This window comes from Streptomyces sp. PTL18 (assembly GCF_059510295.1).
The window spans coordinates 173,015-229,463 of sequence record NZ_JCAJZO010000004.1; the positions used below are offsets into that span (position 1 = coordinate 173,015).

Genomic DNA, 56,449 nt, shown 5'->3' on the forward strand with positions numbered 1-56,449 from the left:
ACGTCGGCCTCGGGCGCGTTGGAGATCCAGCACTTCTCGCCGGTGAGCCGCCACCCGGAGGGGCCGTCGGGCTCGGCCGCCAGGGACAGCGCCGCCGCGTCCGACCCCGCGTCCGGCTCGGTCAGCGCGAAGGCGGCGACCGTGGTGCCGGCCCGGACGCCGGGCAGCCAGCGGGCGCGCTGGGCCGGTGTCCCGTACGCGTGCACGGGGTGGGCGCCCAGCCCCTGCAGGGCGAGGGCCGTCTCCGCCTCGGTGCAGGCGTGCGCCAGGGACTCCCGCATCAGGCAGAGCTCCAGCGCACCGGCGGTGAACAGCCGGTCGAGCAACCCGAGTCGGCCGAGTTCGGCGACCAGCGCGCGGTTGACGCGGCCGGGCCCGCCCTTCTCGGCGAGCGGGCGCAGCCGTTGCTCGGCCAGGGTGCGCAGTTCGGCACGCCGGGCCAGGTGCGCGGGGTCTAGCGAGAATGCGGTCATGGCCGGTCCCCTCTCCCTGACGGCCCCTCGGGACCGGGTGGGCTGCTCACCCGAACGTATCGCGGACCGTTGACTGTCGTCATCAACACGATACGCTCGATGCGCGAGCCCACCACGACAAGGGGGCGAGAGGCCATGGACCCGAGAGACGCCACAAGCGCCACGGACGCCGCGACCGCCACGGCCCCCGCGAGCCGCGCGCCGGCCGGAACCCCGGCACCGGTCCCCACCGCCCACCGCGACACCTTCGCCCGTGACCGTCTTCCGCCGCCCGAGCAGTGGCCCGAGCTCCGCTTCGATCTGCCCGAGCTCCGCTATCCCGAACGGCTGAACGCCGCGGTCGAACTGCTCGGCCACACCGCCCCCGACCGTCCCGCGTTCCGTACGCCGGACGGCGACGTGTGGACGTACGGACAGCTCCGCACGCGTGTCGACCGCGTCGCGCACGCGCTCACCTCCCGTCTCGGTGTCGTCCCCGGCAATCGCGTCCTGCTGCGCGGCCCCACCACCCCGTGGCTCGCCGCCTGCTGGCTCGCGGTTCTCGAGGCGGGCGCGATCGCCGTCACCGTGCTCGCCCAGCAGCGCCCGCACGAGCTGCGCACGATGTGCGACATCGCGCGGGTCCACCACGCCCTGTGCGACGTCCGCGTGCTCGACGACCTGGTGAAGGCCGACGTTCCCGGGCTGAGCATCACCCCCTACGGCGGCGACGCCCCCGACGACCTGCTGCGTCTGCCGGTGCCGGAGGAGCCGTACGCGCCGGTGGACACGGCGGCCGACGACGTGGCGCTGATCGCCTTCACCTCCGGCACGACGGGCCGTCCGAAGGGGTGCGTGCACTTCCACCGCGACGTGCTCGCCATCGCGGACACCTTCTCCCGGCACATCCTCGGGCCCCGCCCCGACGACGTCTTCGCGGGCAGCCCCCCGCTCGGCTTCACCTTCGGGCTCGGCGGCCTCGTCGTCTTCCCGCTGCGGGCGGGCGCCAGCGCCTTACTGCTCGAACAGGCGGGCCCCAGGCAGCTGTTGCCCGCGATCGCCGAGCACCGCGTCTCGGTGCTGTTCACCGCGCCGACGGCCTACCGTGCGATGCTCGACGAGCTGGACGCGTACGACACGACCTCGCTGCGGCGCTGCGTGTCGGCCGGCGAGAACCTCCCTGCGGCCACCTGGCGGGCCTGGCACGAGCGCACCGGTCTGCGCATCGTCAACGGCATCGGCGCCACCGAGCTGCTGCACATCTTCGTCTCCGCGGCGGACGACCTGATCCGGCCGGGGACCACGGGACTTCCTGTCCCCGGATGGCACGCGCGCGTGCAGGACGCCCACGGCGTGCCCGTACCGGACGGCGAGCCCGGGCTGCTCGCGGTCCGCGGACCGGTCGGCTGCCGCTATCTCGCCGATCCACGGCAGCGGGAGTACGTCCGGGACGGCTGGAACATCACCGGCGACACCTACGTCCGTGAGCCGGACGGCTACTTCCGTTATGTGGCCCGCGCCGACGACATGATCATCTCCGCCGGGTACAACATCGCCGGGCCGGAGGTCGAGGACGCCCTGCTGCGCCACCCCGACGTGGTGGAGACGGCGGTCGTCGGGCGGCCCGACGAGGCGCGCGGGCAGGTCGTGGTGGCGTACACGGTTCTCAGGGAGGGCGCGCGACGTGACCCGGAGGCGCTGCGCGCCTTCCTGACGACGGAGCTGGCGCCGTACAAGTGCCCGCGTGAGTTCGTCTTCCTGGACGCGCTGCCGCGCACGGCGACGGGCAAGCTCCAGCGGTTCCGGCTGCGCGCGGACATCAGGCCGGTGCCCCCGCGAGGTGATCATGAGTGACGCCGACGTTCTAAAGTGATCAACGTGTCCGATCAGCACGCTCAGCACGCCCCGCGGTCCCTCATCGTCACGTTCTACGGCGCCTACGGCCGCTTCACCCACGGCCCGGTCCCGGTGGCCGAGCTGATCCGGCTGCTGTCCGCGGTCGGCGTGGACGCGCCCTCCGTACGGTCGTCGGTGTCGCGGCTGAAGCGGCGCGGACTGCTCGTGCCGCAGCGCACGGCGACGGGCGCGGCCGGCTATGCGCTGTCGCCGGACGCGCGGCAGCTGCTTCAGGACGGCGACCGGCGGGTGTACGCGACGACGCCCGCCAAGGACGAGGGCTGGGTGCTGGCCGTGTTCTCCGTGCCGGAGTCGGAACGGCAGAAGCGGCACCTGCTGCGTTCACGGCTCGCCGGGCTCGGCTTCGGCACCGCGGCCCCCGGCGTGTGGATCGCCCCCGCACGGCTGTACGAGGAGACGCGGCACACCCTTGAGCGGCTGCGTCTGGACGCGTACGTGGACTTCTTCCGCGGGGAACACCTCGGCTTCGCACCGACCGCTGAGGCGGTGGGGCGCTGGTGGGATCTGGCCGCGATCGCCAAGCAGCACGAGGCGTTCCTCGACCGCCACGCGCGTGTGCTGCACGACTGGGAGTCCCGCGAGGACACCCCGCCCGAGGAGGCCTACCGCGACTACCTGCTCGCCCTGGACTCCTGGCGCCACCTGCCCTACGCCGATCCCGGGCTGCCGCCCGGCCTGCTGCCCGCGAACTGGCCGGGCACCCGCTCGGCGGCGGTCTTCCGCGCGCTGCACGAGCGGCTGCGGGAGGCGGGAGCGGTGTTCGCGGGCGTGGCGGATCTGCCGTAGGGCCGGCGCCCGGGACAGCGCAACCAGTGCCGCGGCAGGCAGCGTTTGCCCGTCGAGGAGCGGCGTGCGGTGCGTGCCCCGGGGGCACCCCCTGCTCGAAGAGCTTGGGGGAGTGCCGGCCGGAAGCCCTCGTACTGGACGCACTTGCGCTTTCGGCCGGTGCGGCGAGTGGGGGTCCCCCCTGCTCGAAGAGCTTGGGGGAGCGTGCCGGACGCCGCGACGGGGCGAACGTCGCCTGATGCGGCACTAGTCCCCGGGCGTCAGGCGGGGCTTCCGGGCGTCGGTGCGGCCGGTGTTGGGGCGCCTGCTGCCCGCCCGGTAGGGCGCGGGCCACACCGCGCCCTGCCCGCCGTAGCCCTGCTCGGCGGCCGCGTGCAGGGTCCAGTGCGGGTCGTAGAGGTGCGGCCTGGCCAGGGCGCACAGATCGGTGCGGCCCGCGAGGATCAGCGAGTTGACGTCGTCCCAGGAGGAGATGGCACCCACCGCGATCACCGGGAGGCCGGTCTCGTGGCGGATCCGGTCGGCGTACGGGGTCTGGTAGGAGCGCCCGAACGCCGGCTTCTCCTCGGCCACCACCTGCCCGGTCGAGACGTCGATCGCGTCGGCGCCGTGCGCGGCGAACGCCCGGGCGATCTCGACGGCCTCCTCGGCCGTGGTGCCGCCCTCGGCCCAGTCGGTCGCGGAGATCCGTACGGTCATGGGGCGCTCCTCGGGCCACACCCCGCGTACGGCGTCGAAGACCTCGAGCGGGAAGCGGAGCCGCCCGCCGAGGGAGCCGCCGTAGGGGTCCGTGCGGTGGTTGGTGAGCGGTGAGAGGAAACCGGAGAGCAGGTAGCCGTGGGCGCAGTGCAGTTCCAGGAGGTCGAATCCCGAGCGCGCGGCGCGCTGGGCGGCGGACACGAACTGCTCGCGGATGTCGGTGAGCTGCGCGCGGGAGAGCTCACGGGGCGTCTGACTGCCCGGCTTGTACGGGATCGGGGAGGCGGCCACGAGCGGCCAGTTGCCCTCCTCCAGGGGCTCGTCCATGCCTTCCCACATCAGCCTGGTGGAGCCCTTGCGGCCGCTGTGCCCGAGCTGGACGCCGATCGCGGTGCCCGGCGCCCGGCTGTGCACGAAGTCGGTGATGCGCCGCCACGCCTCGGCCTGCCGTCCGGTGTAGAGCCCGGCGCAGCCGGGGGTGATGCGGCCCTCCGGGCTCACGCACACCATCTCGGTCATCACGAGCCCGGCCCCGCCCAGCGCCCGTGCGCCCAGGTGGACGAGGTGGAAGTCGCCCGGGACGCCGTCCACCGCCGAGTACATGTCCATCGGCGAGACCACGACCCGGTTGCGCAGGGTGAGGCAGCGCAGCCGGAACGGGGTGAACATCGGGGGTGTGCCGGGCGGGCAGCCGAACTCGCGCTCCACCGCCCCGGTGAAGCGGGGGTCGCGCAGCCGCAGGTTGTCGTGGGTGACGCGGCGGCTGCGGGTGAGCAGGTTGAAGGCGAACTGGCGGGGCGGCTGGCCGACGTACAGCCGAAGGTTCTCGAACCACTCCAGGCTGGCCCGGGCCGCGCGCTGGGTGGAGGCGACCACCGGGCGCCGCTCCTCCTCGTACGCGGCCAGGGCCTCGGGCAGCGTGGTGTGCTCCTCCAGGCAGGCGGCCAGGGAGAGTGCGTCCTCCACCGCGAGCTTCGTGCCGGAGCCGATGGAGAAGTGCGCGGTGTGCGCGGCGTCGCCGAGGAGGACCACGTTGCCGTGGGACCAGCGCTCGGTGACGACCGTGCGGAAGGTGGTCCACGTGGAGTTGTTGGAGCGCAGGGGACGGCCGCCGAGCGCGTCCGCGAAGATCTTGGCGCAGCGCTCGACGGTCTCGGCGGTGTCCAGCTCCGCGAACCCTGCCGCGTGCCACACCTCCTCGCGCATCTCCACGATGACGGTCGACGCGTCTGCGCTGTAGGGATAGCCGTGCAGTTGCATCACGCCGTGCTCCGTCTCGGCGATCTCAAAACGGAAGGCGTCGAAGGGGAAGTCGGCGGCGAGCCAGATGTACCGGCAGCGGTGCTCCTCCACCGAGGGCCGGAACACCTCGGCGTACGCCTCGCGGGTGCCGCTGTGCACCCCGTCGGCGGCGATGACGAGGTCGTGCGCCTCCGAGAGCCGGGCCTGCTGCGGGGCCTCGGTGCGGAAGCGCAGGCCGACGCCGAGGGAGCGGCAGCGCTCGTGCAGGATGTTCAGGAGCCGCCGCCTGCCGAGCGCGGCGAAACCATGGCCGCCGGAGGTGTGGCGCACGCCCCGGTGCACGATGTCGATGTCGTCCCACCGCACGAACTCGTCCTTCAGCGCGGCGTACACCACGGGGTCGGCGTGCTCGATGCCGCCCAGGGTCTCGTCGGACAGGACGACACCGAACCCGAAGGTGTCGTCGGGGGCGTTGCGCTCCCAGACGGTGACCTCGCGGTCGGGATCGAGCCGTTTGAGCAGGGCGGCGGCGTAGAGCCCACCGGGGCCGCCGCCGATGACGGCGACGCGCAGCGGCCGCGCTCCGGTGCCGGCCATGGTCACCTCCCCCGCCACTTCGGTGCCCGCTTCTCCGAGAAGGCCGCGTGGAACTCCGCGTAGTCCTCGCTGTTCATCAGCAGGGCCTGGGTCGCCGCGTCCAGTTCGACCGATGCCGCGAGCGGCATGTCCAGTTCGGCCGTGAGGAGGGCCTTGGTCTGGGCGTACGCCAGCGCCGGGCCGTCGGCCAGGCGGCGCGCCAGGGCCTCGGCGGCCTCGCCGGCGCCCCCCTCCCGCGTCAGCTCGCTGATGAGGCCGATCCGCTCGGCCTCGGCCGCCCGCACCGGCTCGCCCAGCATGAGCAGCCGGGTGGCGTGGCCGAGCCCGACCACCCGGGGCAGCAGGTACGCGGCCCCCATGTCGCCGCCGGACAGCCCGACCCGGGTGAAGAGGAACTGGAAGCGCGCGGTGGGGTCGGCGACGCGGAAGTCCGCCGCCAGGGCGAGGACGGCGCCCGCGCCCGCGGCCACCCCGTGCACCGCCGCGACCACCGGGAACGGGCACTCCCGCAGGGCCCGTACGACCTGCCCGGTCATCCGGTTGAAGTCCAGCAACCGGGCGGTGTCCATGGACAGCGTGGCGCCGATGATCTCGTCCACGTCACCGCCCGAGCAGAAGCCGCGCCCCTCGCCGCCCAGGACCAGGGCGCGCACGGACTTCTCCCGGGACAGCTCGGTGAGCAGGTCGCGCAGGTCGGCGTAAGCGCCGAAGGTGAGCGCGTTGAGTCTCCCGGGGCGGGCCAGGGTGACCGTGGCGACCCCGTTGTCGTGGACGCAGCGCACATGGCGCCAGTCGGCGGTGCGGGCGGCGGAGCCGGTGAAGGGACTCATGACGTGCGGCCTCCTCGGACGGGGGCGGCGGTCCTCGCTGCTGCTCTGCCATGAAGTTATCACCCATCCGTGACTGTCGTCATGAGGGCGATACAAGCGCGGTGCGGCCGAGAGGCCCGACCGGGGCTGTCACACCTTCTCGACAGGCGGGTAACGGCGCGCGCCGCCCTGCACGACGGGGCGTCGGCAGGGGTAGGCACCCGGTACCGGGGCCGACGACGCTCCCGGCGAAACCCGGCGACCGCCCCGTAGGGGGCGGACCGTACGATGCCCTTTGTTGAAAGCAGGACCGCCTGCGCCATGAACGGACCCGCCTTGTACGAAGCCCCCGCACTCGCCTCCTGGCGCATCGCCCTGCCGCACACCACCGCAGCCGTGCCCGTGGCCCGCGCGCTGGTGAGGACGGCACTGGCGGAACTGGAGCACGCGGCCGACAGCGACACCGCGGAGCTGCTGACGGCGGAGCTGGTCGCGAACGCCGTGGAGCACACCGCGGGGCACGGGCCGATCGAGCTGGTCGTGGAGCTGCTGCCGACCGGCTGCACGGTGGAGGTGCACGACCCGGACCCGACGCCGCCCGGCAACCTCACCCACTCGCTGTCGCCGGCCCCCGACCCCTGGCAGGAGCACGGCCGGGGCCTGCTGCTGATCCGCACCCTCAGCTCGTCCTGCGGGCACCGCCCCACCGCGTCCGGCAAGGCGGTGTGGTTCAGACTGCCTGCGGTTCCCGCTCAGCGGCGTCCGCTGTGACGGCCCCGGCCGCGAGCCGCGAGTGCCTTCGTCCGTAGAGCGCGTACACCAGGGACCCGACCGCGAGGAACACCGCGAACTGCGCCCAGGTCGCCCAGCCCGTCTCGTACATCAGGTACAGGCAGAAGCCGACGCCGAGCAGCGGCATCACGGGGTGGAGCGGCACGCGGAAGCTGCGGGTGAGGCCCGGTTCGCGGCGGCGCAGGGCGATCACGGTCACGTTGACCACCGCCATGACGGCGAGCGTGCCGATGGTGCACAGGTTGACCGCCGAGTCCAGCGAGGCGAAGGCCGCCGGGATCGCGAAGACGATCGCGACGATCAGGGTGCCGCCGACCGGCGTCGAGGTCCTCGGCGAGACGCGTTCGAAGATGCGCGGGACGAGTCCGTCGCGCGCCATGGACATCAGGATGCGGGTCTGGCCGTACATCACGGCGAGCACGACCGAGGCGATGGCGACGACCGCGCCGAAGGCGACGACACCGCCGCCGACCGTGGTTCCGGTGACCTGGTCGACGACGAACGACAGGGCGGCGGGCCGGCCGCCGACCGCGGGCCCGCCGACGGCGCCGATCGCGGCGAGCGCGACCGCGCAGTACAGCAGGGTGACAAGTGCCATGCAGAGCAGGATCGCGACCGGGATGTCACGCCGCGGGTTGCGGGCCTCCTCGCCCGCGGTGGTGATCGCGTCGAAGCCGATGTACGAGAAGAAGGCGGCGGTGGTGCCCGCACCGATGCCGCCGAGGCCGGCCGGCGAGAACGGGACCAGGTTGCCGTGCTTGAAGGCGGCGAACCCGATGGCGCAGAAGGCGACCAGGATCGCGAGCTTCAGGACGGCCATGGCGGCGGTGGCCCGAGCGCTCTCGCGCACACCGCGTACGAGGAGCACGCAGGCCAGGGCGATGACGATCACGGCGGGCAGATTGGCGATCCCGCCGTCGCCGGGCCCGGCGGAGAGCGCGGCGGGCAACTGCCATCCGGTGAGGCTGCGCAGCAGTTCGTTGACGTACTGGCTCCAGCCGACGGCGACGGCCGACACGGACACGCCGTACTCCAGGAGCAGGCACCAGCCGACGAGGAAGGCCGTGCCCTCGCCGAGCCCGGCGTAGGCGAAGGAGTACGACGACCCGGAGACCGGGATCGCTCCGCCCAGCTCGGCGAACGCGAACGCGGTGAAAACGCAGGTCAGCGCGGCGAGCACAAAGGAGACGACCACGGCGGGCCCGGCCTGGGCGACCGAGTCGGACAGCCCGACGAAGATGCCGGTGCCGACGATCGCGCCGACGCCGAAGCAGACGAGCTGGAACAGGCCCATATGGCGCTTGAGACCGTGCCCGGAGAGATCGGTACCGGCCTCGGCGACGAGCAGTTCGGGGGACTTGATGCGGAAGGGGCTGGCAGGGCGGCCGGGCATACGGGTGGTGCTCATTTCCGTGGTGGGCTGCGACCGGGTGGGCCGCTCGACGAGCGCGGAATAGGTGGTTCCGGGCCCGCCGGGGATCGTACGGGAAGGTGTGGGGCGCGTGCTGCCGCCGTCGTCGCAGCCGCTGCGGCCGTCGTCGCAGCAGGTCGGGCCGAGGCCCGGTGAGGCTGAGGTCGGCCCCGGTCAGGCGAGGGTCGCGACCAGGACCGCCTTGATGGTGTGCATCCGGTTCTCCGCCTCGTCGAAGACGACGGAGTGCTCGGACTCGAAGACCTCGTCGGTGACCTCCAGCTCGCTCAGCCCGTGCCGCTCGTGGATCTCTCGGCCGACGGCGGTGCCGAGGTCGTGGAAGGCCGGCAGGCAGTGCAGGAACCTCACCGCGTCGTTGCCGGTGGCGCGCAGCACGTCCATGGTCACCGCGTACGGGCCGAGCAGCGCGATGCGCTCGTCCCAGACCTCCTTGGGCTCGCCCATGGAGACCCACACGTCGGTGGCGACGAAGTCGGCGCCGCGCACGCCCTCCTTCACGTCCTCGGTGAGCGTGATCCGCGCGCCGGAGTCCTCGGCGAGCCGCCGGGCCACCTCGACGACGACCTGGTCGGGCCACAGCACCCGGGGCCCGACGATCCGGACGTCCATACCGAGCAGCGCGCCGGTGACCAGGTAGGAGTTGCCCATGTTGTTGCGGGCGTCGCCCAGGTAGGCGTAGGCGATCTCCGTCAGCGGCTTGTCACAGTGCTCGGTCATGGTGAGCACGTCGGCGAGCATCTGCGTCGGGTGCCACTCGTCGGTGAGTCCGTTGTAGACGGGGACGCCGGCGTGCGCGGCCAGTTCCTCGACGATGCCCTGCCCATGCCCCCGGTACTCGATGGCATCGAACATCCGGCCGAGCACGCGCGCGGTGTCCTTGACGGACTCCTTGTGCCCGATCTGGGATCCCGCGGGGTCCAGGTAGGTGGTGCGGGCACCCTGGTCGGCGGCGGCCACCTCGAACGCGCAGCGGGTGCGCGTCGAGGTCTTCTCGAAGACGAGGGCGATGTTCCTGCCCGTGAGGTACCGCGCCTCGGTCCCGGCCTTCTTGGCGGCCTTCAGCTCGGCTGCCAGCTCGATCAGACCACGGAATTCCTCGGCGCTGAAGTCCAGCTCCTTGAGGAAGTGGCGTCCGGCGAGGGCGGTCGGGACTGTCGCCATGGGGGCGCTCCAGAGGTACGAGGGGACGGGGACGAACACGGGAACGAATGGAAGTCTATACGACGCCCCACATTTCTATACGGCGGGATACGGAGCCGGTCAGGCGCCCACGCCATCCCTCTCCACCGGACAGCTCATGCACCGGGGCCCGCCCCGTCCCCTCCCCAGCTCACTTCCCGGGATCTCGATCACCTCGATCCCCTGCTTGCGCAGATGGGTGTTCGTCGTGGAGTTCCGCTCATAGGCGATGACGACCCCCGGCTCCACCGCGAGGACGTTGCACCCGTCGTCCCACTGCTCCCGCTCGGCCGCGTGCACGTCCTGTGTGGCGGTCAGCACCCGGATCTCGCTGAGCCCGAGCGCCGCGGCGATCGCCCGGTGCATGTGCTCCGGCGGGTGGTCGGTGACCTTCAGCTCCTTGTCGCCCGCCCCGGGCTCGATGGTGTACGAGCGGAGCATGCCGAGCCCCGCGTACTGGGTGAACGTGTCGCCGTCGACCATGGTCATCACCGTGTCGAGGTGCATGAACGCGCGGCTCTTCGGAAGGTCGAGCGCGACGATGGTCCGGGCCGACCCGGCGCCGAACAGCTTGGTCGCGAGCATCTCGACGGCCTGGGGCGTGGTCCGTTCGCTCATGCCGATGAGCACGGCGCCGTTGCCGATGACCAGCACGTCACCGCCCTCGATGGTGGACGGGTAGTCGGACTGCCCCTCGGACCACAGATGGAAGTCCTCGTCGCGGAAGAGCGGGTGGTGCCGGTAGATCGCCTCGAAGTGGACGGTCTCACGCTGCCGCGCGGGCCAGCGCATGGCGTTGATGGAGACGCCGTCGTAGATCCAGGCGGAGGTGTCGCGGGTGAACAGGTGGCTGGGAAGCGGCCACAGGAGGAAGTCGTCGAGATCCATCACATGGAACCGCACGGAGGTCGGCTCCGGATGGGCGTCGAGGAACTCCCGTTTGGTCATGCCGCCGACGAGGGCCTCGGCGAGTTCGGAGGAGGGCAGGGCCTCGAAGGTGGCGCGGAGGTGGTCGGTGGCGAGCGGACCGTACTCCTTCTCGTCGAAGGCCCGGTCCAGGACGAGGGACCGGGCCGCCGGGATGTCGAGGACCTCGGTGAGCAGGTCACCGAAGAGATGGACGATCACCCCGCGGTCGCGGAGCACATCGGCGAACCCGTCGTGCTCCGCGCGCGCCCGACGCACCCACAGCACGTCGTCGAACAGGAGCGCGTCCTTGTTGCTGGGGGTGAGCCTTTTGAGCTCGAGGTCGGGGCGGTGCAGGATGACGCGCCGCAGACGCCCGGCCTCGGAATCGACGTGGAATCCCATGCCTCCATCCTGACCATTCGGGCACGTGTTCACCCCTTGTTCGCACCGAATCGGACGGATACCGGTTCCGGCCGACCGGTTCGAGGTCCGGGTGCCGGCCTCACCACGGCAGCCGATCAGCCTGGAGGCCGCCGGCCACGGCCGACTGCCCGGGCACGGCGCCGCGGGGCGGGACCGGGGCGGTGCCCCGGCCCACACGGCGGCACGGCCGGGTCACAGCCGGGGATCCACCGGCTCCGACTCCAGGGCCAGCACCGCGAACACCGCCTCGTGCACCCGCCACAGCGGCTCCCCCTCCGCCAGGCGGTCCAGGGCCTCCAGGCCCAGGGCGTACTCGCGGATCGCCAGGGAGCGCTTGTGGTTCAGGAACCTCTGGCGGAGCCGGGCGAGGTTATCCGGACGCGTGTACTCCGGGCCGTAGATGATCCGGAGGTACTCGCGGCCACGGCACTTGACGCCCGGCTGCACCAGGCGGCCGGCCGTGCCGCGGACCAGCGCCCGAACCGGCTTGACGACCATGCCCTCACCGCCCCGGCCCGTCATCTCCAGCCACCAGTCGGTCCCCGCCCGCACCGACTCCGGGTCGCCGGTGTCGACGTACAGACGGCGGGTCGTGCGCAGCAGGCCTGTCCCGTCGTGCTCGACCACCCGGTCGATCAGTGCCAACTGCTCGTCGTGCGGCACGTCCGCCAGGCTGCGGCCCTGCACCGCCAGCAGCTGGAACGGGGCCAGACGGACGCCCTCCAGACCGTCCGTCGTCCAGCAGTAACGGCGGTAGGCCGCCGTGAACGCCGCCGCGTCCGCAGCACGTCCGCGCTGGCGGGCCAGCAGGCCGGCCACGTCCACGCCCCGGGCCGCCGCGCCCTCCAGCGCCGCCAGCACGCCCGGGAACGCGGCACCGGAGGCGGCGCCCACCGCCGCGTACTGACCGCGCAGCAGCCCCGACGCCTTCAGCGACCACGGCATCAGCTCGGCGTCCAGCAGCAGCCAGTCCGTCTCGAGTTCCTCCCACAGGCCCGCGCCGCCGATCGACGTGCGCAGACGGTCGAGGATCTGCTCCGTCACCGACTCGTCGTCGAAGAACGGGCGGCCGGTGCGCGTGTAGAGCGAGCCCGTCGGCCCGTCGGTGCCGAAGCGGCTCCGGGCCGCCTCCGCGTCCCGGCACACCAGGGCCACCGCCCGCGACCCCATGTGCTTCTCCTCGCACACGACCCGTTCGACGCCGTCCTCCCGGTACTGCGCGAACGCCTCCACGGGGTGCTCGAGGTAGCCCTCCTCGTGCGACGTGGCCGTGGGGGCCATCGTCGGCGGCAGGTACGGCAGCAGGCGCGGGTCCACCGCGAAGCGGCTCATGACCTCCAGGGCCGCCGCCGCGTTCTCCTCGCGGACCGAGACCCGGCCGCCGTGCCGGGTCTCCACCACCCTGCGGCCGTGCACGTCCGCCAGGTCCAGCGGGCGGCCGTCGTGCCCGCCGGGCGCCTCGGTGGCCAGCGGCCGGGCCGGCTCGTACCACACCCGCTCCGCCGGTACGTCGACCAGTTCCCGCTCCGGCCAGCGCAGCGCGGTCAGCTTCCCGCCGAAGACGGCACCGGTGTCCACGCAGATCGTGTTGTTGAGCCAGGTCGCCTGCGGAACCGGGGTGTGACCGTAGACGACCGCCGCCCGGCCCCGGTACTCCTCCGCCCACGGGTACCGCACCGGCAGCCCGAACTCGTCCGTCTCCCCCGTGGTGTCGCCGTACAGCGCGTGCGAGCGGACCCGGCCGGAGGTGCGGCCGTGGTACTTCTCGGGCAGGCCGGCGTGGCAGACGACCAGCCCGCCGCCGTCGAGGACGTAGTGGCTGACCAGACCGTCGATGAACTCCCTTACCCGCTGCCGGAACTCCTCGCTCTCATCCTCCATCTGCGCGACGGTCTCGGCGAGTCCGTGGGTGTGCCGGACGTTGCGCCCCTTGAGGTACCGCCCGTACTTGTTCTCGTGGTTGCCCGGCACGCACAGCGCGTCGCCCGACGTCACCATCGACATCACGCGGCGCAGCACGCCCGGGCTGTCCGGGCCGCGGTCCACCAGGTCGCCGACGAACACCGCCGTACGGCCCTCGGGGTGCACGCCGTCGACATAGCCCAGCTTGCCGAGCAGCGCCTCGAGTTCCGCGGAGCAGCCGTGCACGTCACCGATGATGTCGAAGGGGCCGGTGAGGTGGGTCAGGTCGTTGAAACGCCTCTCGGTGACGACCGTCGCGTTCTCGACCTCCTCCACGCCCCGCAGGACGTGCACCTTGCGGAAGCCCTCGCGCTCCAGGTGCCTGAGCGAACGGCGCAGTTCACGGATGTGGCGCTGGATGACCCGGCGGGGCATGTCCGCGCGGTCGGTGCGGGCCGCGTTGCGCTCGGCGCACACCTCCTCCGGTACGTCCAGCACGATCGCGACGGGCAGGACGTCGTACTGCCTGGCCAGGTCGATCAGCTGACGGCGGGCGTCCTGCTGCACGCTGGTCGCGTCCACGACGGTGCGACGGCCGGCCGCGAGGCGCTTGCCGGCGATGTAGTGCAGCACGTCGAAGGCGTCCCGGGTGGCGCTCTGGTCGTTCTCGTCGTCGGACACCAGGCCGCGGCAGAAGTCGGAGGAGATGACCTCCGTCGGCCCGAAGTGCCTGCGGGCGAAGGTCGACTTGCCCGAACCCGAGGCACCGATCAGCACCACGAGGGACAGGTCGGTGACGGGCAGGGTGCGCCCCTCGGTCTTGTTCACGGTCATGCTGCCTCGCCCTCCTTCGCGGTGGTCGCGGTGGTCGCGGTGGTCGTGGTGGCCAGGGTGAACACGGCCATCTGCGTGGGCGGCCCCACCTCGGTGTCGTCGGGGCCCACCGGCCGGAACCGGACGGTGTAGCCGTGCCGTTCGGCTACCCGGCCCGCCCAGGCCCGGAACTCCTGCCGTGTCCACTCGAAGCGGTGGTCGCCGTGGCGGACGTGCCCGGCCGGCAGGCTCTCCCAGCGCACGTTGTACTCGACGTTCGGTGTCGTCACGAGGACCGTGCGCGGACGGGCCGCGCCGAACACCGCGTACTCCAGGGCCGGCAGTCGGGGCAGGTCGACGTGCTCGATCACCTCGCTCAGCACGGCGGCGTCGTACCCCTTGAGCCGGCGGTCGGTGTACGCGAGCGAGCTCTGGAAGAGCCTGACGCGGGACGCCTGCCGCTCCCCCATACGGTCCAGTTTCAGCCGCCGGGAGGCGATGGTGAGCGCCCGCATCGACACGTCCACGCCGACGATCTCGGTGAACCGCGTGTCCTTCAGCAGTGCCTGCACCAACTGGCCCTGCCCGCAGCCCAGATCCAGGACCCGGGCGGCGGCGGCCTCCTTCAGCGCCGCGACGACGGCCTCCCTGCGCTGCACGGCGAGCGGGACGGCCTTCTCCTCCGTGCTGCCGGCCGCACCCGGCCCGGCCACGCCTCTCCCGGCCTCCTCGACCGCCTCGTCGCTCTCCTCGATCGCGTTGTCGGCGCCCTCCACGACGTCGCCGGCCTCCGGGACCGCGTTGTCGATCTCCTCCACCGTGCTGCCGTCCGCCTCCGCGAGCCGCACCAGTTCCAGTCGCTCCATCGCCTGCCGGGTCAGCGACCAGCGGCGCGCGAGGTAACGGCTGGTGATCAGCTTCTGCTCCGGGTGGTCGGGCAGCCAGCCCTCACCGGCGCGGAGCAGCTTGTCGACCTCCTCGGCGGAGACCCAGTAGTGCTTGGCGTCGTCGAGGACGGGCAGCAGGACATAGAGGTGACGCAGGGCCTGGGCCAGGGTCAGGGCGTCGGACTCCAGGACGAGACGCAGGTAGCGCGAATCGCCCCACTCCGGGAACTCGGTGTCCAGCGCGACCGGTTCGGCGGTGACCGTCCAGCCGAGCGGCTCGAAGAGACGCCGTACGAGGTCGGGTCCCCCGCGGGCCGGGAGGGCGGGTATCTCGATCCGCAACGGCAGCGGCTGCGCGGCGCGCTTCGGCAGGGCCTTGCACACGCCCCGCATCGCGGTGGAGAACACGCTGCTCAGCGCCACCGCGAGCAGGGAGGACGCCGCGTAGGGGCGGTCGTTGACGTACTGGGCGAGAGCCGCGTCGGGCGCGCCGCCGCGGCCCTTGCCCCTGCCCCTGCGCACCAGCGCCACCGCATCGACCTCCAGCAGCAGCGCGGCCGTGCAGCGCTCGGCATCCGCCTCGGGGTAGAGGACGTGCGCGGTGCCGTAGGAGGTCGAGAACGCCTGCGCGGTGGCGGGGTGCTTGTGCAGCAGGAAGCCGAGGTCGGTCGCGGGGCGTTCGGGTGTGCCGGTGGTGCCGATGGTCAGGAACATGTCCTGAGTCTCCCGGCCGCGGGGCACCGGGGACCACCGGATTTCGGACCCGCGCCGATCGTGCCGCCCCGCCCCAGGGCGGGGCCAACACGCCCCGGAGGCCGTCCCGGCTACGGCAGCTGGGACTGGACCCGGGAGGAGATCAGCTCCAGGTGGTCCAGGTCGTCCAGGTCGAGGACCTGGAGGTAGACACGCTGGGCGCCGATCTGCGCGTACCGGCCGATCTTGTCGACGACCTCGGCCGGGGTGCCCGCCAGGCCGTTGGCCTTCAGTTCGTCGACCTCGCGCCCGATCGCGGCGGCGCGGCGCGCCACCTCCTGGTCGTCCTTGCCGACGCAGACCACGAGCGCGGTGGAGTACGTCAGGGCGTTCGGGTCCCGTCCGGCCTCCTCGGCGGCGGCCCGGACCCGGCCGAACTGGCGCTCGCTGTCCTCGAGCGACCCGAACGGGATGTTGAACTCGTCGGCGTGGCGTGCGGCGAGCCGCGGGGTGCGGGTGGCGCCGTGGCCGCCGATGAGCACCGGGATCCTGTCCTGGGCGGGCTTGGGCAGGGCGGGCGAGTCGGTCAGGTCGTAGTACTTCCCGTGGAAGTCGAAGGTCTCGCCGGTCCTGGTCGCCCACAGTCCGGTGACGATCTCCAGTTGCTCCTCGAGGCGGGCGAACTTCTCCGCCGGGAACGGGATGCCGTACGCCTTGTGCTCCTCCTCGAACCAGCCCGCGCCCAGGCCCAGTTCCACGCGGCCGCCGGACATCTGGTCGACCTGGGCGACCTGGATGGCGAGGACGCCGGGGAGCCGGAAGGTGGCGGCGGTCATCAGCGTGCCGAGGCGGATGCGGCTGGTCTCACGGGCAAGGCCCGCCAGGGTGATCCAGGCGTCGGTGGGGCCGGGGAGGCCGTCCACGTTGCCCATCTTCAGATAGTGGTCGGAGCGGAAGAAGGCATCGAAGCCGAGGTCCTCGGTGGCCTTGGCGACAGCGAGGAGGGTGTCGTAAGTGGCGCCCTGCTGGGGCTCGGTGAAGATGCGAAGATCCATGCGTCCATCCTGCACGTCGCACACCGGTCGGCCGAATCTTCCCGCTTCCTCCCCGCGGCTCCGGACGGGTGAACATCGGTCCATCCGACGGGCCGATGTGCGGATGATCGGTGGCTGAGCCGCCGCGGCACTGCCGGGCCGGACCGAACGGCGCCCCGCTCAGCCCACCGCGAGGGCCGGACCGAACGGCGCCGCGCTCAGCCCGGCGCCCGGTCCCGCTCCCGTATCTCGCCGTCTCTCGCCGCCAGCCGGCGCAGCATCTCCCTGACCCGGTCCCTCGACTCGTCCGCCGCGTCTATCGCCTCCATGCACTGCCAGTACGTGCTCTCGTCGTCCGCCGCGCTCGCCACCGCGACGAGGGCCATGCCCAGTTCCATGAGGAGGGAGCCGAGGTCGAGGAGCGCCTTGCGGGCGTCGCCCAGCTCGGTGAGCTGGGCCGCTCGCAGATGCGCCACGTCGACGGGCGGGGTGTCCAGCACACCGCAGCCCCTGCCCGCCAGCTCGGTCAACCCCAGTGCCTCCCCGCGCAGTTCGGGCGGGCCGGAGACCGCCAAGCGGCTGCCGATCGCCTGCGCCAGGGCGTATGCCTGCCAGGCCTCCGCAATGATCGTCGGCCCGTCCTCGCTCTCCGCCAGGGCGCGCCTGCTCGCCACGATGAGCCGCACCGCATCCATGACCTGCCCCCGCTCTGTCCGACGCGCACTCCCGCACGTCTGCCCGAACTCCGGTGTCCGCTACCCAGAGTGAGGGAACCCGGGCCGAAAAGCCAGAGCTGGTACGAAATCTGTGGACAACCAGGGGGATGTGGACAACTCAACGACTCCGGAGAGTGACGACCCGGGCCGCTGTGATCATTTCTTGCCGGGTGCCGGAAACCTCTCCTCGTTGCGGTCGATCTTCGCGTCCAGCGCCGCGAGCGCGTCGATGCCCAGCACCTCGCACAGCTGGAGCAGGTACGCCAGGACGTCCGCGACCTCGTCCGTGACCCGGCGGGCCGTGTCCGGGTCCTCCATGACGCGCGCCGACTCCTCCGGCGTCAACCACTGGAAGATCTCGACGAGTTCGGACGCCTCCACGCTGAGCGCGGCCACCAGGTTCTTGGGAGTGTGGTAAGGCTGCCAGTCGCGGGCCGCCGCGAAGTCGGCGAGCCGGCGCTGCAGCCGCGCCACGGTCAGGTCCTTGCGCTGCCCCGGTTCCTCTGTCACGCGCTCAGGTCTACCACCGTCACCCCGTCCACCCCCGGCGCCCGGGACGTCTCGCTCACCGCGCCCACGAGCCGGATGTGCCCCCGCTCGCACATCCGTGCCGCCAGCCGGAGCAGTTCGCGCGCCTGCCGACGGTCCATACCGCGGTCGAATCCGTCCGCCAGCACCGTGAGAGTCTGCAGCGCCGCCGGCACCTCTCCGGCCGGGTCGACCTCCAGGACGCCCGGGCCGGTGAGCAGGACGAGGGCCAGGGCCAGGTACCGCAGTTCGCCCTCGCCCAGCAGCCGCAGCGGGGTGCGCCGCCCGTCGCCGCGGTCGAGCAGCGCGCGGACCGTGCCGTCCCCGAGCGGCTGGGCCAGCAGGTCGACGACCTCCCCCGCGCACCCGGCCGCGACCGCGGCGGTCAGCAGCGCGTGCCGTCGGCCGCACTCCGCGCGCGTGCGCCACAGGACGTCCGCGAGGTTGCCGCAGTCCGGCAGCAGCCGGCCCGCGCCCAGCGGGACGGGGTCGCGCATCCGCCCGGGGCTCGGGTCGCAGGCGAAGACCGATCGCAGGGCCACCACCGTCTGCTCGGCGGCGGCGAGCACCCGGCGCTGGCCGTCGGTCTTGCCGGCGACGCGCAGCGGCAGCAGGGCGGTGCCGAGGCGGTCGTCGGGGAGCGGACCCCGGGTGACCGGGGTGGCGCCGGCGGTGTGCCAGGCCGCCTGCACCACCGGGCGGCGCGGGTCGCGCAGCGCGGTCTCCAGCAGGACGAGACCGCCGGAGGTCAACCGCTCGCCGACGACGCGCAGTTCGGGCTCGGCCTGCACGGCGACGTCGAGCCGGACGGGTCCCTGCGGGCCGTCGGCCGTGCAGCCGATCCGGAAGCCGCGCCGCCGCTGGGCGTCGGGCCGCGCCCGCTCGGGCACGCAGGCCACCGGGTCGGGGAACACCTCCGCCAGCTCCGCACCGCCGCCGAGCCGAGCGAGCGCCTCGTACGCCTGCAACGCGCGCGACTTGCCCGAACCGCTCGGCCCGGCGAACAGCGTGAGGGGGCCCAGCGGGAAGGTGGCCCGCCGATGCCCGGCGAAGGCGGACAGCCGCAGTTCCGTCACGCACGGCCGGTCCGGGCGCGGTCCGGGGGCAGCGGCTTGCCGAGAGACAGCGGGCGCGGCTTGCTCAGGGGCGGCGGGCACGGGTGACGCGGTCATAACCGGCACCGTAGGTCTCCCGCCGCGCGGCGAACCGTTCCGGCCCCGCGGGCTTCCTACGATCGAGCGATCGACCGGCCCGTCGGGAGCTCAGGCCCCGGGAACCCCCGCCTCCGCCATGAGTCCCCGCACCTCCGTGCCCCGCGGTGTCAGCAGGAACACGTTGCGGTCCACCCGGTGCATCGCGCTGGACAGGCCGAAGACGACGCCCGTGCTGAAGTCCAGGACCCGCTTGGCGACGTCCGTCTCCGCACCGGTGAGGTCGAGCAGGACCGGCACGCCCGCCATCAGGGTCTCGGCGACGTCGCGGGCGTCCGCGAACACATTGACCCTGAGGACGACGAAGCGGCGGCGCGCCTCGGTCTCCGCCTCGGGCAGCGCGCGGTGGCCGACCGCCGACGGCCAGGCGTCCCGGCCCCGCAACGGCACGACCTGAGCGAGCCCTTCCCACTGTTCGTCGGTGACATCGTGGCTGTTCACCGGCCCTCCCCGTGTTGGCTCGCACTCATCGTCTGCACCGGGCAATTCTTACGCATGGTCACCCGTTCGGCCCAACAGCGACACGGACCGCGACACTCCCTGCGGTCACTTCGGTCGACCGGCGCCCCTCCAGTGCCACCCCGACGCCGCCTCACACCGGCCCGGTGCGCGATGTGCAGGGCGCGTAACGGCTCAAGATCGCGGCGCGTGACATCCGCGTAACGGGCAATTCGCACGGTCGACGCATGACCACGAGCCCCGGAACGCAGCGGATACGGACCGTCTGCTCGTACTGCGGCGTCGGCTGCGGGATCGTGCTCGACATCGCGACCGGTCCCGACGGGCGCCGTCGCGTCGTCAAGGCGTCCGGTGACAAGGAGCACCCCGCCAACCGCGGCCGGCTGTGCACCAAGGGCGCGACCACCGCGGAGATGCCGGCGGCACCCGGGCGGCTGACCACGGCCCTGGTGCGCGACGACCGGGGCGCGGAGCCGGTGCCCGCTCCTGTGGACGCAGCCGTGCGCGAGACCGCGCGGCGGCTGCGGGAGATCGTCGACGAGCACGGTCCGGACGCCGTCGCCTTCTATGTGTCGGGCCAGCTGAGCCTCGAGGCGCAGTACCTGGCCAACAAGCTGGCCAAGGGGTTCGTACGGACGAACCAGATCGAGTCGAACTCGCGGCTGTGCATGGCGAGCGCGGGCGCCGGATACAAGCTGTCGCTGGGTGCCGACGGGCCGCCGGGGTCGTACGACGACCTGGACAAGGCGGATGTGTTCCTGGTCATCGGCTCGAACATGGCCGACTGCCATCCGATCCTCTTCCTGCGGCTGATGGACCGGGTCAAGGCGGGGGCCAAGCTGATCGTCGTCGATCCCCGGCGCACCGCGACCGCCGCGAAGGCGGACCTGTTCCTGCAGATACGCCCCGGCACCGACCTCGCCCTGCTGAACGGGCTGCTGCACCTGCTGCACGAGAACGGGCACACGGACACGGACTTCATCACCCGGCACACCGAGGGCTGGGAGGCGATGCCCGCCTTGGGCCGCCTTCCACGCGCGGCCCCACCTGCCGCCCGCCGAACTGCCGGACGACGACTTCCCCTTCCTGCTGAACACCGGGCGGGTGCAGCACCAGTGGCACACGCTGACCAGGACGGGGAAGGTCGAGAAGCTCAACAAGCTCAATCCGGGGCCGTTCGTGGAGGTGCACCCCGAGGACGCGGCGGGGCTGGGGATCGCGGACGGCGACCCCGTGGAGGTGGCCTCGCGGCGCGGACGGGCCGTGCTGCCGGCGGCGGTGACGGACCGGGTGCGGCAGGGCTGCTGTTTCGCCCCGTTCCACTGGAACGACCTCTTCGGCGAGTATCTCAGCGTCAACGCGGTGACCAGCGACGCGGTCGACCCGGTCTCCTTCCAGCCGGAGTTCAAGGTGTGCGCGGTGGCGCTGGCGAAGGTGGCCGAGCCGGCACCCGCGAACCCTCCGGCGCCCTCCGCCGCGACCGCCCCCCAGGCCCGGCCTCCCGCCCCCGCCGCCGACCCCTTCGGTCTCGCCCCCGCCCCTCCCCCGGTCCTGACCGCCCAGGAGCGCCAGTACCTCACCGGCTTCCTCGCCGGCCTGGGCTCCGGCGCCCCCGGTGTGCCCGTGCTGCCGCGGGACGCGCCCTTCAGCCCCGAGCACGCGCTGTGGGTCAACGGTGTCCTGGCCGGGATGTACTCCCGGGCGGGCAGCACCTCCCAGGGACCGGCCGGCCGCGAGGTCGTGGTGCTGTGGGCCTCACAGACCGGCAACGCGGAGGAGTTCGCCGCGGCCACCGCCCAGCGGCTCACCGCGACCGGGTACCGGGCCACCCTGGTCGGCATGGACGAGGCCGACGTCGGCGGACTGCCGCGTGACGCCGATCTGTTGCTGATCACCAGTACGTTCGGCGACGGCGACGCGCCCGACAACGGCTCCGGCTTCTGGGCCGCCCTCTCCGGCCACCGGGCACCGCGCCTGGACGGTGTGCGCTACGCCGTGCTGGCCTTCGGCGACTCGTCGTACGACGACTTCTGCGGACACGGGCGCCGCCTGGACACGCGGCTGCAGGAGCTGGGCGGGGTGCGCCTCGCGCCGCGCACCGACTGCGAACCCGACTACGAGCCGTCCGCGGGCGCCTGGCTGGAGTCGGTGCTGGCGGCGCTCGGCGGTGCCCCGGCGCCGGCCCCCGCGCAGCCGAAGCAGGGCAAACCCGCCCAGTCGACCGCCCGTCTCGTCGGCAACCGGCTGCTCAGCCTGCCCGGGGCGGGCAAGGAGGTGCGCCGGTTCACGTTCGACACCAGGGAGGCCGGACTCACCTACGAGGCCGGGGACGCGCTCGGTGTGCGGCCGGTCAACTCTCCCGGCCCGGTGGAGGAATGGCTGGCGGTGACGGGGATCGACCGCGACGCCGCCGTGGAGGTGGCGGGAGCCGGCGAGGTGCCCTTCGGCGAAGCCCTGCTCGGGCATCTCGACATCACCCGGATCACCCCGGACCTACTGCGCTTCGTCGCCGAACGGACCCGGGACGACCGGGAGCTGCGGCAGCTGCTGCGCCCCGACAACAAGGACGGCCTGGCGCGCTGGTGCTGGGGGCGGCAGGCCGTCGACGTGGCGGCAGAGTACGCGGTGCGGGCCTCGGCCGGGGAGTGGGCCGAAGTGCTCAAGCGGTTGCGGCCCCGGCTCTACTCGATCTCGTCGAGCCCGCTCGTCGACCCGCACCGGGTGTCGCTGACCGTGTCCGTGGTGCGCTACGAGAGCCTGCGCGGGCGGCCCCGCGCCGGGGTGTGCGGCGGGTTCCTCGCCGATGCGGAACCAGACACTCCGGTGCCGGTCTTCGTGCGGCGCTCGCCCCACTTCCGGCCGCCGGCGGACGCCTCCACCCCGATGGTGATGGTCGGACCCGGCACCGGGGTCGCCCCTTTCATGGGTTTCCTCCAGGAACGCCGCGAGCTCGGGCACACCGCGCCGAACTGGCTCTTCTTCGGGGAGCAGCACCGCGCCACCGACTTCTCCTACGCGGAGGAGCTGACGAAGCTGCGGGAGGACGGCGTGCTCACGCGTCTCGACACCGCCTTCTCCCGCGACCAGCGCGCCAAGGTCTACGTCCAGGACCGGATGCGCGAGCACGGCCCCGAGCTGTGGCACTGGCTCCGGGAGGGCGCCCGCTTCTACGTCTGCGGGGACGCCTCCCGCATGGCCAAGGACGTCGACCGGGCGCTGCGGGACATCGCCGCCCTGCACGGCGGCCTGAGCGAGGCGGAGGCGGCCGCGTACGTGAAACAGCTGGCGGCGGAGAAGCGGTACGTGCGGGACGTCTACTGACGTCCACCCGGGCCACACCGGAATCTTCATCTCCGGGCGCTCGGTGTTCATGCTGTCCACCTACGTTCCTGGCGTGCACTTGGCAGAAGTGAAGCCGTCGACAAGCACCCGGTGGGTGCGCCCGCTGGTGGCGCGGGGCAAGAACGAACCGGACCGGGGCCCCGCGCAGTGGCACCGCGTTCTCACGTTGCTCGCGAACATCAGCCTCTTCATCGGCACGCGCGGCGTGTGGAACAGCGCCGCCAGCCATGAGCCGCCGATCGCCGCGGTCGTCTCCGTCTGTTACGTGTCGATCCTGGTGACGGGCGTACTGACGCTGGTGGTGCGCAGCAGCCGCTCGCTGGCGCGCCTCGATCTGGTGGTGCTGGTCACGGGGATCACGCTCGTCTACTGCGCGGCCGGCGCGCTGCACGACTACAGCGACGAGTCGATCCTCACGATCCAGGCCGCCCGCGAGATGCTGCACGGCAACCCGGTGTACGGACAGGCCTGGCCCTGGCTGTTCGGGCACCACAGCACCGTCGCCTACACCCCGACGGTGGAAGGCGGCTACGACTTCACCTACGGCTATCCGCCGCTGACCGCCATGCTCACCGCGCCGCTGCTGTGGATCGGCCACGGCGCGCTGCCCGAGGTCCTGGTGCCCACCACCGCCATCGTCCTCGGCGCGATCGTCCTGTGGAAGATGCTGCCGACGCCGTGGCGCTCGGCGGCCACCATGGTCTGCCTGGGCTTCGGCATGATCCCGATGTACGCCCGCCTCGGCTACCCGGCGGTCCTCGCACTGGCCTTCCTGATCCCGGTGGTGGTGCGCTGGACGCGGATGGGCACGGGCGGCCCGGCCGACTGGGCGCGGGCGGCCTGTCTGGGCGCCGCCTGTGCAAGCCAGCAGTTGCCGTGGTTCGTGACGCCGTTCCTGCTCGCCGGTGTCTACGCGCTGCGGCGCGGCGAGCAGGGGGCGCGCGAGGCGGCCCTCGCGGTGGGGCGGATCGTGGGGATCGCCGCCGGTACGTGGCTGCTGGTCAACGGGTATTTCATCGTGACCGAGCCGCGCACCTGGATCGAGGGGATCGCGCTGCCGCTCATCCAGGGTGCGATCATCCACGGCCAGGGCCTGGTCGGCATCTCCCTGTACTACACCGACGGCAGCGACCTCCTGTCCTGGTACTCGCACGCGAGCATGCTGCTGGTGGCGGGCCTGCTGGCGCTGTTCGTGCTGTTCGTGCGCCGGCTGGGTCCGGCGGCGACCGTGCTGCCCTGGTGCGCGTTCTTCCTGGCGACCCGTTCGCAGGACGGCTACTACCTGATGATGACGCCGCTGTGGCTGGCGGCTGCTGTCACCGCGCCGCCCGCCGCGTTCGCCACCGCCTGGCAGCCCCGGCTGCTGCAGGGCCGACGGACGGCCCGCATGGTGCTGGCCGGGGCCCTGGTGGTGCCGGCCCTGGTGGCGGCGACGGTGGCGGCGACCGGGAAACCGCCGTTGCGGATGCAGGCCGTCGGCTCCACCCGGAAGGCCGCGACCGTGGAGACGCTCACCGTCCGCGTGGACAACACCGGCGGCTTCGCCGTCCGGCCCCACTTCATGGTGACGATCGGCCACGGCGCGAGCCTTTGGTGGAAGGTGCTCCAGGGCCCGTCGTCCGTCGGCGCCCACGCCACGGCCACTTACCGGATCCAGGCGCCGGGCAAGGGGTTCACCGTGCCCAGGAAGGGCGTCCGCGTTCGGCTGCGCGCCTTCACCGAGTCACCGCTGACGCTGTCCAGCCAGGACATCCACCTGGCACCGCACAAGGCCCCGGCCGCGCACAAGAAGTGAGCTGTCGGCGCGACAGCGGGCTGTCTGCGGTGAGTCCCCGTCAGGTCACCTGCTTCAGCAGCTCGTTCACCACGGGATCGATCACCCGGTAGCGGACGATCCGCCCCTCCTTCTCACCCGCCACCACCTCGGCCGTCCGCAGCAGCCGCAGCGCCTGCGAGACGGCCGGGTCGTTCATGCCGGTCGCCACCGCCAGGTCGGAGACCGCCAGCGGCCCGGCCCGGTGCAGGGCCAGCAGCAGGGCGAGCCGGCCGGGGTCGGCGAGCAGCGAGAAGCGTTCGGACCAGGTGCGTACGGCCTCTGGGGCGCCGATGGCCTCGATGGCCTCGCAGACCCGGTGGCCGTCGATGGTGCGCCTGCCGGCGCGGTCGGCGGGGACGAGATGCATGCGCACATCCTCCCAGGCACCCCCGTGTGATCTTCGATACCTCGGATACCTGCGCAACTGTGCAGTCTTGCAGGCGTTCTGACCCGGACCCTAAGGTGGTCGGGCCGTGGTGCTCGGGAAGACCGGTGAAAGCCCCCAGGGGGCTCAGGCCGGAGCGGCCCTCGCCACTGTGATCGGGGAGTTCCCGTCCCGTGCCGCCCGTACCCAGCGGGTGGCGCCACTGGCCGCCAGGCCGGGAAGGTTGGGACGGGCGCGTTGATCCGTCAGCCAGGAGACCGGCCACGGCATCTCACGAAGTGATCCACGAGGTGCTGGAGCGTGACCGTATGACCCTGACCGACCCCGCCCTGCCCGGGGCCGCCTCCTTCCGCTGGCGGCGCGAGGACACCGTGCGCACTGCCGGACTGCTGGCGGCGATAGCGGCCCTGCACGTGGTCGCGTTCGGAATCCTCTTCCTGCTGGTGGTACCGGAGCACTACCAGGTCGGCACCAAGGCGTTCGGCATCGGCCTCGGCGTCACGGCGTACACGCTGGGCATGCGGCACGCCTTCGACGCCGACCACATCGCCGCCATCGACAACACCACCCGCAAGCTGATGGCGGACGGCAAGCGCCCGGTGTCGGTCGGGTTCTGGTTCGCGCTCGGGCACTCCAGCGTGGTGGTCCTGCTCGCCCTGTTGATCGCGGGCGGGACCCGGCTCGCCGACCGTGTCACCAGCGAGCACTCGAGTACCCACCAGATCCTCGGGTTCATGGGGACGACGATCGCCGGCACGTTCCTCTACCTGATCGCCGCTCTCAACCTGCTCGCCCTGCTCGGCATCCTCAAGGTCTTCAGGGCGATGCGCGCCGGGACGTACGACGAGGGGGAACTCGAGCGGCACCTGGACTCCCGGGGGTTCATGCACCGGGTGCTCGGCCGCCTGACCAGGTCGATCTCACGTCCCGGCCAGATGTACCCGCTGGGTTTCCTCTTCGGGCTCGGCTTCGAAACGGCCACCGAGGTCACCTTGATGGTCATGGCGGGCTCGGGCGCGGCGGCCGGTCTGCCCTGGTACGCGATCCTGTGCCTGCCGCTGCTGTTCACCGCCGGGATGTGCCTTTTCGACACGCTCGACGGCACGTTCATGAACTTCGCCTACCAGTGGGCCTTCTCCAACCCGGTGCGGAAGGTGTTCTACAACCTCACGATCACCGGGCTGTCGATCGCGGTGGCCTTCCTGATCGGCACGATCGAGCTGGTCGGAGTGCTGCACGACAAGCTGGACCTCAGGGACGCGGTGACGGGCTGGATCGCCGGGCTCGACCTCGGCAACGTGGGCTTCGTCATCGTCGGGCTGTTCGTGGCCGTATGGGCGGCGGCGCTGGCGTACTGGCGGATCGCCAGGGTCGAGGAGCGCTGGCGTCCCCGTCCCGCCGACGGGCGCTGACGCCGGCAGGACGGGGACCCGGTCACTCGCCGCCGGAGGAGGCGGAGGCGCCGGTGGTGCGGCTGCGGGCGATCGCGAAGCCCGCGGCGGCAAGGCCGAGGACGCCGACGACAAGACCGGCGATCCCGAGCCCGCGGGCGGTGGAGTCGCTGGTGGCGGCGGCCTTCGTGGTGGCGGTGCCCGGCTTCTCCGCGCTGCCGGCGGGCGCCGCGGTGGAAGCGCCGCCCTCCGCCGTGCCCTTGGCGGTCAGCTGGAGCACCGGTGCCGGGTTCTCCGGCTCGTCCTGCCCCTTCTGGGCCTCCTCGATCCAGCGGACGACGTTTCCGTCGGAGTAGGTCTGCAGTGTCTTGAACGTCAACTGATCGGTGTTCTCGGGAAGTTGACCGAAGGCCACGTTGAAGTCCTGGTACTGGCCGTGCCGGATGCGGCCGCCGGTCCAGGTGATCTGGGAGACCGCGTCGGTGATGGTTCCGTCGTCCGTCTTGACCGGGTTCTTGAGCTTGGTGGTGGTCACCTGCGCGGTCCAGCCGTCCTGCGGGGTGACCAGCACGCCCAGGATCGGGTGGTCGGTGGGCAGGAAGACCTGCACCTTGGTGGTCGCGGCGGTGTCCTCCTCGTTGGGCACCCGGAAGGTCAGCACACCGTCCGTCGCCCCCTTGGCGTAGCTCTCGGGATGGACGGTGACATGGGCGAAGGCCGCGCCGGCCGCGGTGAGGACACCGGCTGCGGTGAGCGCGGCGACGGTGGTGGCGCGGCGCAGGGTGGTACGCATGCGGGACATGGGTGAGCAAGCTCCGTACTGGTGCTGGGAGTGGGGGGGGTTCAGACGGTGTACGGGGCTGCTGGTGGCGGGCCGCGCCGGTACAGGGCGTGGCGGAGCAGCGCCTGCCCCGGGAGCCGGCGCCGGTGGGCGTACGGGCGCGGCGGCCCGACGTACGCGGGCAGCGGTGCCGTACGCCACCGGACGGCGAGGCGCGGGACGAAGGCGGCGGCCTTGCGCAGCAGCGACCACAGGGCGGCCTCACCGCGCCGCAGGCACCAGGAGGCCAGCAGGGCGGCGACCAGGTGTGCGGCGACGGCGTGCGAGGTCATGAGGCGCGGCGCGGCGGCCATGGGCATGCCAGGCATCCCGGGCATCATGCCCGGGATACCCATCGGCATCGGTACCGGCCCGGCCGCGTCGAAGGCGAGATGGAGCCCGCCCTGTACGACGAGCATGGCGAGGGCGATGCCGGGCAGCGAGCGCTCACGCCCGGCGAGCGCCGCTCCGGCGGCGAAGACGGGCAGGAACCCGGCCGCGTCCGCCCACACCGGCGGCACCGTGCCGGTGGCCACCGTGTGTCCGCCGACTGCGAGCAGCACGCACACGACGGCGAACACCGCCGCGCGCAGGCCCCGCACCGTCCAGGACACGTCCATGAGGTGGGATCCTGCCACGCGGACACCCTTGATCAAGCCCGTTTCCGCAGATCCGGCGCGCCCGGGGCACCCCGGGGGCGCGTTGCGGACGGGGGGGCGCGGACGCCTATCGTGGCGCGCATGCAGTCCTACACGATCGGTCAGGCAGCCCGGCTGCTCGGGGTCAGCCCGGACACCGCGCGGCGGTGGGCGGACGCGGGGCGGGTGGCGACCCGGCGCGACGAGAGCGGGCGGCGGGTCATCGACGGCGGGGATCTGGCCGCGTTCTCGGTGGAGCTGGCGCGTGGCGGCACCGGCGAGGAGGACGCCCCCTCGTACACCTCGGTCCGCAACGCCTTCCCGGGCATCGTCACCGCCGTGAAGCTCGGTGACGTGGCCGCCCAGGTGGAGATCCAGGCGGGCCCGCACCGCCTGGTGTCCCTGCTGACCCGGGAGGCCGTGGAGGAACTCGGCCTGGAGGTCGGCATGGAGGCCACCGCCCGGGTGAAGTCGACGAACGTCCATGTCGACACGGCCTGAGACCCTCGCCCCACAGCACCTCCGGCACCTCCGCGTGAACGCACATGCCCACCACCGTCACCCGGAGTCCCGGCTCTTGCGATGCCACGGGGCTCTTCCAGGTCGCATCTGCGCCGGTATGATCGGCGCATCGGAGGGGTGTGCTGCTCCCTCCCGGACGACAGAGGGAGTGGACCCGTGATGATCCGTTCCGTGCGCCGGCTGGGCCGGACGGCGCGGGTGACCGGCGCCGGGGCCGCCGCGCTGCTGGCCCTGACCGCCTGCTCCTCCTCGTCGGACTCCCCCGGGTCGGCGGCGTCCGCCGCGCCCTCGTCGCCGAAGGTGTACGGCACGGTCACGGTCTTCGCCGCCGCCTCCCTCAAGGAGAGCTTCACGGCCCTGGGCAAGGAGTTCGAGAAGGAGCACCCCGGCACGAAGGTGTCCCTCAGCTTCGGCGGCAGCGACACCCTCGCCGCGAGCATCACCGGCGGCGCTCCCGCGGACGTCTTCGCGGCGGCGAGCCCGAGGACCATGGCGATCGTGACGGACAAGGGGGACACGGCCACCTCCCCGGTCACCTTCGTGCGCAACCGGCTGGAGATCGCCACCCTGCCGGGCAACCCGGACAAGGTCTCCTCCCTGAAGGACCTCACCAGGTCCGGCCTGAAGGTCGTCCTGTGCGACAAGACCGTGCCGTGCGGGGCCGCCGCGCAGAAGGCGCTGGCCGCCAGCGGTCTGAAGCTGACGCCGGTGTCGTACGAACAGGACGTGAAGAGCGCCCTGAACAAGGTGGAACTGAAGGAGGCCGACGCCGCGGTCGTCTACCGGACCGACGTGAGGGCGGCGGGTGACAAGGTGCGGGGCGTGGAGTTCCCCGAGTCCGCCCGGGCCGTCAACGACTACCCGATCGCCCTGCTGAAGAACGCGCCCAACGCGGAGGCGGCGAAGGCGTTCGTCTCACTGGTGACCTCCGCCGAGGGGCGCGAGGTCCTGACCGGGGCCGGGTTCCTCAAGCCATGACCGGGATCGACGCGTCCGGCGCCGCGGCCGACACCCTGGTGGGCGGACCGCGGCGCGCACGTGTCCGCCGGATCGGTGTTCCGCTGCCGCTGCTGCTGCCCGCGCTCGTGGGCCTGGCGTTCCTGCTGCTGCCGCTGGTGGCGCTGCTGGTGCGGACCCCCTGGCACACCCTGCCGGAGCAGCTGGCCTCCGCCGCGGTGTGGCAGGCGCTGCGGCTGTCCCTGGTGAGCGCCACCGCGGCGACCGCCGTGAGCCTGGTCCTCGGGGTGCCGCTGGCCTGGCTGCTGGCCCGTACGGACTTCCCGGGCCGGGGGCTCGTGCGGGCCCTGGTGACGCTGCCGCTGGTGCTGCCGCCGGTGGTGGGGGGCGTGGCTCTGCTGCTGGCGCTCGGCCGCAACGGCGTGGCGGGGCGGTGGCTGGACTCCTGGTTCGGGATCACCCTGCCGTTCACGACGGCCGGGGTGGTGGTCGCCGAGGCGTTCGTGGCGATGCCGTTCCTGGTCATCAGCGTCGAGGGCACGCTGCGGGCCGCCGATCCGCGCTACGAGGAGGCCGCGACGACGCTCGGCGCCTCCCGCTTCACCGCGTTCCGCCGGGTGACGCTTCCGCTGATCGCACCGGGCATCGCGGCCGGGGCGGTGCTGGCCTGGGCGCGGGCGCTCGGCGAGTTCGGGGCGACGATCACCTTCGCGGGCAACTTCCCGGGCCGTACGCAGACCATGCCGCTGGCCGTCTATCTGGCCCTGCAGAACGACCCGGCAGCGGCGATCGCGCTGAGCCTGGTGCTGCTGGCGGTGTCGATCGCGGTGCTGGCCGGGCTGCGGGACCGCTGGATGACGACGTCATGACCCGCGCCCACCAGGCCACCGGGCACCGCGCCCCCGCCGGCGCGCGCGACGACGGCCTCGACGCGCGGATCGTCGTCGAGCGCGGTTCCTTCCGGATCGACGTGGCGCTGACCGCCGCGCCCGGGGAGGTGGTCGCGCTGCTCGGGCCCAACGGCGCCGGGAAGAGCACCGCCCTGCGCGCGCTGGCCGGGCTGGTCCCGCTCTCCGGCGGTCATCTGCGGCTCGACGGGGCCGCGCTGGAGCGTACTCCGCCCGAGGCGCGCCCCGTCGGGGTCGTCTTCCAGGACTATCTGCTCTTCCCGCACCTGTCCGCGTTGGACAACGTGGCCTTCGGCCCGCGCTGCCGGGGCGCGTCCAAGGCCGAGGCGCGGGCGGTGGCCGCCGGGTGGCTGGAGCGCATGGGGCTCGCCGAGCACGCGGGCGCCAGGCCCCGCCGGCTCTCCGGCGGCCAGGCCCAGCGCGTCGCGCTCGCCCGGGCGCTGGCCGTCCGGCCCCGGCTGCTGTTGCTCGACGAACCGCTCGCCGCGCTCGACGCCCGCACCCGGCTGGAGGTGCGGGGCCGGCTCCGCCGCCATCTGGACGAGTTCGAGGCGGTGGCCGTGCTGGTCACCCACGACCCGCTGGACGCGATGGTCCTCGCCGACCGGCTGGTGGTCGTGGAGCACGGCCGGGTCGTCCAGGAGGGCATCCCCTCCGAGATCGCCCGCCGTCCGCGCACGGACTACATCGCCCAGCTCGTGGGACTCAACCTGTACCGGGGCACGGCGCAGGGACACGCCGTAGGACTCGACGCGGGATGCTCGATCACCACCGCGGAGGACCTGTCCGGACCCGTCTTCGTGGCGTTCCGGCCGAGTGCGGTGACCCTGTACCGGGACCGGCCGGACGGCTCCAGCGCCCGCAACCTGTGGTGCTGCGAGGTGGCGGGGCTCCAGACACACGGCGACCAGATCCGCGCCGACCTCACCGGTGAGCTCGCCCTGGCAGCGGATCTGACCACCGTCGCCGCCGCCGAACTCGGCCTGCATCCGGGCGCCACGGTGTGGGCCACGGTGAAGGCGGCGCAGACACACGCCTACCCGGCGTGAGGCCCACGCCTGCGCCGTGTCGGACGCGGATCGCGACGGATCCGGCCTGACGCGCCGCCCAAGGACGGCCCGCGCATCCCGTTACCGTGGAATCGGCCCGGACAGAATCGGCTATTCTCCCCGTTCTCCCCACTCCTACGAGGCCCGCGCATGAACCTGAGCATCCGCAACCGGATTCCCGGCACCGTCACGTCCGTCACCGTGGGCGACGCCATGGCGACCGTCAAGGTCAGGCTGGACGGAGGGCAGGACATCACGGCAGCGGTCACCAGAGAGGCGGTGGACGAGCTGGACCTCGCTCCGGGGGCCTCGGTGCACGCCCTGGTCAAGTCGACGGAGGTTTCGCTCGCGACCGCGGCGGTGGAAGGCGTTTCCATCCGGAACCAGATGCCCGGTACCGTCGACCGCATCACCACGGGAGAGGCCATGGCGGCGGTGAAGGTCACGATCGTGGGCGGAACGCTCACGGCCGCGATCACCAAGGACGCCGCGGAAGACCTCGGACTCCAGCCCGGTACCTCGGTCGTCGCGCTGATCAAGTCCACGGAGATCTCACTGGCGACGCCATGAGGGGAACGTCCGTCACCCGTTCATCGTCTACAGTTCAGTAGACGGTCTACATGAATGTAGTCAACCGCCGGGTGACGCCGCGTCGCGCCCGGCCCCGCACCGGAAGGGCTCGCGACGATGGCTTCAGCCTTGTCCCTCGGATCACAACTCGCGGTGAACGTGCTGGACGCCCAGTCCCTGCTCGCCGCCTTCGGGGTGCTGGGCGTGGGCGTGGTGATGTTCGCGGAGACCGGCCTGCTGATCGGGTTCTTCCTGCCCGGTGACTCCCTGCTGTTCACGGCGGGGCTGCTGTGCTCCGGCTCCGGGCAGCAAGGGGTGAAGCTGTCGCTGCCCGCGCTGCTTGTCGCCGCGGCGGTGGGCGCGCTCGCAGGGTCCCAGTGCGGTTATCTGCTCGGCCGCAAGGCGGGCGGCGCGCTGCTGGCCCGCAGCCGTTCGGCCCGCCTGCACGAGGGCGCGCACCGGGCCGAGGAACTCCTGAAGCGGTACGGACACGCGAAGGCGATCGTCCTGGCCCGCTTCGTCCCCGTGGTGCGCACGGTGCTGAACCCGATGGCGGGCGCGCTGCAGGTGCCGGTGCGCACCTTCACCGTGTGGCAGATGGCCGGCGGCCTCGTCTGGAGCCTCGGGCTGCCCCTCGCCGGGTACGCCCTCGGCTCGTCCGTGCCGAATGTCGACAAGTACCTGCTGCCGATGGTCGCGTTGATCGTCCTGGTCTCCGTGATCCCGGTCGCCCTGGAGGTCCTGCGCTCCCGCCGGGCCGCCAAGGAGGGTGCCCGCGGATGACGTACGCCTTCGACGGCGCCCCGATCGACGGCTGGGCCTACACGGACGTGGTGAACCTGGCCCGTCGTGCCCCCTCCTGGCTGGACTCGCTGGTCTCGGCCTGGTCGACGTACGGGCTCGGGGTGTTCGCCGTGCTGATGGTCCTCGCCTGGTGGCGGGCCCGCCGCACCGGCTCCGGGGCCGCGCTGCCGGCGCTGACCGTGCCGCTGCTGGTGCTGCTGGCCTACGCCGTGAACTCCGCGCTGAAGCTGCTGGTCCGTGAGGACCGGCCCTGTCAGAGCCTGCACGTGAGCACACTGGAGACGTGTCCGGCGCCGGGCGACTGGTCGTTCCCGAGCAACCACACGGCGATCGCCGCTGCGGCAGCGGTCGCGCTGCTCCTCGTCTCGCGCCGGATCGGGTACGTCGCGCTGGTGGCGGCCGCTGCGATGGCGGTCGCCCGGGTCTGGGTCGGCGCCCACTACCCGCACGACGCGGTGGCCGGGTTCGTGCTGGGCGCCCTGGTCGCGTCGCTCACGATGATCCCCCTCAGCCGCCGCCCGGACGCTCTGGCCCACCGCCTTGCGACCACTCGGCTGCGTCCGCTGCTGACGGCCTCCACGACGCCCCGCCGGGACGCCGCCCCGGAGCGGACGGGCACCACGCCGTAGGGCCGGCCGGGGCCACGCGTCCGAGGTCTTCCCCATCGACCGCCCGGTGGGCACCGGGTCACAGCACTCTGCGCCGGACCAGCAGGCCCAGTACCAGCAGCCCCGGCAGCAGCGGCAGCCAGACCGTCAGCAGGCGGTAGCCGAGGACCACGGAGGCCGTCGCGGCGCCGGGTGCGCCGCTGACCGAGAGGGCGAGTGCGAGGGCGGCGTCCAGCCCGCCGATGCCGCCCGGGGTCGGCAGCAGGACCGCCGCGCTGCTCGCCACGAAGTAGGCCAGTGCCACCCGCCCGGGCGGCAGCGGTACGGCGAGGGACCGGGTCACCGCGATCACCACCAGCGCGTGCAGCGACGCGAAGGCGAGCGAGCCGCCCCACAGGGCCAGCGCCCGCCCGGGCAGCCGGTGCACGGCCCGCACGTCCGCCAGTACGGCCCCGGCGGCCCGGCGCACCGGCCCCGCCAGCAGCACCGCGAGCACCGCGGCCACCAGGACGGCGGCCACCACCAGGACCGTGGAGGCGCGCGGCAGGCGCAGCAGCCCGGGGCAGCCGAGGGCGAGGACGGCGATCAGCCCGCCGCGCGTCACGCCCCCCGCGGTGGCCTTGACCGCGAGCGCGGTCGCCGAGCGGGTCACCGGCAGCCCGCAGCGTGTCAGGAAGCGCAGGTTGACGGCGCCCGCGCCGACGCCCGCGGGCAGCAGGTGGTTGGCGGCGGACGCGGCGAACTGCACCGCCACCAGCCGCCCGCCGGGCAGTGTCTCGGGTACCGCGCCCTGCTGGGCGAGCGCCGAGCAGGCCCAGGTCCCCGTCGCGGCCGTCGCGCCGAGCAGCAGCCAGCCCGGGTCCGCGCCGGTGAGCCGGTCCGCACCCGACTCGATCACCGGCCAGTGGCGCAGGGCGAGCAGGGCCGCCGCGACGAGCACGGCCAGGGTGAGAGCCGCCTGCCAGGGGGCGCGGCTGCGCAGGACCCCGGCTCGGGCGGGCGCTGCCGGCCCCGCGTCCGGTGCCGCCTCGGTGACCGTCGGAGGAGTCATCCGTGCCCGCCCCCGGCCGTGGGCGAGACGAGGACGCGGACGCCGTCGACGGTGTGCGCGGTCCAGTCGCGCGCGTACGACGGCGGACGGTCGGTGGGGTTGCCCAGATGGGCCACGGGCATGTGGCGGGCGGCGTTCGCGATGCCGGCGGCGTCGCTGTTGGTGTTGGGGCCGCTGGTGGCGGCCGAGGCGCAGCCGGCGTAGAAGGCGATGGGCACGGCCTCGTTGCCGGTGATCAGACAGGGTGGGCGGACTCCGAGCCGGTGCAGGTCGGCGGCGGTGCGGGACCAGCCGCGGTGGTCGGCGGTGGTGCGGGCCACCGTCCGGTGCAGCACCGCGAACTGGACCGCCAGATGCCCGGCCAGCCCGATCGCCACCAGCGTCGCGGCGACCGGGCGCCACCGGCCGTCCCGTCCGGTGACCAGGTGCAGGAGCGCACCGGCGACCGGGATCGCGAGCAGGGCGTAGGCGGGAAGGAGGAACCGGGGCGCGGCGTAGCCGATGAGAAAGAGGTACGGGAAGGCGGCCGTCGCCGCGCAGGCCAGTGGCACCAGGGTGCGGGAGGCCCGGTCGTCGAATTCCCCTCGTCCCCCCGGAGGGTGGCCCGGGCGGCGGGAGCGGAGCGCGACGGCTGCCGCGAGCACGGCGAGCAGGGGCAGCACGAACCACCAGGCGGTCACCGCCGGATTGGGCAGCGGGCCGGCGCACGGTCGGCACAGGGCGCGCCCGCCGAGGCTGCGCAGCTGGTCGCCCACGGCGATGCTCCAGCCCAGGCCGCCCTGTATGCGCGCGCCCTCGGCGAGGCGGTGCAGCAGGCCCCCGTAGCCGACGTAGGCCTCGATGATCCACTCGGACGCGCCGGCGACCAGCCCGCCCACCAGGGCCAGCAGCAGCGACAGCCTGCGCCATCGCGGGAAGAACAGCGCCAGGACCAGCAGCGGCGCGGTGGCCCAGACACCGTCCGTGGGCCGCATCAACGTCATCAGTGCCGCGCCCGCGGCGAGTCCCCACAGGGCCGCCCGGTCGGTGGTGTCGGCGTGGGCGCGCAGGAAGCAGCCGGTGCCGGCCAGAGCACCGATCGCGACCCAGTAGTTGGGCATGACCTGCGGGCCGTAGAACAGGGTCACCCACAGGCTCGCGTACAGGGCGCCCCCCAGGGCGAGCACATGGGACGGGAACAGACCGCGCCAGAGGCGCAGCGCGAGGAACAGAGCGGCCGAGGAGAGCACCGCCAGGTAGACCCTGAGGAGTGCGGTGGAGGAGGACCACCAGGTGACGGGAGCGACCAGAAGGGATATGCCCCGCGCACGGGGGGCGCTGAAGTACGCGGCGGGGGCGTGCGCGCTGATCTGGCTGACATAGACCGTCTCGTCCCAGCCGAGTCCCATGCCCGGTCGTACGAGGACGAGCTGGGCCAGCGCGAAGGCGCACGCCATCGCGGCGATCAGGCCCTGGCCGCGGTCCCGCCACGACAGACCGGCCACCGACGGCGCTGCGAGCCGGCGGACGCCTGCGAGCGTGGTGCGCGAGCTGTTGGCCATGACCCACCTCTCGCCCCTACGGGCCGTAGGGGCATCACACCCTACAAAACGTAGGGTTGGCGATGGAAATCAGGAAAGAAGCAGGTAAAACACGGACAAGCTAACGCGGGCGGCGACGGGGTGCAGCGCGAAACCGGGGGTCACCCGGCCTGCTCGCGGGCACTTTTGCTCCAGTGGGGTGAACCGGGGCCGCGGCGGCGAGCGGCGGGCGGCGGCACGACATCGCGCCCCGCCACGCTCCCCTACGCGCTGTAAGGTTGCGGGCATGGCCGGCAGAGGCCCTGGGGGCAGGGCGGAACGACGCAGCAGCGGCGAGCTGGAGAGCGAGGTGCTCGCGACGCTCTGGGCCAGCGAGCAGGCGCTCACCCCGGCCGAGGTCCAGGCCGAGATCGACGGCGGCCTCGCCTACAACACCGTGCACACCATTCTCAAACGCCTGTACGACAAGGGGCTCGTGCTGCGGGACGTCGACGGGCGGCGCGGCGCGTACCGGCCCGCGAAGAACGCGGCCGAACTGACCGCCGAGGCCATGCACGAGGCACTGGACCGCGGCCCGGACCCGATCGCCACGCTCCAGCAGTTCGTCTCCGGCCTCAGCCCCGAGGAGGAACAGGCGCTGCGCGAGCTGCTCGGTGGGCGCCCCCTCCCCGGCGGTGGTCGCGCATGAAGATCGACGTCTACATCCCGCTCCTGCTCTCGCTGCTACTGGCCCTCCTCAGCCCGCTGGTCGGCCGGAGGGTGGCGCCCGCGCTCGCGGCCCGGGTACTGACGGTCTCCGCGGTGTTCACCGCGGCTGCCACCGTCTGGTCCCTGGTACTGCTCGCGGTGACCCTGCTGGGCCAGGTGCCGCCGGTCGTCGCGGACGTCCGCGAGGCCGGCCACCGGCCGCCGGACCCGGTCCCGGAGGCGATCGCGGTCGCCGCGACCCTGGCGCTCGCAGCGGTGGCCCTGCGCGCGTACCGGGCCGTCCGCGCCGAACGCGTGACGCGCCGCACGCTGCGGGCCCTGTGCGCCGGGCAACCGCCGGACACGGAACTGGTCGTCGCCGCCTCGCCCGTGCCGCAGGCGTTCGCCATCCCCGGCAGCGGCGGCGCGCCGGGACGGATCCTGGTCACCTCGGCGATGCTGAGCGCGCTGGAACCGGCGGAGCGCCGGGTGCTGCTGGCCCACGAGCGGGCCCATCTGAGCCACCGGCACGGGCTCCTGGTGACGGCCGTGGCGCTCGCCGCGGCGGCCGATCCGCTGCTGGCGCCCGTCCGCGCCACGGTGACGTTCCTGGTGGAGCGATGGGCCGACGAACGGGCGGCCGACGTGGTCGGGGACCGGGGCACCACGGCCCGCGCCCTGGCACGCGCCGCACTCAGCGCCGGGCGCCGCCCTCCGGCGTGCACGCTGAGCTTCACCGACCGCGCGGTCACCCGCCGCATCGCCGCCCTCCAGGCAGGCCCGCCCCCGCGCCTGTGGTCCCTGGCGGCGACCACGCTGGCGCTGGGCGCCCTGCCGGCACTGGGGGCGGCGGACGCGACGGGGGACCTGCTACGACTGCTGGGGCATGCACTGGTGTGACACGCCGGCCCCTCGGAACCCCGTCACTCCGTCAACCTCCTGACGACCACGCGGGGCTGAGAGGCGACCTCAGCGGGCCGCGTCACCCTCCCCCACCGGGCGGGCCGAGGCCGTCTCCCCGGGAGCCGCCTGGATCAGGCGCTGCGCCGACGGCTCGGCCGAGGCGGACTGCGCGCTGCCGCCGTCCTCCTTCATGGCCCGGGCCTCGCTCTTGAGGATGCGCATCGACCTGCCCAGCGCGCGAGCGGTGTCCGGGAGCTTCTTGGAGCCGAACAGCAGGATGATGACGATCGCCACGATCAGCAGATGCCAGGGTTCCAGGCCGTTGCGGAGCATCCCCGCCCACCCCTTCTCTTCCTCGGACCGGGTGCCCGCCCGGCGCGTGGCACCATGCGACATTGTTGCTATCTTGCGCAACTGTACAACCATCAGGCGGGGCCGGTCGTCCCCTCCGTAGGAGTCTCACGGATGAGGGGCGCAGCCATGCCGACGAGCCGCCAGGCCACCTCGTCCCGCCACCGCCGCGGGACCGAACCCCCAAGCCGCCCCGACCGTGCCGCGGGGGGCCGCAAGCGGGGACCGCTGCGCATATCCCTGGCCGTCGCGCTCACCGTCGTGGTGCTCGGTACGGCCGGTCTGGGGTGGATCTACCTCAAGCTGAACGGCAACATCGACACCTTCGACGCCGGGGGCCTGTCGAAGACCCGGCCGGAGGCGGGGTCGTCGAAGGGGGAGAACGTCCTCGTCATCGGCACGGACGCGCGCACCGACGGCAACTCCGCGCTCGGCGGGGGCGACAGCAACGACATAGGCCGCTCCGACACCACTTTCCTGCTGCACGTCTACGCCGACCACCGGCATGCCGTCGCGGTCTCGATCCCCCGCGACACGCTGGTGACCATCCCGCCGTGCAGACTCCCCGACGGCACATGGACCAAGCCGCGCCCGACCACGATGTTCAACGCGGCCTACGAGGTCGGCGAGACCGCCAAGGGCAACCCCGCCTGCACCCAGAACACGGTGGAGAGCCTGACGGGGCTGCGCGTCGACCACACCGTCGTCGTCGACTTCAAGGGCTTCGCCGCCCTGACGGGCGCGGTCGGAGGCGTGCAGGTGTGCGTGCCGAAGGACGTGTACCAGGGGGACCTGAACCCCAACCGCGGCACCCGGGGCGCGCTGCTGTTCACGCGGGGCGTGCAGAACGTGTCGGGGCAGAAGGCCCTGGACTACGTGCGCATCCGGCACGGCATCGGGGACGGGTCGGACATAGGCCGTATCAAGCGTCAGCAGGCGTTCGTGGCCGCCCTGGTCAAGAAGGTGAGGAGCGACGGGCTCACCCCGGCCCACCTGCTGCCGCTCGCCGACGCCGCCACCAAGTCACTGACCGTCGATCCCGGACTCGGCTCGGCGGACAGGCTGATCTCCTTCGCGATGTCGCTGAAGGACATCGACCTGCACGACACCAAGTTCGTCACCATTCCCTGGCGGTACGTCGGCGAGCGCGTGGCCATCGTCGAGCCGGACGCGTCGGAGCTGTGGGCCGGGCTCCGGGCGGACCGCACCATCGACGGCAAGGACGCCACCGGCGCGAAGGGCAAGGCACACGCCTCCGCCTCACCGGGCCCGGGCGCGGACGTCTCCGGGGCCGGCATCGACGTCGCGGTCTACAACGGCACCACCACCGACGGCCTGGCCTCCCGAGCCGCCGCGAACCTCACCCGGTACGGCTTCACGGTCACCGGCACCGCCAACGCGCGCAGTCAGGACCACGCGAACACGGTCATCGAGTACGGCCCGGGCCTGAGGAGCGAGGCCCGAACGGTCGCCCGGCTCTTCCCCGGCGCGCAGCTGGAGCCCGTCACCGGCGCGGGCATCGACGTGGTCCTGGGCCGGACCCACGCCGCCGCCGTCCCCTCGGCCTCGCCCACACCCACCGCGCTGCCCTCCTCGGTGGCGGCCGACGCCCGCTCCGCCGACGACGATCCGTGCTCCGACCTCTCCTACGGGTGACGGGTCCTCAGGAGCCGGCCGCCCGGCCCGCCTTCGCCCAGTTGGCGTGCAGGCGGTCGAGGTAGGAGCGGGCCTGGGCGCCCGGGGTCGCTCCGCGCGCGAAGGCGAGCATGTTGCCCGCGCCGGCGTTGTAACCGAGGGCCAGCAGGTCGTCCTTGGTGTAGGAATCGGGCCAGCCGGCGGGCAGCTGTGCGGCCAGGTCGTGCAGGTACCAGGCCGCGGACTCGATGGCCAGGTCCCGGTCGTCGGGCAGTTCCTCCCAGCGGCGGCCGGCGAAGTCCCGGCCCTGTTTGACCGCGTCGAAGGTGGCGCGGTGCATGTCGGCGATACCGAAGGAGGCGTCCGGCTTGTACTTCTGCCAGGCCCGTTCCAGGGCCGGATCGTGCGGTTTGTAGGCCTCGTTGTAGAGGATCGCCATCAGCAGCCGGGCGTCGATCCCCGCCTGGCGGGCCCGGGCGCGGACCTGGGGCGCGTAGGCGGCCGGGTCGTACGCCGACGTACCCTTCGACGCGGACGGATCCGGCGAGGCGGAGGCGGAGGACGGGGTGGGGGCCGGGGTGGACGCCGCGGCCGGGGGCGGCACGCTGGACTGGGGAGTGCCGGCGGCCCGGACGATCACGTACAGAGCGAGGGCCAGCACCAGCACGGGAAGCCACTTGCGCCGCACCCGGGACTCGGCCATCTCTCGCCCCTCTCCCCCTGCTCCTTTCCGCCTCCCGTACCGTCACTCCTCGTAGTAGTTGTTGACCACGACATCCGGTTCGTCGTCGTCGAACGCCTCGTTCAGCAGCGCCCCGCCGATCAGTCCGGCCGCCCCCGCACCGATGAGCGCGCCCGTGCCGAAGCGGCGCCCGCCCCCGTGCTGCTGGTGGTCCGCGTACGGGCCGGGGTACCCCTGCTGCGCGGGCTGCGGGTACCCCTGCTGCACCGGCTGCGGGTACCCCTGCTGGGGCGGCTGTGGGTAACCCTGCTGGGGCGGGGTGTAGAACGGCGGCACCGTCGTCTGCACGCGCTGCGCACAGCCGCCGCACGCCTGGATCTGCCGGGGCACGCCCCACTGCGGCGACCAGGTCACCGTCGTCGTGCCGGGGCCGTGGGTCGCGTCGAAGAAGCACGTCATGGGGGAACTCCCTGGGGGTCGCGGTGGCGCGGTGACCGCCTGCGGCTGCGGGGTGGTCGGGGCGGACGGAAACGACGTACTGGCGTTCACCGCGGGCTCCGGGGCGGTGGCCGGCGGCACCGCGGTCGCGCTCTGCTTGAGGACGCTTACTCCGTAGTCGGTGGCGATGCCCGCCGGCCCGGAGGCGTAGCCCTGGCCGACGGCGCGGAACTTCCACTCCGCGCCGTGCCGGTACAACTCACCGAAGACGAGAGCGGTTTCCGCGGACAGACCGGCGGTTGCGAGGTCGTAACGGGCCAGTTCGGCACCGCCGTCCTCGTCGACGACCCGGATGTGGGCGCCTTCGAGTTGTGCGAAGGTCTGGCGGCGGACCGGGGCGTCGTAGAGCGACACCAGGAAGACGATCCTGGTGACTTCGCCCGGGACTCGCATCAGGTCCACGTGGATCTGCTGGTCGTCCCCGCCGACCTGGCCACCGCTGCCCAAGTGGCGGACCGTACCGTCCGGGCTGCTCAGGTTGTTGAAGAAGACGAAGTGCTCGTCGGACGGCACCGTGCCGCTCCGGTCGCACAGCAGTGCGCCGGCGTCCGGTTCGCAGCCCGTGTCCGCCTGCCAGCCCAGTCCCACGGTCACGGCAGTCAGGCCGGGGGCCTGCTTGCTCAGCGACACGTTGTCGCCCTTGGTCAGGGCCACACCCATCAACGTCCTCCACGGCCTTGTCGTCGTCCGCGTCCACCTTGATCGACGCATCTGGACGCTCATCAGTTCCCCGATTGCGCAGGAGACATGGGAAGAGAGGAGGACGGTCACCCGGGTGGCGCCATGCGGACCGCCGGAGGGAAGCAGGCTGTGCAGGCCGTCGGACACGCATGCGCATCGGCTTGCCACGGCTGCCAGGGCCTCTCCACGGTCGCCGCATCCGCCTCGGCCGGTCGCCGCGCCCGCCTCGACCCGGGCGCGGATTGCCCAGTGCGGTCGGGCCGGCCCATGCATCCGCCTCCGCCATCGCCGTCCGGGGCCCCGACCCGACCCGATCGGCGCGATCGGTATCGAAATCGGCGAGTCAGGCTCCTGACGGTCCGTCGCCCGGCGCACGCCGAGGCAAATGAACTCGGCCGCCGGGAAGTCGGACCTTCGATCGAACACCCCTTCGCGGACCGGCGCGACCTCTCGCCGGCCGGTGGCCACCTGATGCCACGTCACGTCAGCGAAGCACGCGGCACATCACGTCCGGACGCACGCTCGCCCCGCGTCCGTTCGTGATCGGACTAGTACTAATGGGGGTGCTGCCGACCGGGTTACTTTTCGGCCCGCAGGCACCCGGAGGGAGTACGAGCTCGCTCGCTTGCCGTGTTCTGCAGTGGTGGGAGGTGCTCCTCGGGTTGAAGGTGATCACGTCGCTGCTGCGATTTCCCTGTGCCGGCGTGGTGCCGGCCTTCGTGGTGGCGATGGAAGGACTACCTCTCATGCGAGCGACCCGGACCATGTTCGCCTCCGCGGCGATCGCCGCTGCCGTCGTGTTCTCCGCTCCCGCCGCGTTCGCCGTGTCGGTGCCCGAGGTTCGGGCTGCGGACGGCGGTTCCCGCGGCGGCGAGGAGCACGGCCACCACGAGGGCAGGGAGCACGGCCACCACAAGGGCAAGGATTCCGAGGACGAGGAGTACGGCGGCAAGAGCGAGGAGTACAAGGGCCGGGAGTCCAAGGGCGAGGAGAACGGCGAGGAAAAGGGCGAGGAGTTCAGCAAGGGCGAGGAGGGTGACAGCGACAAGGGCGGGGAGTCGAGGCACGGTGAGCACGGCCATTCCAAGGGCAAGCCGCGCGGTGGGGTGAAGGCCGGTGGCGGCGCGCTGGCCATGGCCAAGCAGGACGAGGGCGGCTGGTCGGGCGAGGACGACCAGTTCGGGCAGGAGGAGGAGCACGGCGGCGAGCACGGCCATGGTGGTGCGCGGCAGAAGGGCGACGAGGACGAGGGAGCGAGCGGGAGCGAGGAGCGCGGGGGCGAGGAGCACTGGGGCGGGAGCGAGGAGCACGGGTCGAAGAAGCCCCGCGGTGGGGTGAAGGCCGGTGGCGGCGGGCTGGCGGACTCCGGCAGCGGCCTGGCCGCGGGCTCGGTGCTGCTCCTCGGCGGTCTCGGTGCGGGAGCGTACATGCTGCGGCGCCGGGGCGCGTCGAGTGTTGCCGGTGCCTGATCGGCCGGCCTCGCCGATCGCTGCGCGGTCGCGGCCGCTGTCGTCCTCAACAGGGTGACGGCGTCCGCGGCTGCGGCGCTTGCGCCGGATGCCGCCGGCGCCTGAAGTCCGACCCTGGCCCCCGTCGATAAGAGGCACTGTCCGATGGCCCTCTCACAGTCCGCCCCACCGGATCGGCCGCTGAGCGGACCCAAGCCCCGTCGTACCGCCGGCCGTGCTCTGATGTGGCCGGCCGTGGCGATGGGGCTGGGCGCTCTGCTCATCCACAACTCACTGACCGGCACCCCGGCGGACCCCAAGCCGGTGGCTCCGACCACGATCGCCGTCCCGCCCGCGAACCTGGACCCGCCCGTGGACGCGGCCCCACCGGCGACCGCCACCCCGGTGGCTCCGGGACCGGATACGACGGCCAGCCCTCAGCGGCGGGGACTGCCGCGGTCGGCGCCGAAGCGGATCGAGATTCCGCAGATCGGGGTGGACGCACCGTTCACGGAACTCTCCCTGGCCGCCTCCGGACACCTGAACCCGCCGCCGGGGACCAACACCAACCTGGTGGGCTGGTACCGGGGCGGCGCCTCGCCGGGCGAGCGGGGCACCTCGATCGTGGTGGGGCACGTCGACACCAAGACCGGTCCGGCGGTGTTCGTGCTGCTGCGCACCCTCAGGCCGGGCAGCAGGGTGGACATCACCCGGGACGACGGCATCGTCGCCAGGTTCAAGGTCGACTCGGTCGAAACCTTCAGCAAGGCCGGCTTCCCGGACGACCGGGTGTACGCCGATGCCCCGACCCCTCAGCTCCGGCTGATCACCTGTGGCGGCGTCTACAACCGCAGCGTCCACGACTACGAGTCCAACGTGGTGGTGTTCGCCCATCTCGTCTCGGCCAGGCGACCGGCGGTATGACCGCGCGGGTGCGGCGGACCGGCGACCTGCCGACGGTGCGCCGCGCGCGTCGGTGGGTCGTCGAGACGGAGCGTCAAACGAGCGTCATGACGGGATGCCCCCCTTCGGCCGGTCCGCGGACCGCAGGGCTGTCACGAGTCGATCCCGACACTTCGCGCGCCGGCAGGGAGAGTGCGACCGCTGCTCGGTACGGGCGGATCCGGGTGAGGGACGACTGCACCCCTGGCCGGACCCACACGTGGCCGACCGTCGTACTCGGCTTCAGCGGGTGACGGTGGCGAGCACCGCGGCGTACTGCTCGGCGGTCACAGGTTCCAGCCACGTGGTACCATCGCCGTCGGCGTCGCCGACGACCATGGCGATGTGGGCCAGGAGAGTGGTGTCGGTGCCTCCGTGCCAGTGCTCCTCGCCGGGCGGGCACGTGACGGTCTGCCCGGCGCTGACCCGTACGACGTCTCCGTCGCGGGTGCCGACGAGTCCGACACCGTCGGTGGTTCGGTGAACTGCCGCACCGCCGCGTCGAGAGCGGCTTCGTGGATGTCGGCGAGACCGACTGCGGCGCCCGCCTCGGCGAAGGCGCGGGCGGTGGCCAGGCCCATGCCGGAGGAGGCTCCGGTGACGAACGCGACCTGGCCGGTGAAGTCGTACGTGGGGGTCAACGGGGCGCTTCCCTTTCCGCGCGGCGTGCAGGCGTGCAGGCGTGCATAGAGGGGCGTACAGGGCCGCACGCCGAGTGGGTGTGAGGACACCGGGGTCAGGTCAGTGCCTCGGCGGCGTCCTGGAGGGCGCCGGTGAGCGCGGCCGGGTCCGGGACGTCCGTCGGGAAGCCACAAGCCTCGATGCCTTCGCGGAGGAGACCGTCCGTCAGGTGCCCGAGGTGTTCGGCGCTGCGGGCGATCAGGGCGACGCCGTGGCCGACGGCGCCGAAGCGGCGTGCGGTGGCCGGCCCGAGGCCGGGGCAAGCACCGGCACCCGGCACCGACGAGAGCGAACGGGGCATGCCGGGGGTCCCCTCCATGAAGGGCCGGCGCCGGGGCGGGGCGGCCGGCCCCGGCGACACGGGAACGCACGGGGTCAGGGCTTGAGAAGTGCCTTGATGGCGCGGCGCTCGTCCATCGCCTTGTAGCCCTCGGCGACCTGGTCCAGGGGAAGGGTGAGGTCGAAGACCTTGCCCGGGTCGATCCGGCCGGTCAGGACGTGGTCGATGAGGTCGGGCAGGTAGCGGCGCACGGGGGCGGGGCCGCCGCACGCCCAGGGGCGTGCCGTCCGCACCCTGGAGGCACACAGCGCGCAGGAACGTCAGGGCGGCCGGCATGATCCGGCCATGGCCCGTCCGAGAACGTCTCGGCCAATGTGTGCACGCCTGATAACGCCGAGATCGCCATGAGGACAGCGCCAACTGTGCAGAATCGTCGCCGGCCACGTCCGATCCATCCGGCTCGGTCGAGCAGTGCTGGGGGTGCGGACGGGCGTCACCATGAAACAGGGGGACGCCCACGACGCCCTCGCTGCGCTGGTGGGGCTGAAACACCATGCGGCGATCATTCGGGGTCGCCGGACCGGTCCGCGTCCTCGGGGCTGTTGTCCGCCTGCATCGGCGGCCTCAGCGACCGACCGTCGCGGTGAGCCCAGATGTCACCGAGGACAACCTGGATGATGCCGGTGACGGGAATCGCCAGCAGGGCACCGAGGATCCCGGCAACTTCGGCGGCGATCAAGACGGCCAGCAGCACGGTGAGGGGATTGAGCTTGACCGTCCGGGACAGGATGACCGGTTGCAACAGGTGGTTCTCGGCCTGCTGGTAGACGATGAAGAAGACGATGGCCCCAATGCCGGCCGGCAGGGAGTGGACGAACGCTACTGCGGAAGCGACCACCGCACCAATGGTGGCCCCCACCAGAGGAATCAGGTCGGTCAGGGCGACGAAGAGGGCCAACAGACCGGCGAACGGCACTCCGGAAACCAGCAGCATGACGTAGGTCAGGAGCCCGCATATGAAGCTGATCAGCAGGTTTCCGGTCAGGTAACCGTTGACAGTTCGGGCGCACGCGGCACCGACGCGGCGCATGCGGGCCGCGGGCGCCTCGTCCAAGAGAGCCAAGGACCGATCTATGGCCTTTGGGCCCTCCAGGACCATTAGGTAAGCCAGGACAAAAATCGTGAGAGCGCCGGTCGCGGTACTCGCAGCACTGCGGACGAATTTCAAGGCGGGCGTGCTCAGCCCGGTGGCGAACGCCCGGATCTGCGCCTGATGCCGCTGGGCATACTGCAGAGCGTGCATCCGCTCCAGCAGGTTGCCGACCGGCCCGCGGCCGGCTCGGACGTCCCTGATCATCGCGGGCAGCCGATCGGCGAACCTGCTTCCCTCCTGGGCCAGGGGAATGACGAACAGGGCGATCACCGCGCCGACGGCTGCGGCAGCAGCCAAGAAGACCAGCAAGGTGGCGACCGACCGTCGGCACCGCGGCGCCCGTAGCTGCAGCACCTCGACGGCCGGATGGAGGGAGACGGCCAAGAACAACGCGATGACCGCCCAGATCAAGACCCGGCGAGCGTGAACCACCAGTTCGAGTACGACGTAGGTGGCGAGCAGCAGCCCGATGGTGGCGAGGATGGTTCGCACCGGAACCGGACGCGACGCCATGGGCACCGGGTGCCCAGCCCCAGTCATGGGAAACGAGGAGGCGGCGCCAGCACCCATCGCTGAGCCGCCGGTGATCGGCCGGCGCTGGAGAAGGCCACGGGGCTGCGTGGAGAGGAACAGGCCGGCCGCCCCGCCTGCGCCACAAAGCCGCAGGTCAAGCGCCCTTCACAGCAGGCTCCAAAAGAGCCACGCACTCCACGTGCGACGTCATCGGGAACAGATCGAACGCCCGCAGCGTCCGCACCCGGTACCCGCCCTCCCGGAAGTACGCCAGGTCCCGTGCCAGGGCGGCCGGGTCGCAGGCGACGTAGGCGATCCTCCGTGCGCCCAGCGTGGAGAGGTGGGCCACCGTCGCACGTCCCGCCCCCGCTCGCGGGGGGTCGAGGACGATCAGGTCGACCTCCGTGATGCCCGTGCGCGGCAGGACCGATTCGACCTTGCCCTGTTCGACGCGGACCCGCGGGAAGTCGGCGAGGTTGTGCCGGGCGTCCTCCACCGCGCGCCTGCCGGACTCGATGCCGAGCACCGCGCCCTTCTCGCCGACCCGGTCGGCCAGCGCGCCCGCGAAGAGGCCGACACCGCAGTACAGGTCGAGCGCCGTGTCGCCCTTGCGGGGCAGCAGGCCCTGCATCACCGCGGTGACCAGGGTGTCCGGCGCCTTGGGATGGACCTGCCAGAAGCCGCCCGCCCCGACGCGGTGCGTACGGCCGTCGGCGCGTTCGCGGACGAAGGGACGGCCGTGGACGCGGTGGACGCCGCCCGTCCTCTCGTCGACGCGCAGGACGGAGACGGGCTTGTCCAGTTCCACCAGCGGCAGGCGCGCGCCCGGCTTCGGGGTCAGGATGACCTGGCGGTCCTGCGAGCCCGTCGCCGCGATCGCCTCGACGGAGTCCATCCCCGTCCAGTCCCGCTTCTCGATGCCCAGCTCAGTGACGCCCTCGGCGGCGATCAGGCAGTGGTCGATCGGCTCGACCTCGTGGGAGCGGTGCCGGCGCAGGCCCGCCCTGCCGGACGGGTCCACCGCGTACTGCACCCGGGTACGCCACTGCGGCACCTGGCCGGCCGGCAGCTTGTCGCCCTCCGCCGGCACCACCGTGCCGTCCCAGCCCGCCTCCTCGGGGGTGAGACCCGCGAGCCGGCGCAGCTGCTCGGCGATCACCTCGGCCTTCAGCCGGCGCTGCGCACCCGGCTTGGCGTGCTGCCAGTCGCAGCCGCCGCAGCGGCCGGGGCCGGCGTAGGGGCAGGGCGCCTCCGCGCGGTCCTTCGACGCGTCCAGCACCCGCACCGCGTCCGCGCGCAGAAAGCGGGCTCCCTCGTCGCCTTCGGTCACCCGGGCCACGACCCGCTCGCCGGGCAGTGCGTGCCGGACGAAGAGGACCTGGCCGGCGTCCGTACGGGCGATGCAGTGGCCGCCGTGGGCGACGGGGCCGATCTCGACCTCGTACTCCTCCCCCACCAGCGACTTCTTCGGTTCTGCCTGCATGGGGGGCGACTCCAGATCCAGATGCGCGAAGGGGCGCGAGCACGTCGACGGCGCGTCGAACGGCTCGGCCGGACAACAGCCCACCAGTCTACGTGGGTGCCGTCCGGCCGTTCACCACGGTCCCCGGCGGGGTCAGCTCTGCGAGGCGTCGGAAGACCGGGACGCCCGGGAGCCCGACGGCTCCCGCGTCCGCTCCTGGGCCGGCCCGCGCCGCACCGCGCCCGGCGCGTTCCACTCCTGCCGCCTGCGGGCCCGCTGCCTGGCCGCCTCCGAGGACGCCAGCTGGTACGGCACCGAGGTCACCATGATGCCCGGCGTGAACAGCAGACGGCCCTTGAGCCGCAGCGCGCTCTGGTTGTGCAGCAGATGCTCGTACCAGTGACCCACCACGTACTCGGGGATGATCACGGAGACGGCGTCGCGCGGGGACTCGCGGCGCAGGCCCTTCACGTACTCGATCACCGGGCGGGTGATCTCCCGGTACGGCGAGTCCAGGATCTTCAGCGGTACGTCGATGCCGCGCCGTTCCCACTCCTCCCTGAGGGCCTTCGTCTCCGCCGGGTCGACGTTGACGCTGAGCGCCTCCAGGGTGTCCGTGCGCAGAAGTGTGGCGTAGGCGAGGGCGCGCAGCGTGGGGCGGTGGATCTTGGAGATCAGGACGACCGAGTGGACCCGGGAGGGGCGCACGCTGTCGTCGCTGGGGCCCTCGGGCGCGGTGAGCTCCTCGGCCACGCCGTCGTAGTGCCGGCGGATCGCGGTCATCGTCGCGTAGAAGATGCACATGCCGAGCAGGGCGACCCAGGCGCCGTGCGTGAACTTCGTGACCAGGACGACGACCAGCACCAGGCCGGTGAAGAAGGCACCGAAGGCGTTGATGGCGCGCGAGCGCATCATGTGGCGCCGCTTGGCCTGGTCGGTCTCGGCGGCCAGGTGGCGGTTCCAGTGCTTGACCATGCCGGTCTGGCTGAGCGTGAAGGACACGAACACGCCCACGATGTACAGCTGGATCAGCCGCGTCGAGTCGGCGCCGTAGAGGAAGATCAGCAAAGTCGCCGCGCCGGCGAGCAGCACGATGCCGTTGGAGAAGGCGAGGCGGTCGCCCCGGGTGTGCAGCTGGCGCGGCAGGTAGCGGTCCTGGGCGAGGATCGAGCCGAGCAGCGGGAAGCCGTTGTAGGCGGTGTTCGCGGCGAGGAACAGCACCAGCGCGGTGGCGGCGGCCAGGACGACGAACAGGAAGCTGCCCTTGCCGAAGACGGCCTCGGCGACCTGGGAGATCACCGGGTTCTGGACGTATCCGGAACCGAGCGGGTTGCCGCCGCGGAGCAGGTCGGTGGCCGGGTTCTCGGCCATGTGGACCTTGGTCGTCATGGCGAGGGCGATGATGCCGCAGAACATGGTGACGGCGAGCAGGCCCATCATGGCGAGCGTCGTCGCCGCGTTCTTCGACTTGGGCTTGCGGAAGGCCGGGACGCCGTTGGAGATCGCCTCGACGCCGGTGAGGGCCGCACAGCCGGAGGAGAAGGCTCGCAGCAGGAGGAAGACGAGCGCGAAGCCCGCTATGCCCTGGTGCTCGGCCCTGATCCGGTACGCGGCCGTCGGCGCCCGCATCGTGTCGTCGAGGACCAGCCCGCGGAACGCGCCCCAGATGATCATGATGAAGACGCCCGCGACGAAGACGTACGTCGGGATCGCGAACAGCGTGCCGGACTCCTTGACGCCCCGCAGGTTCATCAACGTGAGCAGCACGACCACGGCGACCGCGCAGAACACCTTGTGCTCGACGACGAACGGGATCGCGGAGCCCAGGTTCTCGATGCCGGAGGAGATCGACACGGCGACCGTGAGGACGTAGTCGACGAGCAGGGCGCTCGCGACGGTGAGGCCGGCCTTGGGGCCGAGGTTGGTGGTGGCCACCTCGTAGTCGCCGCCGCCGCTCGGGTACGCGTGCACGTTCTGCCGGTAGGAGGCGACCACCGTGAACATGAGCACGACGACGGCGACGGCGATCCAGGGGCTGAAGTGGTAGGCCGACACGCCCGCGATGGACAGGACCAGCAGGACTTCTCCGGGCGCGTACGCGACGGAGGAGAGCGGGTCGGAGGCGAAGACGGGGAGTGCGATGCGCTTCGGCAGGAGCGTTTCGCCAAGCCGGTCGCTGCGCAGTGCGCGCCCGATCAGGATCCGTTTGGGCACGTCGGTCAGTTTGGACACAACAGAGGATCGTAAGGGGTCGTTCGGGCGCCCCTCCACCCGCCGGGGGAGATCTGCCTCACGAGTGGAATCCTTGTGGGGGCGCGCCGCGGATCGGGCAGGTGAGGAGCTCGGCATGCCTCAATGACAAAGCCCCTTCGGTTGCCGCACCGGAGGTTTCCTCACGACGGACCCGGCACGGTGCACAGGGGTCCCACGGACGGACCGCGCGTGTGTAGCTTGGGCGGCGGTCTGAGAACCTGTGTGGACTGAGTCGTAACCATTGACACCGGAAGGACGGTCGTGCACATCGTCATCATGGGCTGCGGAAGAGTGGGTTCCGCTCTTGCCCAGACCCTGGAGCAACAGGGGCACACGGTCGCCGTGATCGACCAGGACCCCACCGCCTTCCGACGACTGGGCTCCGGGTTCGGCGGCCGTCGTGTCACCGGCGTCGGCTTCGACCAGGACACCCTGCGCGAGGCGGGCATCGAGGAGGCCGGTGCCTTCGCCGCTGTGTCCAGCGGCGACAACTCGAACATCATCGCGGCGCGGGTGGCCCGGGAGATGTTCGGCATCGAGAACGTCGCGGCCCGGATCTACGACCCCCGCCGCGCCGAGGTCTACCAGCGGCTCGGCATCCCGACCGTCGCGACGGTCCGCTGGACGGCGGACCAGATGCTTCGGCGTCTGCTGCCCTCCGGAGCCGAACCGCTGTGGCGGGACCCCACCGGCGGGGTCCAGCTCGCGGAGGTGCACGCGTCGCCGAAGTGGGTCGGCCACAAGATCAGCAAATTGCAGGAGGAGACCGGCGTCCGGGTGGCGTTCCTCACCCGGCTGGGCGAGGCGATGCTGCCCACCTCGCAGACGGTCCTGCAGGAGGGCGACCTCGTGCACGTGATGATGCGGACGGACGACGTCGAGAAGGTCGAGGCGGCGTTCGCCGAGGGCCCTGAAGAGGAGAGCGGTCACTGATGAGGGTCGCCATTGCCGGTGCCGGCGCGGTCGGTCGCTCGATCGCGGGCGAACTGCTGGAGAACGGCCACGAGGTCCTTCTCATCGACAAGGCGCCGACCGCGATCTCGGTCGAGCGCGTCCCGCAGGCGGAGTGGCTGCTGGCCGACGCCTGCGAGATCACGTCCCTGGACGAGGCGGCGCTCCAGCGCTGCAACGTGGTGATCGCCGCGACGGGCGACGACAAGGTGAACCTGGTCGTGTCGCTGCTGGCGAAGACGGAGTACGGCGTCCCGCGCGTCGTCGCCCGGGTCAACAACCCGAAGAACGAGTGGCTGTTCAACGAGGCGTGGGGCGTGGACGTGGCCGTGTCCACACCGCGCCTGATGTCGGCGCTGGTGGAGGAGGCGGTGAGCGTCGGCGACCTGGTCCGTCTGCTCCGCTTCAGCCACGGCGACGCCAACCTGGTGGAGCTGACCCTGCCGCCCGAGTCGGCCCTGGCGGGGACGCAGGTCGGCGATGTGCACTGGCCCGAGGACACGTCCCTGGTGACGATCATCCGCGGCACCCGGGTCCTGACCCCCTCCCAGGAGGACTCCCTGGAAGCGGGCGACGAACTTCTGTTCGTGGCGGCCCAGGCACGCGAGGGGCAGCTGGAGGAACTCCTGTCGGTGCGCAGGGAGGACGCGGCGGGTTAGGCCCGACGGTCCGGTCAGGGTGCGCCCGGGATGTCCGGGCGCACCGTCGGCCGCTTCACAGCGGCGTCCAGCGGGAGTCCGGGGGCGACATCCCCCGGACGGCACCCGGCACCGGGGACTAGGCCTCGCGGCGGTGCCGCCCGACTGCTCCCTCGCTCTTGGCGGCAGCCTCCGCAGCCTCTTCGGCCTCCATCTCCGCGAACACGTCGATCGGCGCGGGCGCCTTCGCCAGGAAGACCCATGTCAGCCACACGGCGAGCAGGAACGGCGGGATCTTCAACGTGATCAGGACCCAGCCCAGTTGGGCGGTGTCCGCCCACCAGTACAGAGGGAAGAGGATCGCGCACTTGCCGAGCAGGATCAGTCCCCAGGCCCAACTGGCCTTCGCGTACGCCCTCTTGCGACCCGGGTTGCGCGTGCGCCAGGAGAGGTTCTCCTTGAAGACCGGGCCGAGGATCAGGCCGATCAGCGGGACACCGGCGAGCGTGGTGACGATGTACGCGAGAGCCAGGCCCAGCGTGTAGAGCATGCCCGGGAGGTAGAAGTCCTTCGCGTTGCCGGTCATCATCGCGAAGACCACGCCGAACGCGACACCGAAGACGCCGCTGAAGGCGTGCTTCACGGTGTCCCGCATGGCGAGGCGGACCACCACCAGCAGCAAGGACACCGCGAGCGCGACGATCGCCGACCAGTGCAGGTTCTTGTTGATGGTGAAGATGGTGACGAAGAACAGGCCGGGCACCACGGTCTCGACCATGCCGCGGACCCCGCCGAACGCCTCGAAGAGCGCGGCCTCCGTCACCGCCCGCGGATCCTGCTGGGCGTCTTCGGTCGGCTTCTCGAGTGACGTCACCGGCTACTCCCGTCCGAGCGGTCTGAGTTCGTACTTGGGGTTGAACAGCACTCTGCGGCCCCGGCTCATCGAGATCCGGCCTGACGCGATCAGCTTGCGTCCCGGCTCTATCCCGACGATCGAGCGCCTGCCGAGCCACACCACGTCCAGCGCGGCCGAACCGTCGAACAGCTCGGCCTCCAGCGCCGGGACACCGGCCCGCGGGCGCAGCGTGACCGTGCGCAAGGTACCAGTAACCGTGACGATCTGTCGGTCGTGGCAGTCACCGATCCGCGTACAGCCCGCGGTTTCGGCGTCCTCCCGCAGTTCCTCCGACTCCAGGTCCTCCTGCGACGAGGAGAGCCGGTCCAGCATGCGCCGGAGGCGGCCCACCGGCTTCTCGGAACGAGGAACAGCGCTCATACAGAAAGCGTACCGGGGGCGCCGACAGCGACGTACAGCTGCACGGCCCCGCCCCCGCGGCTCACTTCTCGAACCGGTACCCCATACCCGGCTCCGTGATGAAGTGCTTCGGATGCGACGGGTCCGCCTCCAGCTTCCGTCGCAGCTGGGCCATGTACACCCGCAGGTAGTTCGACTCCGTCCCGTACGACGGCCCCCACACCTCCTGCAGCAGTTGTCTCTGGCTGACGAGGCGGCCCGTGTTGCGGACCAGCACCTCCAGCAGGTGCCACTCCGTGGGGGTGAGGCGCACGTCCTTCCCGGCCCTGCTGACCTTCTTCGCTGCCAGGTCGACGGTGAAGCCCTCGGTCTCCACGACGACGTCGTCCTCGCCGCCCCCGGTCGGTTCCGCGCGGCGGACGGCGGCGCGCAGGCGGGCCAGCAGCTCGTCCATGCCGAACGGCTTGGTGACGTAGTCGTCGGCGCCCGCGTCCAGCGCCTGGACCTTCTCGTCGGAGGAGTGGCGGGCGGACAGGACGATGATCGGCACCCGGGTCCAGCCGCGCAGCCCCTTGATCACCTCGACGCCCTCCAGGTCGGGCAGCCCGAGGTCCAGGACCACGACGTCGGGGGGGCGCGCGGCGGCGAGCTGGAGCGCGGACGCGCCGTCGGAGGCCGCGTCGACGTCGTACTTGCGTGCCTTGAGGTTGATCACAAGGGCGCGCACGATCTGCGGCTCGTCATCGACCACGAGCACCCGGGTCATGTGGTCTGCCTTTCTGGTTCGGCGAGTCGTACGGGGTGGTGGACGCCGTTCGCGGCCCTGAGGGTGAGGACCATCGTGAGCCCGCCGCCGGGGGTGTCCTCCGCGTTCAGGCCGCCGCCCATGGCCTCGGCGAAGCCGCGGGCGACCGCGAGACCCAGGCCGACGCCGGCGCCGCGGGGGGCGTCGCCGTAGCGCTGGAAGGGCTCGAAGATGCGTTCCTTCGCCTCGTCGGGCACGCCCGGGCCGCGGTCGACGACACGCACCTCGACCCGGTCGGCGAGGGCACTGGCGGCGACCAGTACGGAGGTGCCGAGGGGGCTGTACTTGACCGCGTTCTCGACGAGGTTCGCCACCGTGCGCTCCAGCAGCCCGGCGTCCACGGCCACCATCGGCAACGTCTCCGGGACGTCGAGGTCCACGCTGTCCTCCGGCACCCCGCCGAGCGCCATCGGGACCACCTCGTCGACGTCGATCTCCCGGATCAGCGGGGTGACGGTGCCGGTCTGGAGGCGGGACATGTCGAGCAGGTTGCCGACCAGGTGGTCGAGCCGGTCGGCGCCCTCCTCGATCGCCGCGAGAAGTTCCGCGCGGTCCTCCTCGGACCACTCGACGTCGTCGGACCTCAGGGAGGTCACCGACGCCTTGATACCCGCGAGGGGGGTGCGCAGGTCGTGGCTGACGGCGGCCAGCAGGGCGGTGCGGATGCGGTTGCCCTCGGCGAGGGTGCGGGCCTGTTCGGCCTCCTGCTGCAGACGCTGCCGGTCCAGGACGACCGCGGCCTGCGCGGCGAAGGCGGCCAGCACCCGGCGGTCGGAGGCGGGCAGGACCCGCCCGGACAACGCGAGCGCCATGTGGTCCGCGGCGGGCACGTCCACGTCCGCGTCCTCCGGCCGTTCGACCGGGGCGCCGGGGCCGACGCTGCCCGCGCAGACCCAGGGTGCGACGTCGCTCTCGCGTTCCAGCAGTGCCGCGGACTCCATGCCGAAGGTCTCCCGCACCCGCTCCAGGAGCGCCTCCAGGCCGGTCTCGCCGCGCAGCACGCTGCCCGCGAGGAAGGAGAGGATCTCCGACTCGGCGCGCAGCCGGGCCGCCTGGTGGGTGCGTCGGGCGGCGAGGTCCACCACCGAGGCCACCGACACCGCGACCGCGACGAAGATCGCGATGGCGACGATGTTCCGGGGATCGGCGATCGTCAGCCGGTGCAGCGGAGGCGTGTAGTAGTAGTTCAGCAGGAACGAGCCGAAGGCCGCCGAGGCGAGTGCCGGGAGGAGCCCGCCGAGCAGGGCCGCCGCCACGGTCAGCGTCAGGAAGAGCAGCATGTCGTTGGCGAGGCCCAGGTGGACGCCGTTGAGCAGCGGTGCGAGGACGGCCGGGCCGAGGACGCCGACGAGCCAGCCCGCGATGATGCGGGTACGGCCGAGGCGCGCGCCGCGGGCCACCGGCAGGCCGCGGCCCTTCGCGGCCTCCTCGTGGGTGACGATGTGCACGTCGAGGTCGGGCCCGGACTCGCGGGCGACCGTGGCGCCGACGCCGGGCCCGAAGACGTACTGCCAAGCCTTGCGGCGCGAGGAGCCGAGGACTATCTGGGTGGCGTTCGCGCCGCGGGCGAAGTCGAGCAGCGCCGCCGGGATGTCGTCGCCCAGCACGTGGTGGAAGGTGCCGCCCAGGTCCTCGACGAGGGTGCGCTGGACGGCGAGTTCCTTGGGCGAGGCGGAGGTGATCCCGTCGCTGCGGGCGATGTAGACGGCCATGACCTCGCCGCCGGCGCCCTTCTCCGCGAGGCGGGCGGCGCGGCGGATCAAAGTTCGTCCCTCGGGGCCGCCGGTGAGGCCGACGACGATCCGCTCGCGGGAACCCCAGATCGCCGACACCCGGTGCCGGCTGCGGTACTCGTTGAGGTGTTCGTCGACCCGGTCCGCCACCCACAGCAGGGCCAGCTCGCGCAGCGCGGTCAGGTTCCCGGGCCGGAAGTAGTTCGACAGGGCGGCGTCGATCTTGTCGGATCGGTAGACGTTGCCGTGCGCCATGCGCCTGCGCAGCGCCTGCGCAGACATGTCGACGAGCTCGATCTGGTCGGCGCGGCGCACCACCTCGTCGGGGACGGTCTCGCGCTGCCGTATGCCCGTTATCGCCTCCACGACGTCGCCGAGGGACTCCAGGTGCTGGATGTTGACGGTGGAGACGACGTCGATCCCGGCGGCCAGCAGCTCCTCGACGTCCTGCCAGCGCCTGGCGTTGCGGGAGCCGGGGACATTGGTGTGGGCGAGTTCGTCCACCAGGGCGACGGCGGGGGCGCGGAGCAGCACGGCGTCCACGTCCATCTCCGTGAAGGCGCTTCCGCGGTGCTCCAGCTCCCTGCGCGGGACCTGCTCCAGTCCGTGCAGCATCACCTCGGTGCGCGGCCGGCCGTGGTGCTCCACGAAGCCGACCACGCAGTCCGTGCCCCGCTCGACGCGCCGGTGCGCCTCGGACAGCATGGCGTAGGTCTTGCCGACGCCCGGTGCCGCACCGAGGTAGATCCGAAGCTTGCCGCGTCCCATGGCCCCATTGTCTTCTGGTGTCTTCCCGCCGCAGCTGCGCACGCTGCGTCGACCTTACGGCCAATAATCACGGCATATGGGGCACGAGACGTGGGGTGGGGCTTCTTTGACGGAACCCTGATACGCCCCTGCGGGCCGACGTCCGCCACGGGGAAGGCACGGGGGCCGCGCTCCATGGGAGGGGTGCGGCCCCGTGGTGGTTCTGCCGGCGGCGGCGCCGGGGGTTGCCGGCGGACCTCCGGTGGTCTCCTGGGCCTAGCGGACCTCGG

The 56,449-nt window shown here is 72.4% G+C and carries 49 protein-coding genes, 5 pseudogenes and 1 riboswitch (2 of these 55 cut by a window edge); of the genes and pseudogenes, 21 read left to right on the top strand and 33 right to left on the bottom strand.

The annotated features are described in order from the left end of the window. Positions 1–473 carry the start of an acyl-CoA dehydrogenase family protein gene (locus AC5WS8_RS09815; RefSeq protein ID WP_496102930.1) on the bottom strand. It extends 655 nt beyond the left edge of the window, so the window shows 473 of its 1,128 coding nt (coding positions 1–473); it begins with the start codon at positions 471–473; its stop codon lies off the left edge, out of view. A gap of 135 nt (positions 474–608) precedes the next feature. Between AC5WS8_RS09815 and AC5WS8_RS09820 the strand changes: the two genes are divergently transcribed. Together AC5WS8_RS09820 and AC5WS8_RS09825 are read left to right on the top strand one after the other, a co-directional pair. Continuing rightward, positions 609–2,306, top strand: coding sequence for an AMP-binding protein (locus AC5WS8_RS09820; RefSeq protein WP_496102931.1), 1,698 nt, complete (start codon positions 609–611; stop codon positions 2,304–2,306). A gap of 15 nt (positions 2,307–2,321) precedes the next feature. After that, positions 2,322–3,155: a PaaX family transcriptional regulator gene (locus AC5WS8_RS09825; protein ID WP_496102932.1), complete on the top strand. Its 834-nt coding sequence runs from the start codon at positions 2,322–2,324 to the stop codon at positions 3,153–3,155. Positions 3,156–3,401: 246 nt separating this feature from the next. Here the strand turns inward: AC5WS8_RS09825 and AC5WS8_RS09830 are convergent, their stop codons facing one another. Together AC5WS8_RS09830 and AC5WS8_RS09835 are read right to left on the bottom strand one after the other, a co-directional pair. Beyond that, positions 3,402–5,693 carry a bifunctional salicylyl-CoA 5-hydroxylase/oxidoreductase gene (locus tag AC5WS8_RS09830; protein WP_496102933.1) on the bottom strand — a complete coding sequence of 764 codons (2,292 nt, stop codon included), beginning with the start codon at positions 5,691–5,693 and terminating at the stop codon, positions 3,402–3,404. A gap of 2 nt (positions 5,694–5,695) precedes the next feature. Further along, complete coding sequence (locus AC5WS8_RS09835) at positions 5,696–6,523, bottom strand: enoyl-CoA hydratase family protein (RefSeq protein WP_496102934.1); 828 nt, start codon at positions 6,521–6,523, stop codon at positions 5,696–5,698. Between the two features lie 300 nt (positions 6,524–6,823). On the opposite strand from AC5WS8_RS09835, the gene AC5WS8_RS09840 reads away from it, so the two are divergent. Beyond that, positions 6,824–7,273 (top strand): ATP-binding protein, encoded by a 450-nt coding sequence (locus AC5WS8_RS09840; RefSeq protein ID WP_496102935.1) that lies wholly within the window; start codon positions 6,824–6,826, stop codon positions 7,271–7,273. Here the strand turns inward: AC5WS8_RS09840 and AC5WS8_RS09845 are convergent. From AC5WS8_RS09845 to AC5WS8_RS09890, 10 genes are all read right to left on the bottom strand, one after another. Beyond that, entirely contained in the window at positions 7,233–8,702 is a 1,470-nt protein-coding gene (locus AC5WS8_RS09845) for an amino acid permease (protein WP_496102936.1), read from the bottom strand. The genes AC5WS8_RS09840 and AC5WS8_RS09845 overlap by 41 nt on opposite strands. A gap of 177 nt (positions 8,703–8,879) precedes the next feature. Continuing rightward, the gene (argF, locus tag AC5WS8_RS09850; protein ID WP_496102937.1) at positions 8,880–9,887 is read right to left on the bottom strand and encodes an ornithine carbamoyltransferase; all 1,008 of its coding nucleotides are present in this window, start codon (positions 9,885–9,887) and stop codon (positions 8,880–8,882) included. Positions 9,888–9,986: 99 nt separating this feature from the next. After that, positions 9,987–11,216, bottom strand: coding sequence for an arginine deiminase (locus tag AC5WS8_RS09855; protein ID WP_496102938.1), 1,230 nt, complete (start codon positions 11,214–11,216; stop codon positions 9,987–9,989). 213 nt (positions 11,217–11,429) lie between these two features. After that, positions 11,430–13,973, bottom strand: coding sequence for a polynucleotide kinase-phosphatase (locus AC5WS8_RS09860; protein WP_496102939.1), 2,544 nt, complete (start codon positions 13,971–13,973; stop codon positions 11,430–11,432). After that, on the bottom strand, positions 13,970–15,553 hold the full coding sequence (locus AC5WS8_RS09865) for a 3' terminal RNA ribose 2'-O-methyltransferase Hen1 (RefSeq protein WP_496102940.1): 1,584 nt from the start codon (positions 15,551–15,553) through the stop codon (positions 13,970–13,972). Before AC5WS8_RS09865 ends, AC5WS8_RS09860 begins: the two co-directional genes overlap by 4 nt. Positions 15,554–15,663: 110 nt before the next feature. Further along, a complete protein-coding gene (locus AC5WS8_RS09870; RefSeq protein WP_496102941.1) occupies positions 15,664–16,587 on the bottom strand; it encodes an LLM class F420-dependent oxidoreductase in 924 nt (307 codons plus the stop codon). 197 nt (positions 16,588–16,784) lie between these two features. Beyond that, on the bottom strand, positions 16,785–17,261 hold the full coding sequence (locus AC5WS8_RS09875) for a DUF6099 family protein (protein WP_496102942.1): 477 nt from the start codon (positions 17,259–17,261) through the stop codon (positions 16,785–16,787). A 177-nt stretch (positions 17,262–17,438) separates the two neighbouring features. Then, the gene (locus tag AC5WS8_RS09880; protein ID WP_496102943.1) at positions 17,439–17,792 is read right to left on the bottom strand and encodes a nucleotide pyrophosphohydrolase; all 354 of its coding nucleotides are present in this window, start codon (positions 17,790–17,792) and stop codon (positions 17,439–17,441) included. Beyond that, entirely contained in the window at positions 17,789–18,982 is a 1,194-nt protein-coding gene (locus AC5WS8_RS09885; RefSeq protein WP_496102944.1) for an AAA family ATPase, read from the bottom strand. Before AC5WS8_RS09885 ends, AC5WS8_RS09880 begins: the two co-directional genes overlap by 4 nt. A 90-nt stretch (positions 18,983–19,072) precedes the next feature. Next, the gene (locus tag AC5WS8_RS09890) at positions 19,073–19,462 is read right to left on the bottom strand and encodes a cell division protein SepF (RefSeq protein ID WP_496102945.1); all 390 of its coding nucleotides are present in this window, start codon (positions 19,460–19,462) and stop codon (positions 19,073–19,075) included. Between the two features lie 245 nt (positions 19,463–19,707). Between AC5WS8_RS09890 and AC5WS8_RS09895 the strand changes: the two are divergent. The 3 genes and pseudogenes from AC5WS8_RS09895 to AC5WS8_RS09905 form a co-directional block, all read left to right on the top strand. Next, a pseudogene (locus AC5WS8_RS09895) lies at positions 19,708–19,875 on the top strand (hypothetical protein); the annotation flags it as partial. A 135-nt stretch (positions 19,876–20,010) separates the two neighbouring features. Next, positions 20,011–22,801 (top strand): annotated as a pseudogene (locus AC5WS8_RS09900) (molybdopterin dinucleotide binding domain-containing protein); the annotation flags it as partial. A gap of 115 nt (positions 22,802–22,916) precedes the next feature. Then, entirely contained in the window at positions 22,917–24,617 is a 1,701-nt protein-coding gene (locus AC5WS8_RS09905; protein ID WP_496103151.1) for a hypothetical protein, read from the top strand. A gap of 40 nt (positions 24,618–24,657) precedes the next feature. On the opposite strand, the gene AC5WS8_RS09910 is transcribed toward AC5WS8_RS09905, so the two are convergent. After that, positions 24,658–25,005, bottom strand: a complete 348-nt coding sequence (locus AC5WS8_RS09910) for an ArsR/SmtB family transcription factor (protein ID WP_496102946.1) — start codon at positions 25,003–25,005, stop codon at positions 24,658–24,660. Positions 25,006–25,095: 90 nt separating this feature from the next. Then, positions 25,096–25,303: riboswitch (cobalamin riboswitch) on the top strand. Positions 25,304–25,331: 28 nt separating this feature from the next. On the opposite strand from AC5WS8_RS09910, the gene nicT reads away from it, so the two are divergent. Continuing rightward, positions 25,332–26,435 (top strand): Nickel transporter NicT, encoded by a 1,104-nt coding sequence (nicT, locus tag AC5WS8_RS09915; RefSeq protein WP_496102947.1) that lies wholly within the window; start codon positions 25,332–25,334, stop codon positions 26,433–26,435. A gap of 22 nt (positions 26,436–26,457) precedes the next feature. Here the strand turns inward: nicT and AC5WS8_RS09920 are convergent, their stop codons facing one another. Both AC5WS8_RS09920 and AC5WS8_RS09925 read right to left on the bottom strand, forming a co-directional pair. Next, the gene (locus AC5WS8_RS09920; RefSeq protein ID WP_496102948.1) at positions 26,458–27,216 is read right to left on the bottom strand and encodes a YcnI family copper-binding membrane protein; all 759 of its coding nucleotides are present in this window, start codon (positions 27,214–27,216) and stop codon (positions 26,458–26,460) included. Positions 27,217–27,257: 41 nt separating this feature from the next. Next, entirely contained in the window at positions 27,258–27,872 is a 615-nt protein-coding gene (locus AC5WS8_RS09925) for a hypothetical protein (RefSeq protein WP_496102949.1), read from the bottom strand. A gap of 102 nt (positions 27,873–27,974) precedes the next feature. Here AC5WS8_RS09925 and AC5WS8_RS09930 point away from each other — a divergent pair, with 102 nt between their 5' ends. The 7 genes from AC5WS8_RS09930 to AC5WS8_RS09960 all read left to right on the top strand — a co-directional run bounded on the left by AC5WS8_RS09930 (position 27,975) and on the right by AC5WS8_RS09960 (position 33,311). Further along, a complete protein-coding gene (locus AC5WS8_RS09930) occupies positions 27,975–28,373 on the top strand; it encodes a TOBE domain-containing protein (protein WP_496102950.1) in 399 nt (132 codons plus the stop codon). A 180-nt stretch (positions 28,374–28,553) separates the two neighbouring features. Further along, entirely contained in the window at positions 28,554–29,372 is an 819-nt protein-coding gene (modA, locus tag AC5WS8_RS09935; RefSeq protein WP_496102951.1) for a molybdate ABC transporter substrate-binding protein, read from the top strand. Beyond that, complete coding sequence (gene modB, locus AC5WS8_RS09940) at positions 29,369–30,220, top strand: molybdate ABC transporter permease subunit (RefSeq protein ID WP_496102952.1); 852 nt, start codon at positions 29,369–29,371, stop codon at positions 30,218–30,220. The genes modA and modB overlap by 4 nt, the downstream gene beginning before the upstream one ends. Next, positions 30,217–31,308 carry an ABC transporter ATP-binding protein gene (locus tag AC5WS8_RS09945; RefSeq protein ID WP_496102953.1) on the top strand — a complete coding sequence of 364 codons (1,092 nt, stop codon included), beginning with the start codon at positions 30,217–30,219 and terminating at the stop codon, positions 31,306–31,308. Before modB ends, AC5WS8_RS09945 begins: the two co-directional genes overlap by 4 nt. A gap of 150 nt (positions 31,309–31,458) precedes the next feature. Then, positions 31,459–31,878 carry a TOBE domain-containing protein gene (locus AC5WS8_RS09950; protein ID WP_496102954.1) on the top strand — a complete coding sequence of 140 codons (420 nt, stop codon included), beginning with the start codon at positions 31,459–31,461 and terminating at the stop codon, positions 31,876–31,878. 117 nt (positions 31,879–31,995) lie between these two features. Next, positions 31,996–32,661, top strand: coding sequence for a DedA family protein (locus AC5WS8_RS09955; protein WP_496102955.1), 666 nt, complete (start codon positions 31,996–31,998; stop codon positions 32,659–32,661). Continuing rightward, on the top strand, positions 32,658–33,311 hold the full coding sequence (locus AC5WS8_RS09960; protein WP_496102956.1) for a phosphatase PAP2 family protein: 654 nt from the start codon (positions 32,658–32,660) through the stop codon (positions 33,309–33,311). The genes AC5WS8_RS09955 and AC5WS8_RS09960 overlap by 4 nt, the downstream gene beginning before the upstream one ends. Before the next feature lie 58 nt (positions 33,312–33,369). Here AC5WS8_RS09960 and AC5WS8_RS09965 read toward each other — a convergent pair whose 3' ends face one another. After that, entirely contained in the window at positions 33,370–34,341 is a 972-nt protein-coding gene (locus AC5WS8_RS09965) for a lysylphosphatidylglycerol synthase transmembrane domain-containing protein (RefSeq protein WP_496102957.1), read from the bottom strand. Beyond that, complete coding sequence (locus AC5WS8_RS09970; protein WP_496102958.1) at positions 34,338–35,882, bottom strand: hypothetical protein; 1,545 nt, start codon at positions 35,880–35,882, stop codon at positions 34,338–34,340. The genes AC5WS8_RS09965 and AC5WS8_RS09970 overlap by 4 nt, the downstream gene beginning before the upstream one ends. A gap of 265 nt (positions 35,883–36,147) precedes the next feature. Here AC5WS8_RS09970 and AC5WS8_RS09975 point away from each other — a divergent pair, with 265 nt between their 5' ends. Then, the gene (locus tag AC5WS8_RS09975) at positions 36,148–36,549 is read left to right on the top strand and encodes a BlaI/MecI/CopY family transcriptional regulator (protein WP_496102959.1); all 402 of its coding nucleotides are present in this window, start codon (positions 36,148–36,150) and stop codon (positions 36,547–36,549) included. Next, the gene (locus AC5WS8_RS09980; RefSeq protein WP_496102960.1) at positions 36,546–37,448 is read left to right on the top strand and encodes a M48 family metalloprotease; all 903 of its coding nucleotides are present in this window, start codon (positions 36,546–36,548) and stop codon (positions 37,446–37,448) included. The genes AC5WS8_RS09975 and AC5WS8_RS09980 overlap by 4 nt, the downstream gene beginning before the upstream one ends. A 69-nt stretch (positions 37,449–37,517) precedes the next feature. Here the strand turns inward: AC5WS8_RS09980 and tatA are convergent, their stop codons facing one another. Then, the gene (gene tatA / locus AC5WS8_RS09985; RefSeq protein WP_496103152.1) at positions 37,518–37,784 is read right to left on the bottom strand and encodes a Sec-independent protein translocase subunit TatA; all 267 of its coding nucleotides are present in this window, start codon (positions 37,782–37,784) and stop codon (positions 37,518–37,520) included. A 147-nt stretch (positions 37,785–37,931) separates the two neighbouring features. Here tatA and AC5WS8_RS09990 point away from each other — a divergent pair, with 147 nt between their 5' ends. Beyond that, the gene (locus tag AC5WS8_RS09990) at positions 37,932–39,458 is read left to right on the top strand and encodes an LCP family protein (protein WP_496102961.1); all 1,527 of its coding nucleotides are present in this window, start codon (positions 37,932–37,934) and stop codon (positions 39,456–39,458) included. A 7-nt stretch (positions 39,459–39,465) separates the two neighbouring features. Here the strand turns inward: AC5WS8_RS09990 and AC5WS8_RS09995 are convergent, their stop codons facing one another. Then, complete coding sequence (locus tag AC5WS8_RS09995) at positions 39,466–40,140, bottom strand: lytic transglycosylase domain-containing protein (RefSeq protein WP_496102962.1); 675 nt, start codon at positions 40,138–40,140, stop codon at positions 39,466–39,468. Between the two features lie 42 nt (positions 40,141–40,182). Then, a complete protein-coding gene (locus AC5WS8_RS10000; protein ID WP_496102963.1) occupies positions 40,183–41,277 on the bottom strand; it encodes a TerD family protein in 1,095 nt (364 codons plus the stop codon). A gap of 767 nt (positions 41,278–42,044) precedes the next feature. Here AC5WS8_RS10000 and AC5WS8_RS10005 point away from each other — a divergent pair. Further along, positions 42,045–42,767 carry a hypothetical protein gene (locus AC5WS8_RS10005; protein WP_496102964.1) on the top strand — a complete coding sequence of 241 codons (723 nt, stop codon included), beginning with the start codon at positions 42,045–42,047 and terminating at the stop codon, positions 42,765–42,767. Between the two features lie 144 nt (positions 42,768–42,911). Further along, the gene (locus AC5WS8_RS10010) at positions 42,912–43,670 is read left to right on the top strand and encodes a class F sortase (protein WP_496102965.1); all 759 of its coding nucleotides are present in this window, start codon (positions 42,912–42,914) and stop codon (positions 43,668–43,670) included. Between the two features lie 261 nt (positions 43,671–43,931). Here AC5WS8_RS10010 and AC5WS8_RS10015 read toward each other — a convergent pair. From AC5WS8_RS10015 to AC5WS8_RS10045, 7 genes and pseudogenes are all read right to left on the bottom strand, one after another. Further along, positions 43,932–44,168, bottom strand: a pseudogene (locus AC5WS8_RS10015) (cupin domain-containing protein); the annotation flags it as partial. Further along, a pseudogene (locus AC5WS8_RS10020) lies at positions 44,165–44,329 on the bottom strand (SDR family NAD(P)-dependent oxidoreductase); the annotation flags it as partial. The pseudogenes AC5WS8_RS10020 and AC5WS8_RS10015, both read right to left, overlap by 4 nt. A gap of 95 nt (positions 44,330–44,424) precedes the next feature. Beyond that, positions 44,425–44,670 (bottom strand): SDR family NAD(P)-dependent oxidoreductase, encoded by a 246-nt coding sequence (locus tag AC5WS8_RS10025; protein WP_496102966.1) that lies wholly within the window; start codon positions 44,668–44,670, stop codon positions 44,425–44,427. Positions 44,671–44,744: 74 nt separating this feature from the next. Beyond that, positions 44,745–44,915 (bottom strand): annotated as a pseudogene (locus AC5WS8_RS10030) (IMP dehydrogenase); the annotation flags it as partial. Between the two features lie 296 nt (positions 44,916–45,211). Further along, positions 45,212–46,294 (bottom strand): AI-2E family transporter, encoded by a 1,083-nt coding sequence (locus tag AC5WS8_RS10035; RefSeq protein ID WP_496102967.1) that lies wholly within the window; start codon positions 46,292–46,294, stop codon positions 45,212–45,214. A gap of 175 nt (positions 46,295–46,469) precedes the next feature. After that, positions 46,470–47,798: a class I SAM-dependent RNA methyltransferase gene (locus AC5WS8_RS10040; protein WP_496102968.1), complete on the bottom strand. Its 1,329-nt coding sequence runs from the start codon at positions 47,796–47,798 to the stop codon at positions 46,470–46,472. A 132-nt stretch (positions 47,799–47,930) separates the two neighbouring features. Next, positions 47,931–50,009: an APC family permease gene (locus AC5WS8_RS10045; protein WP_496102969.1), complete on the bottom strand. Its 2,079-nt coding sequence runs from the start codon at positions 50,007–50,009 to the stop codon at positions 47,931–47,933. Positions 50,010–50,291: 282 nt separating this feature from the next. On the opposite strand from AC5WS8_RS10045, the gene AC5WS8_RS10050 reads away from it, so the two are divergent. Then, on the top strand, positions 50,292–50,963 hold the full coding sequence (locus tag AC5WS8_RS10050; protein ID WP_496102970.1) for a potassium channel family protein: 672 nt from the start codon (positions 50,292–50,294) through the stop codon (positions 50,961–50,963). Continuing rightward, on the top strand, positions 50,963–51,640 hold the full coding sequence (locus AC5WS8_RS10055; protein ID WP_496102971.1) for a potassium channel family protein: 678 nt from the start codon (positions 50,963–50,965) through the stop codon (positions 51,638–51,640). Before AC5WS8_RS10050 ends, AC5WS8_RS10055 begins: the two co-directional genes overlap by 1 nt. 118 nt (positions 51,641–51,758) lie before the next feature. Here the strand turns inward: AC5WS8_RS10055 and AC5WS8_RS10060 are convergent, their stop codons facing one another. The 5 genes from AC5WS8_RS10060 to AC5WS8_RS10080 form a co-directional block, all read right to left on the bottom strand. After that, a complete protein-coding gene (locus AC5WS8_RS10060; protein WP_496102972.1) occupies positions 51,759–52,493 on the bottom strand; it encodes a DUF3159 domain-containing protein in 735 nt (244 codons plus the stop codon). Between the two features lie 3 nt (positions 52,494–52,496). After that, positions 52,497–52,895 (bottom strand): OB-fold nucleic acid binding domain-containing protein, encoded by a 399-nt coding sequence (locus AC5WS8_RS10065; RefSeq protein WP_200418474.1) that lies wholly within the window; start codon positions 52,893–52,895, stop codon positions 52,497–52,499. Between the two features lie 61 nt (positions 52,896–52,956). Next, positions 52,957–53,640, bottom strand: a complete 684-nt coding sequence (locus AC5WS8_RS10070; RefSeq protein ID WP_496102973.1) for a response regulator — start codon at positions 53,638–53,640, stop codon at positions 52,957–52,959. Next, the gene (locus AC5WS8_RS10075; protein ID WP_496102974.1) at positions 53,637–56,180 is read right to left on the bottom strand and encodes an ATP-binding protein; all 2,544 of its coding nucleotides are present in this window, start codon (positions 56,178–56,180) and stop codon (positions 53,637–53,639) included. Before AC5WS8_RS10075 ends, AC5WS8_RS10070 begins: the two co-directional genes overlap by 4 nt. Before the next feature lie 255 nt (positions 56,181–56,435). Then, positions 56,436–56,449 carry the final stretch of a DUF3710 domain-containing protein gene (locus AC5WS8_RS10080; RefSeq protein ID WP_496102975.1) on the bottom strand. The gene runs 748 nt beyond the window's last position, so only the last 14 of its 762 coding nucleotides appear in the window; its start codon lies beyond the right edge, outside the window; its stop codon occupies positions 56,436–56,438.

Coding starts and splice junctions, on each gene's coding strand:
- AC5WS8_RS09820 (WP_496102931.1), top strand. CDS start 609: ATGGACCCGAGAGACGCCACAAGCGCCACGGACGCCGCGACCGCCACG.
- AC5WS8_RS09830 (WP_496102933.1), bottom strand. CDS start 5,693: ATGGCCGGCACCGGAGCGCGGCCGCTGCGCGTCGCCGTCATCGGCGGC.
- AC5WS8_RS09835 (WP_496102934.1), bottom strand. CDS start 6,523: ATGAGTCCCTTCACCGGCTCCGCCGCCCGCACCGCCGACTGGCGCCAT.
- AC5WS8_RS09840 (WP_496102935.1), top strand. CDS start 6,824: ATGAACGGACCCGCCTTGTACGAAGCCCCCGCACTCGCCTCCTGGCGC.
- AC5WS8_RS09845 (WP_496102936.1), bottom strand. CDS start 8,702: ATGAGCACCACCCGTATGCCCGGCCGCCCTGCCAGCCCCTTCCGCATC.
- argF (WP_496102937.1), bottom strand. CDS start 9,887: ATGGCGACAGTCCCGACCGCCCTCGCCGGACGCCACTTCCTCAAGGAG.
- AC5WS8_RS09855 (WP_496102938.1), bottom strand. CDS start 11,216: ATGGGATTCCACGTCGATTCCGAGGCCGGGCGTCTGCGGCGCGTCATC.
- AC5WS8_RS09860 (WP_496102939.1), bottom strand. CDS start 13,973: ATGACCGTGAACAAGACCGAGGGGCGCACCCTGCCCGTCACCGACCTG.
- AC5WS8_RS09865 (WP_496102940.1), bottom strand. CDS start 15,553: ATGTTCCTGACCATCGGCACCACCGGCACACCCGAACGCCCCGCGACC.
- AC5WS8_RS09870 (WP_496102941.1), bottom strand. CDS start 16,587: ATGGATCTTCGCATCTTCACCGAGCCCCAGCAGGGCGCCACTTACGAC.
- AC5WS8_RS09875 (WP_496102942.1), bottom strand. CDS start 17,261: ATGGATGCGGTGCGGCTCATCGTGGCGAGCAGGCGCGCCCTGGCGGAG.
- AC5WS8_RS09885 (WP_496102944.1), bottom strand. CDS start 18,982: ATGACCGCGTCACCCGTGCCCGCCGCCCCTGAGCAAGCCGCGCCCGCT.
- AC5WS8_RS09910 (WP_496102946.1), bottom strand. CDS start 25,005: ATGCATCTCGTCCCCGCCGACCGCGCCGGCAGGCGCACCATCGACGGC.
- nicT (WP_496102947.1), top strand. CDS start 25,332: ATGACCCTGACCGACCCCGCCCTGCCCGGGGCCGCCTCCTTCCGCTGG.
- AC5WS8_RS09920 (WP_496102948.1), bottom strand. CDS start 27,216: ATGTCCCGCATGCGTACCACCCTGCGCCGCGCCACCACCGTCGCCGCG.
- AC5WS8_RS09930 (WP_496102950.1), top strand. CDS start 27,975: ATGCAGTCCTACACGATCGGTCAGGCAGCCCGGCTGCTCGGGGTCAGC.
- modA (WP_496102951.1), top strand. CDS start 28,554: ATGATCCGTTCCGTGCGCCGGCTGGGCCGGACGGCGCGGGTGACCGGC.
- modB (WP_496102952.1), top strand. CDS start 29,369: ATGACCGGGATCGACGCGTCCGGCGCCGCGGCCGACACCCTGGTGGGC.
- AC5WS8_RS09945 (WP_496102953.1), top strand. CDS start 30,217: ATGACCCGCGCCCACCAGGCCACCGGGCACCGCGCCCCCGCCGGCGCG.
- AC5WS8_RS09950 (WP_496102954.1), top strand. CDS start 31,459: ATGAACCTGAGCATCCGCAACCGGATTCCCGGCACCGTCACGTCCGTC.
- AC5WS8_RS09955 (WP_496102955.1), top strand. CDS start 31,996: ATGGCTTCAGCCTTGTCCCTCGGATCACAACTCGCGGTGAACGTGCTG.
- AC5WS8_RS09960 (WP_496102956.1), top strand. CDS start 32,658: ATGACGTACGCCTTCGACGGCGCCCCGATCGACGGCTGGGCCTACACG.
- AC5WS8_RS09965 (WP_496102957.1), bottom strand. CDS start 34,341: ATGACTCCTCCGACGGTCACCGAGGCGGCACCGGACGCGGGGCCGGCA.
- AC5WS8_RS09970 (WP_496102958.1), bottom strand. CDS start 35,882: ATGGCCAACAGCTCGCGCACCACGCTCGCAGGCGTCCGCCGGCTCGCA.
- AC5WS8_RS09975 (WP_496102959.1), top strand. CDS start 36,148: ATGGCCGGCAGAGGCCCTGGGGGCAGGGCGGAACGACGCAGCAGCGGC.
- AC5WS8_RS09980 (WP_496102960.1), top strand. CDS start 36,546: ATGAAGATCGACGTCTACATCCCGCTCCTGCTCTCGCTGCTACTGGCC.
- tatA (WP_496103152.1), bottom strand. CDS start 37,784: ATGCTCCGCAACGGCCTGGAACCCTGGCATCTGCTGATCGTGGCGATC.
- AC5WS8_RS09990 (WP_496102961.1), top strand. CDS start 37,932: ATGCCGACGAGCCGCCAGGCCACCTCGTCCCGCCACCGCCGCGGGACC.
- AC5WS8_RS09995 (WP_496102962.1), bottom strand. CDS start 40,140: ATGGCCGAGTCCCGGGTGCGGCGCAAGTGGCTTCCCGTGCTGGTGCTG.
- AC5WS8_RS10000 (WP_496102963.1), bottom strand. CDS start 41,277: ATGGGTGTGGCCCTGACCAAGGGCGACAACGTGTCGCTGAGCAAGCAG.
- AC5WS8_RS10005 (WP_496102964.1), top strand. CDS start 42,045: ATGCGAGCGACCCGGACCATGTTCGCCTCCGCGGCGATCGCCGCTGCC.
- AC5WS8_RS10010 (WP_496102965.1), top strand. CDS start 42,912: ATGGCCCTCTCACAGTCCGCCCCACCGGATCGGCCGCTGAGCGGACCC.
- AC5WS8_RS10025 (WP_496102966.1), bottom strand. CDS start 44,670: ATGCCCCGTTCGCTCTCGTCGGTGCCGGGTGCCGGTGCTTGCCCCGGC.
- AC5WS8_RS10040 (WP_496102968.1), bottom strand. CDS start 47,798: ATGCAGGCAGAACCGAAGAAGTCGCTGGTGGGGGAGGAGTACGAGGTC.
- AC5WS8_RS10055 (WP_496102971.1), top strand. CDS start 50,963: ATGAGGGTCGCCATTGCCGGTGCCGGCGCGGTCGGTCGCTCGATCGCG.
- AC5WS8_RS10065 (WP_200418474.1), bottom strand. CDS start 52,895: ATGAGCGCTGTTCCTCGTTCCGAGAAGCCGGTGGGCCGCCTCCGGCGC.
- AC5WS8_RS10070 (WP_496102973.1), bottom strand. CDS start 53,640: ATGACCCGGGTGCTCGTGGTCGATGACGAGCCGCAGATCGTGCGCGCC.
- AC5WS8_RS10075 (WP_496102974.1), bottom strand. CDS start 56,180: ATGGGACGCGGCAAGCTTCGGATCTACCTCGGTGCGGCACCGGGCGTC.